This window comes from Streptomyces montanus (assembly GCF_005786655.1).
GTDB classification, from domain to species: Bacteria; Actinomycetota; Actinomycetes; order Streptomycetales; family Streptomycetaceae; genus Streptomyces; species Streptomyces sporangiiformans.
In genome coordinates, this window is sequence record NZ_VBZC01000005.1 from 133825 (window position 1) to 190432 (window position 56608).

The 56608-nt window shown below is 69.8% G+C and carries 54 protein-coding genes and 3 pseudogenes; 25 read left to right on the top strand and 32 right to left on the bottom strand.

Translation table 11 applies throughout. From position 1 onward, the window contains the following. From FE633_RS47705 to FE633_RS05865, 9 genes and pseudogenes are all read right to left on the bottom strand, one after another. A partial coding sequence (locus FE633_RS47705; RefSeq protein WP_484422045.1) for an HAD family hydrolase occupies positions 1–282 on the bottom strand: 282 nt, incomplete at its 3' end. A gap of 137 nt (positions 283–419) precedes the next feature. Continuing rightward, positions 420–1499, bottom strand: a complete 1080-nt coding sequence (locus tag FE633_RS05825; protein WP_138043990.1) for a phosphotransferase — start codon at positions 1497–1499, stop codon at positions 420–422. A gap of 27 nt (positions 1500–1526) precedes the next feature. Next, on the bottom strand, positions 1527–2930 hold the full coding sequence (locus FE633_RS05830; RefSeq protein ID WP_246113444.1) for an aspartate aminotransferase family protein: 1404 nt from the start codon (positions 2928–2930) through the stop codon (positions 1527–1529). 146 nt (positions 2931–3076) lie between these two features. Continuing rightward, positions 3077–3520 (bottom strand): annotated as a pseudogene (locus FE633_RS05835) (diacylglycerol kinase); the annotation flags it as partial. 218 nt (positions 3521–3738) lie between these two features. Then, positions 3739–3882, bottom strand: a complete 144-nt coding sequence (locus tag FE633_RS47710) for a hypothetical protein (RefSeq protein WP_212747164.1) — start codon at positions 3880–3882, stop codon at positions 3739–3741. Positions 3883–4825: 943 nt separating this feature from the next. Beyond that, positions 4826–6124, bottom strand: coding sequence for an NAD(P)/FAD-dependent oxidoreductase (locus FE633_RS05850; RefSeq protein ID WP_212747165.1), 1299 nt, complete (start codon positions 6122–6124; stop codon positions 4826–4828). Further along, positions 6121–6933 carry an amino acid ABC transporter ATP-binding protein gene (locus FE633_RS05855; protein WP_138043991.1) on the bottom strand — a complete coding sequence of 271 codons (813 nt, stop codon included), beginning with the start codon at positions 6931–6933 and terminating at the stop codon, positions 6121–6123. The genes FE633_RS05850 and FE633_RS05855 overlap by 4 nt, the downstream gene beginning before the upstream one ends. Next, entirely contained in the window at positions 6930–7688 is a 759-nt protein-coding gene (locus tag FE633_RS05860; protein ID WP_138043992.1) for an amino acid ABC transporter permease, read from the bottom strand. The genes FE633_RS05855 and FE633_RS05860 overlap by 4 nt, the downstream gene beginning before the upstream one ends. 9 nt (positions 7689–7697) lie before the next feature. Next, positions 7698–8621, bottom strand: coding sequence for a substrate-binding periplasmic protein (locus tag FE633_RS05865; RefSeq protein WP_246113445.1), 924 nt, complete (start codon positions 8619–8621; stop codon positions 7698–7700). A 214-nt stretch (positions 8622–8835) separates the two neighbouring features. Here FE633_RS05865 and FE633_RS05870 point away from each other — a divergent pair, with 214 nt between their 5' ends. Further along, positions 8836–10032: a CdaR family transcriptional regulator gene (locus FE633_RS05870; RefSeq protein ID WP_138043994.1), complete on the top strand. Its 1197-nt coding sequence runs from the start codon at positions 8836–8838 to the stop codon at positions 10030–10032. A gap of 261 nt (positions 10033–10293) precedes the next feature. Continuing rightward, positions 10294–12453 carry an RNA polymerase recycling motor ATPase HelR gene (gene helR, locus FE633_RS05875; protein ID WP_138043995.1) on the top strand — a complete coding sequence of 720 codons (2160 nt, stop codon included), beginning with the start codon at positions 10294–10296 and terminating at the stop codon, positions 12451–12453. On the opposite strand, the gene FE633_RS05880 is transcribed toward helR, so the two are convergent. Next, the gene (locus tag FE633_RS05880) at positions 12440–13027 is read right to left on the bottom strand and encodes a beta-galactosidase trimerization domain-containing protein (protein ID WP_246113446.1); all 588 of its coding nucleotides are present in this window, start codon (positions 13025–13027) and stop codon (positions 12440–12442) included. The genes helR and FE633_RS05880 overlap by 14 nt on opposite strands. A 33-nt stretch (positions 13028–13060) precedes the next feature. Between FE633_RS05880 and FE633_RS05885 the strand changes: the two genes are divergently transcribed. Continuing rightward, the gene (locus tag FE633_RS05885) at positions 13061–13543 is read left to right on the top strand and encodes a LacI family DNA-binding transcriptional regulator (RefSeq protein WP_246113456.1); all 483 of its coding nucleotides are present in this window, start codon (positions 13061–13063) and stop codon (positions 13541–13543) included. 146 nt (positions 13544–13689) lie between these two features. After that, entirely contained in the window at positions 13690–14433 is a 744-nt protein-coding gene (locus FE633_RS05890) for a class I SAM-dependent methyltransferase (protein ID WP_212747166.1), read from the top strand. 26 nt (positions 14434–14459) lie between these two features. On the opposite strand, the gene FE633_RS05895 is transcribed toward FE633_RS05890, so the two are convergent. Continuing rightward, positions 14460–14921 (bottom strand): DUF6069 family protein, encoded by a 462-nt coding sequence (locus FE633_RS05895; protein ID WP_138043998.1) that lies wholly within the window; start codon positions 14919–14921, stop codon positions 14460–14462. A 154-nt stretch (positions 14922–15075) separates the two neighbouring features. Between FE633_RS05895 and FE633_RS05900 the strand changes: the two genes are divergently transcribed. Continuing rightward, positions 15076–15840 (top strand): YqjF family protein, encoded by a 765-nt coding sequence (locus FE633_RS05900; protein WP_138043999.1) that lies wholly within the window; start codon positions 15076–15078, stop codon positions 15838–15840. Positions 15841–15900: 60 nt separating this feature from the next. Further along, positions 15901–18882, top strand: coding sequence for a helix-turn-helix transcriptional regulator (locus FE633_RS05905; protein WP_138044000.1), 2982 nt, complete (start codon positions 15901–15903; stop codon positions 18880–18882). A gap of 43 nt (positions 18883–18925) precedes the next feature. Here FE633_RS05905 and FE633_RS05910 read toward each other — a convergent pair whose 3' ends face one another. Continuing rightward, the gene (locus FE633_RS05910; RefSeq protein ID WP_342791026.1) at positions 18926–19537 is read right to left on the bottom strand and encodes a DUF6624 domain-containing protein; all 612 of its coding nucleotides are present in this window, start codon (positions 19535–19537) and stop codon (positions 18926–18928) included. 555 nt (positions 19538–20092) lie between these two features. On the opposite strand from FE633_RS05910, the gene FE633_RS05915 reads away from it, so the two are divergent. The 3 genes from FE633_RS05915 to FE633_RS05925 all read left to right on the top strand — a co-directional run bounded on the left by FE633_RS05915 (position 20093) and on the right by FE633_RS05925 (position 22171). Then, positions 20093–20914 (top strand): helix-turn-helix domain-containing protein, encoded by an 822-nt coding sequence (locus FE633_RS05915; protein ID WP_138044117.1) that lies wholly within the window; start codon positions 20093–20095, stop codon positions 20912–20914. A 3-nt stretch (positions 20915–20917) separates the two neighbouring features. Further along, on the top strand, positions 20918–21163 hold the full coding sequence (locus FE633_RS05920; RefSeq protein WP_138044001.1) for a DUF397 domain-containing protein: 246 nt from the start codon (positions 20918–20920) through the stop codon (positions 21161–21163). A gap of 198 nt (positions 21164–21361) precedes the next feature. Next, entirely contained in the window at positions 21362–22171 is an 810-nt protein-coding gene (locus FE633_RS05925; protein ID WP_138044002.1) for an SAM-dependent methyltransferase, read from the top strand. A gap of 184 nt (positions 22172–22355) precedes the next feature. Here the strand turns inward: FE633_RS05925 and FE633_RS47025 are convergent, their stop codons facing one another. Then, on the bottom strand, positions 22356–22520 hold the full coding sequence (locus tag FE633_RS47025) for a hypothetical protein (RefSeq protein WP_171059820.1): 165 nt from the start codon (positions 22518–22520) through the stop codon (positions 22356–22358). Between the two features lie 305 nt (positions 22521–22825). On the opposite strand from FE633_RS47025, the gene FE633_RS05930 reads away from it, so the two are divergent. Then, positions 22826–23179, top strand: coding sequence for a VOC family protein (locus FE633_RS05930; protein ID WP_138044003.1), 354 nt, complete (start codon positions 22826–22828; stop codon positions 23177–23179). 122 nt (positions 23180–23301) lie between these two features. On the opposite strand, the gene FE633_RS05935 is transcribed toward FE633_RS05930, so the two are convergent. The 3 genes from FE633_RS05935 to FE633_RS05945 all read right to left on the bottom strand — a co-directional run bounded on the left by FE633_RS05935 (position 23302) and on the right by FE633_RS05945 (position 26985). Next, complete coding sequence (locus tag FE633_RS05935) at positions 23302–24027, bottom strand: peptidoglycan-binding domain-containing protein (protein ID WP_138044004.1); 726 nt, start codon at positions 24025–24027, stop codon at positions 23302–23304. 74 nt (positions 24028–24101) lie between these two features. Then, positions 24102–24614, bottom strand: coding sequence for a hypothetical protein (locus FE633_RS05940; RefSeq protein ID WP_138044005.1), 513 nt, complete (start codon positions 24612–24614; stop codon positions 24102–24104). A gap of 136 nt (positions 24615–24750) precedes the next feature. Further along, a complete protein-coding gene (locus tag FE633_RS05945) occupies positions 24751–26985 on the bottom strand; it encodes a hypothetical protein (protein ID WP_138044006.1) in 2235 nt (744 codons plus the stop codon). A gap of 259 nt (positions 26986–27244) precedes the next feature. On the opposite strand from FE633_RS05945, the gene FE633_RS05950 reads away from it, so the two are divergent. Next, complete coding sequence (locus FE633_RS05950; RefSeq protein WP_212747168.1) at positions 27245–28261, top strand: zinc-binding alcohol dehydrogenase family protein; 1017 nt, start codon at positions 27245–27247, stop codon at positions 28259–28261. 44 nt (positions 28262–28305) lie between these two features. Continuing rightward, positions 28306–28776, top strand: coding sequence for a GNAT family N-acetyltransferase (locus FE633_RS05955; protein ID WP_138044008.1), 471 nt, complete (start codon positions 28306–28308; stop codon positions 28774–28776). Here the strand turns inward: FE633_RS05955 and FE633_RS05960 are convergent. Beyond that, positions 28762–29148 (bottom strand): PPOX class F420-dependent oxidoreductase, encoded by a 387-nt coding sequence (locus FE633_RS05960; RefSeq protein WP_138044009.1) that lies wholly within the window; start codon positions 29146–29148, stop codon positions 28762–28764. The two genes, FE633_RS05955 and FE633_RS05960, sit on opposite strands and share 15 nt — an antisense overlap. A gap of 226 nt (positions 29149–29374) precedes the next feature. Between FE633_RS05960 and FE633_RS05965 the strand changes: the two genes are divergently transcribed. The 7 genes from FE633_RS05965 to FE633_RS05995 all read left to right on the top strand — a co-directional run bounded on the left by FE633_RS05965 (position 29375) and on the right by FE633_RS05995 (position 38960). After that, a complete protein-coding gene (locus FE633_RS05965) occupies positions 29375–29905 on the top strand; it encodes a hypothetical protein (RefSeq protein WP_138044010.1) in 531 nt (176 codons plus the stop codon). Between the two features lie 179 nt (positions 29906–30084). Continuing rightward, positions 30085–31164 (top strand): LacI family DNA-binding transcriptional regulator, encoded by a 1080-nt coding sequence (locus FE633_RS05970; RefSeq protein ID WP_138044011.1) that lies wholly within the window; start codon positions 30085–30087, stop codon positions 31162–31164. A gap of 377 nt (positions 31165–31541) precedes the next feature. Then, positions 31542–32927 (top strand): extracellular solute-binding protein, encoded by a 1386-nt coding sequence (locus tag FE633_RS05975; protein ID WP_138044012.1) that lies wholly within the window; start codon positions 31542–31544, stop codon positions 32925–32927. 162 nt (positions 32928–33089) lie between these two features. Continuing rightward, complete coding sequence (locus FE633_RS05980; protein ID WP_138044118.1) at positions 33090–33959, top strand: carbohydrate ABC transporter permease; 870 nt, start codon at positions 33090–33092, stop codon at positions 33957–33959. Next, a complete protein-coding gene (locus tag FE633_RS05985; RefSeq protein WP_246113448.1) occupies positions 33956–34906 on the top strand; it encodes a carbohydrate ABC transporter permease in 951 nt (316 codons plus the stop codon). The genes FE633_RS05980 and FE633_RS05985 overlap by 4 nt, the downstream gene beginning before the upstream one ends. A gap of 46 nt (positions 34907–34952) precedes the next feature. Next, positions 34953–37082: a beta-galactosidase gene (locus tag FE633_RS05990; RefSeq protein ID WP_138044013.1), complete on the top strand. Its 2130-nt coding sequence runs from the start codon at positions 34953–34955 to the stop codon at positions 37080–37082. Positions 37083–37205: 123 nt separating this feature from the next. Continuing rightward, positions 37206–38960, top strand: coding sequence for an RICIN domain-containing protein (locus tag FE633_RS05995; RefSeq protein WP_138044120.1), 1755 nt, complete (start codon positions 37206–37208; stop codon positions 38958–38960). A gap of 109 nt (positions 38961–39069) precedes the next feature. Here FE633_RS05995 and FE633_RS06000 read toward each other — a convergent pair whose 3' ends face one another. The 6 genes from FE633_RS06000 to FE633_RS06025 form a co-directional block, all read right to left on the bottom strand. After that, on the bottom strand, positions 39070–39258 hold the full coding sequence (locus FE633_RS06000; RefSeq protein WP_138044014.1) for a hypothetical protein: 189 nt from the start codon (positions 39256–39258) through the stop codon (positions 39070–39072). Positions 39259–39345: 87 nt separating this feature from the next. After that, complete coding sequence (locus FE633_RS06005) at positions 39346–40296, bottom strand: catechol 2,3-dioxygenase (RefSeq protein WP_138044015.1); 951 nt, start codon at positions 40294–40296, stop codon at positions 39346–39348. Positions 40297–40306: 10 nt separating this feature from the next. Next, on the bottom strand, positions 40307–41449 hold the full coding sequence (locus FE633_RS06010; RefSeq protein WP_246113449.1) for a 4-oxalomesaconate tautomerase: 1143 nt from the start codon (positions 41447–41449) through the stop codon (positions 40307–40309). Continuing rightward, complete coding sequence (locus FE633_RS06015; protein ID WP_138044016.1) at positions 41446–42156, bottom strand: 4-carboxy-4-hydroxy-2-oxoadipate aldolase/oxaloacetate decarboxylase; 711 nt, start codon at positions 42154–42156, stop codon at positions 41446–41448. Before FE633_RS06015 ends, FE633_RS06010 begins: the two co-directional genes overlap by 4 nt. After that, positions 42153–42902: a PIG-L deacetylase family protein gene (locus FE633_RS06020; RefSeq protein WP_138044017.1), complete on the bottom strand. Its 750-nt coding sequence runs from the start codon at positions 42900–42902 to the stop codon at positions 42153–42155. Before FE633_RS06020 ends, FE633_RS06015 begins: the two co-directional genes overlap by 4 nt. 88 nt (positions 42903–42990) lie before the next feature. Beyond that, complete coding sequence (locus FE633_RS06025; RefSeq protein ID WP_138044018.1) at positions 42991–43641, bottom strand: GntR family transcriptional regulator; 651 nt, start codon at positions 43639–43641, stop codon at positions 42991–42993. Between the two features lie 92 nt (positions 43642–43733). Here FE633_RS06025 and FE633_RS06030 point away from each other — a divergent pair, with 92 nt between their 5' ends. Further along, the gene (locus FE633_RS06030) at positions 43734–44675 is read left to right on the top strand and encodes an ornithine cyclodeaminase family protein (protein WP_138044019.1); all 942 of its coding nucleotides are present in this window, start codon (positions 43734–43736) and stop codon (positions 44673–44675) included. Between the two features lie 74 nt (positions 44676–44749). On the opposite strand, the gene FE633_RS06035 is transcribed toward FE633_RS06030, so the two are convergent. Both FE633_RS06035 and FE633_RS06040 read right to left on the bottom strand, forming a co-directional pair. Beyond that, positions 44750–46195: a sensor histidine kinase gene (locus FE633_RS06035; protein ID WP_138044020.1), complete on the bottom strand. Its 1446-nt coding sequence runs from the start codon at positions 46193–46195 to the stop codon at positions 44750–44752. Next, positions 46192–46881, bottom strand: coding sequence for a response regulator transcription factor (locus FE633_RS06040; RefSeq protein WP_138044021.1), 690 nt, complete (start codon positions 46879–46881; stop codon positions 46192–46194). The genes FE633_RS06035 and FE633_RS06040 overlap by 4 nt, the downstream gene beginning before the upstream one ends. 151 nt (positions 46882–47032) lie before the next feature. On the opposite strand from FE633_RS06040, the gene FE633_RS06045 reads away from it, so the two are divergent. The 3 genes from FE633_RS06045 to FE633_RS06055 are packed head-to-tail and all read left to right on the top strand — an operon-like array spanning position 47033 to position 49554. Further along, positions 47033–48376: a ferredoxin reductase family protein gene (locus tag FE633_RS06045; protein WP_246113450.1), complete on the top strand. Its 1344-nt coding sequence runs from the start codon at positions 47033–47035 to the stop codon at positions 48374–48376. A gap of 10 nt (positions 48377–48386) precedes the next feature. Continuing rightward, positions 48387–48827, top strand: a complete 441-nt coding sequence (locus FE633_RS06050) for an FMN-binding protein (protein ID WP_138044022.1) — start codon at positions 48387–48389, stop codon at positions 48825–48827. 1 nt (position 48828) lies between these two features. Then, positions 48829–49554: an FAD:protein FMN transferase gene (locus tag FE633_RS06055; protein WP_138044023.1), complete on the top strand. Its 726-nt coding sequence runs from the start codon at positions 48829–48831 to the stop codon at positions 49552–49554. A 37-nt stretch (positions 49555–49591) separates the two neighbouring features. Here the strand turns inward: FE633_RS06055 and FE633_RS06060 are convergent, their stop codons facing one another. The 6 genes and pseudogenes from FE633_RS06060 to FE633_RS06080 form a co-directional block, all read right to left on the bottom strand. Further along, on the bottom strand, positions 49592–50230 hold the full coding sequence (locus FE633_RS06060) for a response regulator transcription factor (RefSeq protein WP_138044024.1): 639 nt from the start codon (positions 50228–50230) through the stop codon (positions 49592–49594). Beyond that, entirely contained in the window at positions 50218–51306 is a 1089-nt protein-coding gene (locus FE633_RS06065) for a sensor histidine kinase (RefSeq protein WP_246113458.1), read from the bottom strand. The genes FE633_RS06060 and FE633_RS06065 overlap by 13 nt, the downstream gene beginning before the upstream one ends. Before the next feature lie 107 nt (positions 51307–51413). After that, a pseudogene (locus tag FE633_RS06070) lies at positions 51414–52121 on the bottom strand (pectate lyase); the annotation flags it as partial. Positions 52122–52328: 207 nt separating this feature from the next. Beyond that, positions 52329–52934 (bottom strand): annotated as a pseudogene (locus FE633_RS49430) (RICIN domain-containing protein); the annotation flags it as partial. 98 nt (positions 52935–53032) lie between these two features. Then, complete coding sequence (locus FE633_RS06075; protein WP_138044123.1) at positions 53033–54007, bottom strand: phosphotransferase family protein; 975 nt, start codon at positions 54005–54007, stop codon at positions 53033–53035. A 112-nt stretch (positions 54008–54119) separates the two neighbouring features. Further along, on the bottom strand, positions 54120–54770 hold the full coding sequence (locus FE633_RS06080) for a TetR/AcrR family transcriptional regulator (RefSeq protein WP_138044027.1): 651 nt from the start codon (positions 54768–54770) through the stop codon (positions 54120–54122). A 115-nt stretch (positions 54771–54885) separates the two neighbouring features. Here FE633_RS06080 and FE633_RS06085 point away from each other — a divergent pair, with 115 nt between their 5' ends. Beyond that, positions 54886–55446, top strand: coding sequence for an NAD(P)H-dependent oxidoreductase (locus tag FE633_RS06085; RefSeq protein ID WP_138044028.1), 561 nt, complete (start codon positions 54886–54888; stop codon positions 55444–55446). Between the two features lie 269 nt (positions 55447–55715). Here the strand turns inward: FE633_RS06085 and FE633_RS06090 are convergent, their stop codons facing one another. Continuing rightward, positions 55716–56117, bottom strand: a complete 402-nt coding sequence (locus FE633_RS06090) for a RidA family protein (protein ID WP_138044029.1) — start codon at positions 56115–56117, stop codon at positions 55716–55718. A gap of 100 nt (positions 56118–56217) precedes the next feature. Between FE633_RS06090 and FE633_RS06095 the strand changes: the two genes are divergently transcribed. Continuing rightward, positions 56218–56601: a winged helix-turn-helix transcriptional regulator gene (locus tag FE633_RS06095; RefSeq protein WP_138044030.1), complete on the top strand. Its 384-nt coding sequence runs from the start codon at positions 56218–56220 to the stop codon at positions 56599–56601. Positions 56602–56608: the final 7 nt, after the last annotated feature.

Here is a 56608-nt window from a genome sequence, read left to right on the forward strand (position 1 = left end):
GCCGAAGGTGGGGACGGCCTCGACGAGGGCGTCACCGTCGGAGTCGCGGTACTCCAGGCCGTGCAGGCGCATGGCGTTGCGCAGGCTGGAGTGCAGGATCTCGTGGTACGGGCGGTAGGCCTCCAGGACGGCCTGGAAGCGCATGACGCGGAAGTCGTCGAGGAACTCGTCGACATCCAGGTTGTCCAGGTCGAGCCGGTCTTCGAGGGCCTTCAGGGTCGTGGGCCCGAGCTCAAAGTTGATCAGAGTGGCGTAGGCGTCGAAGGTGACGATCTCTCGCACGGGTTCAGCCTCGATTCTGTTTGATGGTGAGAAAGTTGGGGTTCACGCAATGCCGTCGCCGGGGGGGTGACGATCTCGTCGAGTGAGGCCAGGTCGGCCGTGTCGGGCGCCGAGGAGTGTCGCCTCAGTGGCGTCGCTCAAGGCGTGTCATGGCGGGTGCTCAGCAAGCGGGCCACGACCTTCTCCATGGCAACGGCCATGGCCCGCTCCACGTTGACCCAGTCGTCTCTGGCGTGCTCAAGCAGGTAGTCGCGACGCTCCGGCACTCGTTCCGCGCGCCAATGGGTGATCAGCGCGCGAAGTGTGAGGCGTGCCAGCGCGGCAACAGGCAGCAGCGGGAGTTCGGTGTCCTTGATCGGCCGGGCCCGCTCGTATCCCGCGACGAAGCTGCATGCCTCACGCCAGGGATCCAACGGCGTCCGGCCGAGAAGGTTCGCGAGAGACACAGCAGGATCGAAGACCAAAGCACTGCGCATACTGTCACCGAAGTCGATTACTCCTGTGACGAAGCCGTCCGTCCCCGGATCCACCAGGACGTTGTAGGGGCTGTAGTCACCATGGATCACCTGGGTCTCGAGATCACCCAGCCTCGGAACGATGGCCTCGTGGAAGAGACGGAACACTTCTTGTGCCAGCCGACGGTGCGCGGCGCTGGGCGTGTACTCGATGAGCTCCCGCAGCTGGTCGAAGTGTCGAAGGTCCCACACAAGGCGCCGCTCGTCCGCTGGATGCCTGAATGACCGCAGAGCCAGATCCACTCGCCCGAGCATCTGCCCGGCCTTGGCGAGCTGGTGGGGATCGGGGTTCGTCCGCGCCAGGACGGCACCTTCGACGAAGTCGAAGACGCGCAGGACTCGAACCCGGCCGTCCTTCGTCGCGATCGGTACGTTGTCGCTGCCTTCGGTGGTCTCCTTGACCCGCTGGATGGGGAGATGAGGAGCCTCGGTTTCGAGGTGGCGCATCACAGCCGTTTGCAGAGCTACAACAGCTACCGCCTCGTCGGGCGGGGAAACCTTGACGAGATGGTCAGCCGTGCCGGTCCGCAGCCGGAACGTGTCGTCCTTCTCGGTTGCCAGCCGCTCGAGATGTCCGCTCAGCCGGTAGTGCCGGGCGAGGAGGGCGTCCACCACGTTCGTCTCGATGGGCTCGTGGGACCATGCCAGGCCGCTCTCCTCGAACAACTGCTGGGCGATACGTGCGGGGGGCGAGGTGTTCACCGTTCGGTCCCTTCGGCTTTCGGCCTGCTACAGGCGCATCTCGGCGATCTCCGCGAAGGTCTCGAGGAATCGCGTCACGTCGGCCGAGTCGAAGGCCAGCGGCGGTCGGATCTTGAGCACATTGACTGCTTCCCCGGTGCCGCTGATGAGGACGCGACGCTCGCGCATGTCGTTGATGACGTGGTCGGCGCGGACACGATCGGGCTCCAGCGACTCCCGGTCCTTCACGAGTTCGACGCCCACGTACAGACCACTGCCGCGGACCTCCGCGACGTAGGGAGACTCGCGAGTGATCTCCTCAAGGCCGGCCCGAAGCGTCCTGCCGTTGTCGAGAACTCGCTGCTGCACGTTCTCCGCTTCGAAGACGTCCAGAACCGCGGCACCGGCGGCAACCGCGATCGAACTGCCCGCAAAGGTGTTGAAGTAACGGACATTCTGTCCGAACTCGTCGCACACCTCGGGCCTGAACACCACGCCGGAGATCGGCATGCCGTTGCCCATGGGCTTGCCCATCGTGACGATGTCCGGAAGCACCCCATGGCGACTGAACCCCCACATCGACTCTCCGAGCCGGGCGAATCCCGACTGGACCTCGTCGGCGATGTACACGCCGCCCGCGGCGTGCACCTCCTCGACCATGTCACGCAGGTAACCGACGGGATCGGTGAAGATGCCGTCACTTGAGTGCGCGCAGTCGGTGATCAGCGCCGCGAGCCTGTAGCCGTGGCGCTCGAGGTCGCTGATCGCGCCTCGCACCTGGCTTCGCATGTAGTTGGAAAGCGATGAACCCGGCGGGACGAGTCGTGGATCAGGAGCATCGATGAGCCGCACATTCGGCCCGAGCGGTGACCCCGCGCCGAGCGTCGGCGAGAAGCTCGCAACCTCGCGAGTGAGACCGTGGTAAGCCCAGCGAGTCACTACGATTCCCTCGCCGCCCGTATGGAAGCGAGCCACGCGCATGGCCAGGTCGTTCGCCTCCGACCCGCTGCACGCGAAGCTGACCCTCGAGAGCGCTTCGGGCATGGTCGCGAGAAGACGCTCGGCGTAGTCGACGAGGGATTCCTGCACATAGCGCGTGTTGGTGTTGACCGCCGCCATCTGGCGGGACACGGCCTCGACAACGTGCGGGTGTGCGTGACCGACGCACGGCACATTGTTGTAGGCGTCAAGGTAGTCGTTGCCATCCCGGTCGAACAGGTGAGCGCCTCGGCCGGAGACGAACTCGACCGGCTCCCGGTAGTTCAGCGCGTACCCAGGGCCCAGCACGTTGTTTCGTCGCTTGACCGTGGACTGGATTCGCTCAGGCAGTTCGCGGAGCGCTGCGGGGTCGAACCTGTTGGGGTAGTTGGCCAGCGCTCGACTCAGCGTGGAAGTCATCAGTAGGTTCCCTCCTTCGTGGCTTGCATCTCCTCGTGGCTGCTTCAGCGGCAATATAGCAGATTTAGTTTCAGTTCCAGCCTGAAACTTATCTCGCATGGTCAGGAGAGTAAGACTGGCTCCGTTGCGAGCACCGGCACAGCTCGGCCGCCGTGTGCAACTTCCCGCGAGCCTGGGCGTTGAGGGGTGGAGGGGTCGGGTCAGCGCATGCTCGAGTGACCGCGTCCGCGGCGAGGTGCCGCCGTACGGCCGACCGTGGCCGCCAGTTTGCGCAACCGGCGCCAGTCCAGGCGCGGTTGACGCTTGGGAACACCGAGCCGCTTGCGGGGAAGGCGGACGCGCAGCGCTCCGGGGGTCATACGGCAGTGCACCGGGGTGGGCAGGACAAGGGCTTCACCGTCGAGGCCGACCTCGATCTCCGCGCGGTCGGCGTCGATGACGACCTCGGGGGCGGTGAGGACGGTGAGGCCATCCGGTTCGGGGTCCAGGAGCAGCGCGGCGGCCTCGGCCGCGCTGTCCACCCGGACGCCGAGGGCGCCGAGCGCGGCGCTGTCGATGCGTTCGCGTCGGCCGAATCCGAAGGGATCGTCCGTGCGGTAGGGATTGTTGCTGACCAGCACGGCCTGCGGGTCGGTGACGGTGGACCCGGCCTTGGTGGCGTAGTAGCCGCCGCCGCAGGGCGGCGCGATCCCGAAGTCCTAGGTGAGTTCCATCCTGGAGGTCTCGGTGGTACTGCCATCCGGTCAGCGGCCTGGGAGCGCTCGATCTGCTGCTCACCGGCTTCTACCCCGCGATCACTTCATACCGTACGTGGTCGCCGGTATGGCGCTGGGCCGCCTCGATCTCACGTGGTGGACCACTTCTACCGGGACATGCTCGACTTCCCCGGACAGGCCGTCATCATCGAGAACGGCGACCAGCCGATCGACGTGCGGGCCTGGAGGTCGCGGTCGGCCGGGTCGTAGGCGGCATAGTCCTGCAGCTCGCCCCAGGAGGAGAACAGCACCAGCTCCGGGTGGTTGGTGCGGCGGCCGTCCTCACGCCCGCACCCGCGGCCGAACCACAGGAAGTCGAAGAACGTGCGCAGGTCCCGGGCGTGCGCGGCCTAAGTGTTCCGCGGGGAAGGAGGTGCTGGGCTTGGATTCCGTAGGTGATGAGGCGCCTGTTCCACTTGTCGCGACGGCGCTCTCGTTCCTCATGCTCACGGTCCGGATCAGAATGCCGACGCAGCTTGCTCCTGCCGCAGTCCCTGACTGCGTGCCTTGAGCAGCGCGTCCCGTAGGCGGTTGTGGGTCATGGCCAGGCACGCGTGCACCGCGCCGCGTGCTACCGAGAGTCCCAGAATCTGGGAGACAATCGTGATCCGGGGGATGACCGGCAAGCCCTGTTCGAGTCGCTTGCGTACCTCAGGGAGTACCTCGTCCACCAAGGGGTGCAACCGGCCGACGAAGTAGACGGGACTCGGGATCGAGTGTCACGGCGACGATGCTCACGGCGGTCGTGACCGCCGTCGTGAACGCCTTGAGAAGGCGGAGAGTGCCGGATGCGCGTGACCAGGAGAACAGGACTGGCTCCGTCGCGTAGGGCGGGCGTACTCGAAGGTGAGCTGTCGGATGGCCTCTTCGTACAGCTCCAGGGTCCGGCGCAGGTCGGTGGCCTTCTGCCGGAGTCGGCTGAGGTTCGTCTCCTTCCTGCCCGGGAGGGTCCGTGTGTGTCGGGGGGCGGCGGGGATGCCGGGCAGAAGGTGCGTGTCGATGAGGCTGGCGTAGTGGCGGGGAAAGGTGGCAGGCCGGATGCCGAAGCGGCGCCCGATCGCGGTGGCGGTTGGCCGCCGTCCGCTTGCGATCGCCTCCGGAAGGACGGTGCGTGGGCACCCTCCCACCGCTCTTGCTGACCGTCAGCAGGCCGAAGGCAACACGGCTGGACTTGACACAGAAACGACGGTGCACTCAGCGGCCGAGTCGGTCGAACCGGAAGGGCGCGAGGACTTCGGGCCGCCTGCCGGTGAGGACGTACTCGGCGAGCCGGTGCCCGGTGGCCGGGCCCAGCGTGACGCCGAGCATGCCGTGGCCGGTGGCCGCGAAGGCGTTCTGGTGCCCCGGCACACGGTCGATCAACGGGAGCCCGTCGGGGAGGAAGGGCCGTCCGCCGACCCAGGGGTCACGGATCAGCCCGACCAGATCGTCCGGGTCGTCGAACCAGCGGCCCAGGTAGTGCCGGCTGGCGAGGGCGACCGCGACGATACGGCGCCAGTCGAGGCGGTTGTTGTTGCCGCTCAGCTCCATCGTGCCGCCGATCCGCGTGGTGCCGCCGATCGGTGACGCGACGGCCCTGCGCTCGCCGAAGTACAGCGTGTGCCGGGGCGCCGGGTCCAGGTCCACAGAGAAGCTGTAGCCCTTGCCCGCCTGGAGGGGCAGTGGCCGTCCCAGCGAGCGCAGCAGTTGGGAGGAGTGCATTCCGGCCGCGATGACGACGGCTCCGCAGGGAATCTCGCCCTGGCTGGTTCGCAGCGCGGTGACACGTCCCGCCGCCGATCGGAATCCGGTGACCTCCGCGTTCTCGTGGACCTTCACCCCCGCTGCGGCGAGCGCCTCTCCCAGTCCGCGGGCGAATGCCTCCGGGTCGACCACGCCCTCCCCCTCGACGAGGTAGGCCGCGCGTACGTCCGGCGACAGCGCGTCGTCCAGCATCTGTGCGTCGGGACCCGTGGTGACGTCGTCGGGCATCGGGTAGTGGCCGTCCGCCATCTCCCGCTGAATGGCGAGGTGGTGGCGGGCCTCGGACGGCGACAGGAAGGCGTGCACCATGCCGGGCCGGGTCAGGGTCGTGGTCACCCCGGCCTCGCGCATCCCGTCGAAGAGGTCGAAGGTGTGGTGGTTCAGTTCGGCGATCGCCGCGTAGCCGCGTCGGAACGCGGCGGGTGTGCTGCTGCGCCAGAACCGCCACAGCCACCGTACGAACGCCGGGTCCGGGAGCGGGCGCAGATACAGGGGCGAGTCCGGCCGTCCCAGCGAGCGCAGGGCGTAGCGCACCACACCCGGGGCCGGAACGGGTGTCGAATGACTGAGGCAGACCCATCCCACATTGCCGCGGGACACCCCCGAGCCGAGGGCGCGTCGTTCGACGACCTCCACCGGCAGACCGGCCGCGGCCAGGTAGTACGCGGCGCACAACCCCACGACGCCGCCCCCGACCACCACGACGGGGTCGTCGCCGACCGGGCCCGCCCTGCCCGGGGCACTCGTCATGAGCCGGCCCCGTACGTGGCGAGGAACTCCCGGGTACGGGCCTGGGCGGGGGTGTCGAGGACGTCCTGGGGCCTGCCCTCCTCCACGATCCGGCCGCCGTCGACGAAGACGACGTGGTCGGACACCTCGCGGGCGAAGGGCAGTTCGTGGGTGACCAGCAGCATGGTCATTCCCTCCTCGGCGAGTTCCCGCATCACGCTCAGTACCTCCCGGGTGGCCTCGGGGTCCAGGGAGGACGTGGGTTCGTCGAAGAGCAGCACCTCGGGCCTGAGGGCGAGTGCCCGCGCGATGGCGACGCGTTGCTGCTCGCCGCCGGAGAGCTGGTCGGGCTGGGCGAGGGCGCGGTGGGCGACGCCGACCCGGCGCAGCAGTGTGACGGCCCGCTCCAGTGCCTCCGGCTCGGCGACGCCCGCCTTGCGCTGCGCCAGTACGACGTTCTCCACGGCGGTGATGTGCGGGAACAGGTTGAACCGCTGGAAGACCATACCGACGGTGCGGCGCAGTCCGGGCAGGTCGCGGCAGACCATGCGGCCGTTCTGGTGCACCACCTCCCCGGCGACCTCGACCGTGCCCCGGTCGGGCCGTTCCAGCAGGTTGACGCAGCGCATCAGGGTCGTCTTTCCGCCGCCGCTCTGCCCGATGACGCTGACGATGCGGCCGCGGTCGACCTCCAGGTTCACATGGTCGAGCACCAGGCGGCCGTCGAAGGACTTGCACAGCCCCTCGATCCGTACGACCGCATCGGTGGTGGGCGGTGTCGGCGCGGCGGTCTTCGCCGTGGCCTGGGCGGTGGTGACTGGCTCGGTCATACGGTCGTCGCCTCCTTGCGGTCGGCCCCGGCATCGAGGTCGGCCACGAGCAGTGAACGCGCGGCCCGGACCCGACGCCGTCGCCACGGGGACAGCGGGACGCCCGCCCGTACCTTCCGCTCCAGCAGCAGAAGCAGCTGGGAGAGCGGATAGCACAGGGCGAAGTAGATGGCCGAGATGACCAGGTAGACCTCCAGCGCCCGGAAGGTGGACGAGGTGATGAGCCTCCCCTCGGACATCAGCTCGGCGGCGGAGATGGTGACCAGCAATGACGTGGACTTCAGCAGGTCGACCAGGAAGGTGTTGGTTCCGGGCAGCGCCAGCCGGACGGCCTGCGGCAGGATCACATGACCGAAGATGCCCGTCTTGCCCAGTCCCAGTGCCTCCCCCGCCTCTGTCTGCCCGGCGTGCACCCCGCTGATCGCGGAGCGGAAGATCTCGGACAGGTAGGCGGCGTAGAAGACGACCAGGCTGAGGCATCCGGCCGTGAACACGTCCAGCTTGAGCCCGGCCGAGGCCAGGCCGAAGTACGCGAGGAAGATGATGGCCAGGAGCGGGATGTTCTTGAAGACCTCGGTGTAGAGGGCGGCGACGGCGCGCGCGGGCCATGCCTTGCTCAGCCTGAGCAGCGCCACCGCGAGGCCGAGCAGCACCGCGCCGACGAAACTCACCACCGTGTAGGAGACGGTGCGCCAGAGCGCGTCGATCAGGTCGGACTGGTAGTCGGACCAGGGGACTTGGAAGAGACCGGACACGTCATCCCCTCACTTCGCGATGGACGGGGGCGTCCAGTCCTGGGGGCGGTCCACGCCGCGGCGTGCGGTGGCGACATCGGCGGCGGGCTTGAGGAACTGCTCGGGGTCACCGCCGTACTTCTTGACGAGCTTCTCCAACTCGCCGTTCTGGTACATGGCGTCGATCTGCTCGGAGAGCGCCTTCTCCAACTTGGTCGCCTTCTTCGGGAGGTAGAAGCCGGTCTGATAGGGCTGGAAGTAGGCGTAGGCCGGCTTGGCCTTGACCTCGGCGGCGGTCGGCGGGGTCATGTACTGGGTTTCGATCTTCAGCTCGGGCCGTTCCTTCTGCGCCGCGATGATGATCAGCGGGTCGAGGAAGCCGACGTCGACACGGCCCGCGCCGAGGTCGTCGAAGACGCCGTTGGCGTCGGGGTAGGCGTGCAGCTTGGCCTTGGGCACGGCCTGGATGGACTTGACCCAGACGTATCCCTCGACCGTGCCCAGGTCCAGCCCCTTGAGGTCGTCGACCGTCTTGTAGGTTTTCCCGTCCCGGACGGCCATGGCGGGCGGCGAGTAGTACGGCGGATCGGTGAACAGCCCCTGCTTCTGCCGGTCGGCGGACCAGGCGACACCGCCGATGGTGATGTCCACCCGGCGGGACTGCACCCCGGCGAGCATGCCGGCGAAGTCCGTCACCTGGGGTTCGACCTTCAGCCCCAGCTTCCCGGCCGCGTAGTTGAGGATGTCGCCGTCCAGCCCGACGATCTTGTCGCCCTGGACGCTGGTGTACGGCGCGTAGGGCTGGACGGCCACCTTGATGACGCCGGGCTTCAGCGTGCCGAGCGCCGCGGCCTTCGCGGACACGTTCTTCGGTTCGTCATCGCTGTCCGAGCCGCAGGCGGCGACCGTCGACATCAGGAGCAGTGAGGAGACAAGAGCGGCAACAGAACGCATGCGGGCCATCGGCTTGGGCCTTCCGTATCAGCACTGAGGAGACCCGCCGTTCACCGCACTGTGGCCCCGGCGGGGATGTGATGGGGCCATACGCTATGGACAGGCTCGCTGTGCGTCATCGGTCACTCCGTACGAACTTGTGGCCGAAATCACTCGATCCGCTGTACGGTGCGTCCAGCCCTCCGGGTCCATCCCCCAGACGGGAGGAACGCTCGTGCTGAGCCCGTCACTCGCACAGGAGATCGCCGGGGACACCTCCGCGGTCATCGGCTTCAACGTGCTCATCACCGACGCGGAAGGCATGGTCATCGGCAGCGGCGACAGCAGTCGGGTCGGCACCTTCCACGAGGCGTCCATCGAGGTGCTCCGCACCCAGGAGCCCACCACGCACAGCGCGTCGCAGGCGCATCGGCTCCGCGGCGTACGCCCCGGTGTCACCCTGCCGCTGGTCAGCGACGGCCAGGCGGTGGGGACGGTCGGCATCACCGGAACTCCCGTCCAGGTACGCCGCTTCGGGCTGCTGGTGAAGCGTCAGACCGAGATCCTGCTCAGGGAATCCGTGATGCTGCGCTCCCGCCTGCTCGCCGAGCGGGCGGCCGAGAAGCTGCTCGCCGACATCGCCTCGTACGACCCTCATGTCGTGGAGGGCGACTTCCTCGTGTTCCGGGCCTCCGAGCTGGGCTTCGACCTGGGACTGCAACGGGTCGCGGTGGTCTTCCAGGTGACCGCGCCCGGCGTGAGCGCCCGACGTCAGGACGCTCCCGCCCGGAACATCTCGCTGGTCCGCTCGGAACTGCTGCGCACGGTCCGTGAGGTCTTCGCCGGCTCGCAGGACATCGTCGCCGGCACGGCCCCCGGATGGATCGGCGTACTGCACCGGCTCTCGGCCAGGCGCCCGATGGCGTCCCTGATCGGCGACTGCCGGCGCATCACCGACGTCATCGCCGCACAGGACGGCCTCAGTGCCCGCGCGGGGATCGGCGAACCGGTCGCCTCCGTCGGCGGCCTGCACGACTCCTACCAGGACGCATGCGACGCGCTCCGTCTCGGCGCCCGTGTGGCCGGTGATTCCCCCGTCCACCTGATCACCGATCTGCGGGTGCACCAAGTCCTGGCGGCGGTGGGTCAGCCCGCCCGCAACCGCCTGCTCGCACTCACCGCCGCGGACCTGCGCGCCCAGCCCGACTGGCCGGTGCTGCGCGACACGATCACCGCCTGGTGCGAGAACGGCTTCAATCTCGTACGGGCGTCCGCCGCCCTGCACATCCACCGCAACACCGTCGTCTACCGGATGAACAAGATCGAGCAGATCACCGGTCGTCCACTGCGCGAGCACCGGACGACGATGGCCCTGTATCTCGCCTGTCTGGCCGACCAGTTGGGCGGCGGCGTGGCCCCTGCCGAAGGGTGAGTTCCTGACAGCGGGCGACAAAAGACAAAGGCAAGGAGGTCACCGACTCCTTGCCACTCTCAACTTATAGCGCACCGGGGGGCTTGCGGCAAGACCCGGGTCATGCCGCAGAATCGCAGGCCAAAGCCAGAACCTGCGGAAATGAGGGATTCACGAAGTGCGTTTGTTGTTGTCGGTCAATGGGTCGTGTGGTGACGTCGAGCCGGTGGTGGGGCCCGCGCTGCGGTTGCGGGCACTCGGCGCCGAGGCGCGGGTGTGCAAATGAACCTGACCACCAGCGCGTTCGACCTTCCCGATCGCCTCTCCCCCAAGGCCGACCCGACGCTGATCGCCGGCGACGAGCAGCACTTCGCGGCCATCGCGGAGAGCCTCGATCAGACGATCGCCGAACTGTCCGACCGCCTCGATGCCGAGCTCAAGGCACCCGGCGGCGTGGGCCGGCAGGCGATGGACCGGGACATGGAGGTCCACCGGCTGGCCGGTCGCCTGCGCGCCTTGCGTCGCTTCGGTCTGGACCTGTGCCTCGGACACATCGTCGGCGCGGACAGCCCCGAGCCCGTGTACATCGGACGACTGGGCCTCACCGACAGCACCGGGCGCCGGCTGCTGCTGGACTGGCGCGCCCCCGCCGCCGAGCCGTTCTTCGCGGCGACCCACGCCAACCCGATGGGTCTGGCAAGCCGCCGCAGGTATCGCTGGACCCGCGGCCGGATCAGCGACTACTGGGACGAGGTGTTCACCGCTGACGGACTTGAAGGGCACGCCGCGCTCGACGACCAGTCCGCCTTCATCGCCAGCCTGGGCAGCAACCGGTCGGCCCGGATGCGAGACGTGCTCGCCACCATTCAGGCCGACCAGGACGCCATCATCCGCGCGGGATCCCGCGGCGCTCTCGTCGTCGACGGAGGTCCGGGTACGGGAAAGACCGTCGTCGCTCTGCACCGCTCCGCCTACCTCCTCCACTCCGACCCTCGCCTCGGTCACCGTCGGGGCGGCGTGCTGTTCGTCGGTCCGCACCGGCCCTACCTGGCCTACGTCGCCGACGTCCTCCCCAGCCTCGGAGAGGAGGGCGTGCAGACCTGCACCCTGCGGGACCTCGTCGCCGAGGGAGCCGCAGCAGCGATCGAGACGGACCCGGACGTGGCTCTCCTGAAGTCGTCCGCGAACCTGGTGGAGGCGATCGAGACGGCCGTCAGGTTCTATGAGGAACCGCCCGACAAGGGGATGACGGTCACGACCCACTGGTCCGACATCCGGCTGAGCGCCGACGACTGGGCCGTGGCGTTCGAAGCGGCGGAACCCGGTACTCCGCACAACGAGGCGCGCGACCAGGTCTGGGAGGAGCTGCTCACGATCCTGGTGGACAAGCACGACGGCGACGTCTCGCCCGACCTGCTCCGCAAGTCGCTGCGGCAGAACAGAGAGCTACTCACGGCCTTCAACCGCGCGTGGCCGCTGCTCGAAGCGGCCGACCTCGTCGGAGACCTGTGGTCGGTACCCGCCTACCTGCGGATGTGCGCTCCCTGGCTCAGCCCCGATGAGGTTCGGAAGCTGCGGCGCGAGGACGCCCAGGCCTGGACGGTGTCCGACCTGCCGCTCCTGGACGCGGCACGGCAGCGGCTCGGCGACCCGGCGGCGGCACGACGACAGCGTCGTCACAAGGCCGCTGTCGCTTCCGAACGCGAGCGCATGGCCGACGTCATCGACAACGTGATCGCGGCGGATCACGACGGTGAAGGTGCGGTGACGATGCTGCGCGGAAAGGACCTGCAGGACAGCCTGATCGACGAGGCCGGACTGCCCACCGCCGAACCGGACCTGCTCGCCGGCCCGTTCGCGCACATCGTCGTGGACGAGGCTCAGGAACTGACCGACGCGGAGTGGCAGATGCTGCTGCTCCGCTGCCCGTCCCGGAGCTTCACCATCGTCGGGGACCGCGCCCAGGCCAGGCACGGGTTCACGGAGTCGTGGCAGGAACGGCTCGAGCGGATCGGGTTCGACCGGATCGACCTGGCCTCCCTGAGCATCAACTACCGGACGCCGGAAGAGATCATGGCGGAAGCCGAGCCCGTCATCCGCACCGTGCTCCCGGACGCCAACGTGCCGACCTCCATCCGCAGCAGCGACGTCCCCGTCGTACACGGTTCCGTTGCGGATCTGGACTCGATCCTCGACACCTGGCTCGTCGCGCATGCCGACGGGATCGCCTGCGTCATCGGCACTGGTGACATCGGAGAGGGCACGTTCCGGGCGAGGTCCCGCGTCCGGTCGCTGACCCCGGAGCTGTCGAAGGGGCTCGAGTTCGACCTGGTCGTCCTCATCGACCCGGAGGAGTTCGGCAAGGGGATCGAAGGAGCGGTCGACCGCTATGTCGCGATGACCCGAGCGACCCAGCAACTCGTCATCCTCACGAGCTCCTGACGTCGGCCAAGGCAGTCCGTACGACGGCGAGGTCCAGGGGAGCCAGCGTGATGGAGCCGCCCGTTTCCTTCCCGGAGATGAGGTCGAAGCCCTCCTCGGGCAGCGGGATGTGTGCCGTGTCGGTCTCCGAGTGGTTGAGCAGGAACAGGAACGCCGCTTCACCGCTCGTACGGCGGGCGACTTCCACGAAGGCGGGTGCCTCGGTGACGAGCGGCCTGACCCCCGCGTCCGCCACCGCGGCCAGCACGGTGTCGCGCAGGGGGTCGGCGGGCAGACGGGTGCCGATGTAGAGCACCCGGCCGTCGCCCACGGCATGGTCGAGGATCGCGGCCCGTCCCGAGAGGTGACCTGATGTGTAGGAGGCGATCACGTCCGCGGTTTCGGGATGGATGCTGTCCTGCCACCAGTGCGCCCGGACGATCGTGCCGTCGGCGAACCTCACCTCGAAGGTCTCGCCGTCACGGGCGGGCCAGTACTCGTCGATGCAGCCGCCGATCAGGGTGCGGAAGGCCCCGGGGTAGGCGGGCTGACGCACCTGGTTGGCGGCGCCCAGCACCTCACGGAACTCGGTCATCGACGCATCGCCCTCATCACCGGGCCACTCGACCTGGTCTGCTGCCGGGCGCGGTTCGGCGGATACCTCGCGGCCCTGCGCGACGCCCGCATACGCCCGGACCGCGCCCTTTTCCAGTCCGTGCCGTTCCAGACCGAACCGGCCCGGCGCGCCGCCCACGCTCTCCTGGACGGCTACCACCCGCCGACGGCGTTCGTGACCGGCAACGACCTTCAGGCGCTCGGCGTCATCGAAGCGTGCGCCGAGCGTGGCCTACGGGTTCCGGAGGACGTGTCCGTCGTGGGCTTCGACGACCTCGACGCCGCGCGGTCGGCGGCCCCCGCGCTGACGACGGTCCGTCAGCCGTTCGAGGAGATGGCGGCGGAGAGCATCCGCGTCCTGGGCGTCGTCTCGGACGACCCGTCACCGGCTCCGATCCGGCTGGACATGTCGGTCGACCTCGTCGTCAGAAAGTCCACCGGCCCCGCCCCCGGCGACAGCCCTCGCCCGCTCTTCCCGCTCCCCCGGCCGAACTGAAACTCCGTGATGCGGCACCGGCCCCTGGTTGAGGCAGAGCCGAACGGTTCCGCCTCGGGCGGAATCCCGGGCAGAATCGGCCCGTATGGGCAGCCATTGCACAAGCGGCCCATCAGGACCACGGTCGGTGAAGCTCGAATGCCCGCATGGCCCCGCATGGCCCCGGACGGCCGACGACCGGGGCCGCGGAGGAGGAGACGATGGTGACGGCGGCGGCATACGACGAGATCGCTGACTGGTACGAGACCGAGTTCCTCAATCGCCCACGCCCCGCAGCAGGAGACGGGCACCCCCTGAGCCTGGGCTTCCTCCTGGATGAGTTCCTCGGTGCAGGCAGCGGCACCTGTCTCGAGATCGGCTGCGGCACCGGCGTCCACGCAGACCGGCTCCGCACACTGGGCTGGACCCCGGTCGGCATCGACCTGTCCGGCGGGATGCTGCGCCATGCGCGTGAGCGGCTGCCGGTCGTACAGGCTGACGCGGGGCAGTTGCCGGTCCGGGCCGGTTCTCTGTCAGCCGTCGTCGCGGTCATGGCTCACACCGACATGCCCCAGTATCCGCAGGTGCTGCGCGAGGTCTCACGGATCCTGCGTCCGGGCGGCGTGTTCGTGCACGTCGGGGTCCATCCCTGCTTCTGCGGCGGGTTCGCGGATCGAGGCGATCTGGAAGCGGTGGTCATCCGCCCCGGCTATCTCGACGGCCACTGGACCAAGGCGTCCTGGACGGACAAGGGGGTACGCGACAAGGTCGGCGCCAGCCATCTCCCACTGCCTGAACTGCTGCACGGGTTCCTCGATGCGGGCCTGACACTCGACCGGTTCGCCGAGGGCGGTGCCCCGACGCCGGCCGTGCTGGCGATCAAGGGCACCAAGTCCCGGTGCTCCGGTTGAACAACAAGCTGGGGGCGCGGCGTCGGTCACCGGTGCTGGTGGGAGAGCCGCCGGGCCAGCAGGGGGATGATCACTGCGGCGGCCACCACGTGGGAGGCGGCCAGGACGATCTGGGTGGAGGTGGCGGTGTGCGGGGCGATGGCGGGACCCGCGAGGGACAACGCGGTGAGCACGAGGGTGGTCACCACGAAGGTACGGGCGGGCCGCCGGGCCCAGCGGGCGAGGGCCACCGCGAGGACGATCCCCGCGACCGACCAGAACAGCACGCCCCCGGCGAAGCCGCCCACCGGAATCTCCGCGGCTTCTTTGGCCCCGGGACTGGCCACGTCCATTGGTACGCCGGCGCCCCGGGCGATGAGCGCGAACGCCTCGGTCACGGCGGCACCGGCGAGGGCGGCCAGGGCGCCGACCTGCCACACGGGGCGGGTGGCGAGGAAGCCGGCGGAGGACGGGGACGCGACGGTGGACTGGGATACGGTCACGCTCATGGCACTGTCTCCTGTGTGTGGTCCGGAGTTCCGGAGTTGATGGGCCTTTCGCAGAGGTAGACCAGGAGCCGGCGCAGAACTCAGCGGTCCGCGGGCAACCTTTTTCGCGACGGCTGTCCGCGCCGAACCGGACGCGTCTGCGAACCTTGCTCTCGTGCCGACCGATCCCGCTCCCGTCACCCCGGACGCCCCCACCCCCATACCTGCCCCACTCCTCACCCAGCAGTGGCTGGACCTCTCCTTCATCCACTGGGCCGTCGAACCGGGCGTCGTGGCACCGCTGTTGCCGGCCGGGACGGTTCCCGACACGCACGACGGAATGACGTACGTCGGGCTCGTCGCCTTTCGGATGGACCGGGTCGGATGGCTCCGGCTGCCCGGGGTGCCGTACCTCGGGACCTTTCCGGAGACCAACGTCCGCCTCTACTCGGTGGACGCGCACGGGCGGCGCGGTGTCGTCTTCCGGTCGATGGACGCCTCCCGGCTGATCCCGGTGGTGATGGGCCGCGTCGGCTTCCGGCTGCCGTACCTGTGGTCGCGTATGACCGTCCGGGCCGAGGGCGGCACCGTCACCTACACCAGCTCGCGCCGCTGGCCCGGCCCGCGCGGCGCGTACAGCCGCATCACCGTACGGACCGGTGAACGCATCGAGAAACCCACGGAGTTGGAGCATTTCCTCACCGCCCGCTGGGGCATGCACAACGCGTTCTTCGGCGGGACCGCGCCGTTGGCGTATCTGCCCAATGTGCACCCGCGCTGGCCGCTGTACCGTGCCGAGCTGCTCACCTGTGAAGAGAACCTGGTCGCGGCGGCCGGGCTCCCGACCCCGGACGAGCCCCCGGTCAGCGTGCTGTACTCCCCCGGCGTCCCGGTCCGCCTCGGCCGCCCCGCCCGCCCGGCGGGCATCCCCACCCCGTGAACGGTCGCGCCCGTCACGCGACCGCGAACCCGTGTCAGAGGCGCGTGCCAGGATGGTCAGGTGCCGACCACCACATTCACCACGCCGTTCATCGGCCGCGAAGACGAACTCGCCCGGCTGACCCGGGTACTGGACCGTGCCCGGACCGGTGAGGCGCGGGCCGTGCTCGTGGCGGGGGACGCCGGTGTCGGCAAGACGCGCGTGCTGGCCGAGGCCGCCGGGCACGCGTCGGAGACGGGGATGACCGTCGTCACGGGGCACTGCGTCGACCTCGGTGACGTCGGCCTGCCGTATCTGCCGTTCACCGAGATCCTCGGTGTGCTCGCCGCCGACGAGCGGCTTTCCGCCACCCTGGCGGCGCATCCCGCGGTCGGCCGTCTGCTCGGCGACGGCGGCAGCGCCCTGCCGGACGCCGGCAGCCGACTGCAGCTGTTCGAGGGCGTGGCCGCTCTGCTGGCCGACCTGGCGGAGTCCACTCCCCTGCTGCTGGTACTGGAGGACCTGCACTGGGCAGATCAGTCCTCCCGCGACCTGCTGCGCTTCCTGCTCAGCCGGGGGACCCTCCAGCGCCCCGCGGGCGGCACCTCCGCACTCCGCCTGGCGATCTTCGCGTCGTACCGGGCGGACGATCTGCATCGCCGCCACCCGTTGCGCCCCCTGCTGGCCGAGTTGGTGCGGCTGCCCGCCGTCGACCGCCTCGAACTGCGGCCGCTGCCCGACGCCGAGGTGGCCCGCCTGGTCCGGGCCCAGCGGGCGGCTCCCCTGCCCGAGGCCACCGTCAGCGACATCGTCGAGCGCGCCGAGGGCAACGCCTTCTACGCGGAGGAGCTGTTCGCCGCGACGGCCGACGCGCCGCCCGGCGGCCGCGGTGGAGCGTCGGCCGTGCCCAGCGGTCTGGCGGAGGTCCTCCTCATCCGTTGCGAGCAGCTCCCGGCCACGGCCCAGCAGGTACTGCGCACGGCAGCCGTCGCCGGGCGCCGTGTTGAGCACGAGCTCCTGCGCGACGCCGTCGACCTGCCCGAGCAGGAGCTGGAGTCGGCACTGCGCGAGGCCGTCGGCCGCCAGCTCCTCGTCCCCGGCGGGGGCAACACCTACTCCTTCCGGCACGCCCTCATCCGTGAAGCCGTCTACGCCGACCTGCTGCCCGGCGAGCGGGTGCGGCTGCACCGCGCGTTCGCCCGGCTGCTGGCCGGGCGGGGCCATTCGGCCGAGAGCGCGGCGGAGCGCGCCCACCACTCCCGGGAGAGCCACGACCTGGCCGACGCCCTCGCGGCCTCACTCGAGGCAGCCGACCACGCCGGGCGGATCGGCGCGCCCGCCGAGGAACTGCGCCACCTCGAAGCCGCCCTGGACCTGTGGTCGGCGGTGCCGACTTCCGCGCGGCCGGACGGCGTTCCCGACACCGTGACGCTCACCCTGCGTGCGTCGGCGGCCGCCGCCCGCGCCGGCGAAACCCACCGGGCGGTCTCACTCACCCGGGCCGCGCTCGCCGGCGTCGGCTCGGACACGGATGCGGAACTGGCCGCCCGCATCCGCTACACGCTCGCGGGCAACCTGATGCGGATCGACAGTCTGAAGGCCGCGTTCGCCTACAGCAGCGAAGCGCTCTCCCTGATCTCCGCGGAGCCTGCGTCGCATACGTGGGTGTGGGCCGCGGCCACCCATGCCATGGCGGCCCGCTACGTGGGCGAGGACGAGGTCGCCCGCCGGGTCGCGCTCCAGGCGCTGCACGTCGCCGAGGAACTCGACGTGGCCGACGCCCGGGCCGATCTGCTGATCTCCCTGATCGGTCTCGAAGTGCACAACCGCCGTACCGCGCAAGGGCGATCCCGGCTGCGGGAGGCGCGCGAGCTGGCCCGCCGGGCCGGCAACGTCGCGGTCGAGATACGCGCGCTCTTCAATCTCGCCATCGGCGCGTACGAATCCAGCGACCTGGACGAGTGCCTCACCTGGATCTCCGAAGGACTGGCGCGCGCGGACCGCGCCGGGCTGCTCTCCTCGCCGTATCCACTGGAGATTCGCTACCTGCACTCCATGGTGCTCTACACCCTGGGCCGTTGGGACGAGTGCGCCCGCTCGGCGGTCACCGCGACCGGCCGGCTGCCCGCCGCGGGCGGGTTCGCGATCGCTCCCGCGCTGTACGTGGCCTTGGCCCGCGGCGATCAGACGGCCGCCGAGCGGGCCCGTGCCCTCCTCGACGGGCCGTTCGACTGGATGGCCACGCTCGTCGCGGGCATTGTGCTCACCGACGCCGCGGCCCTGCGGGGCGATCCCGAGGCAGCCGTCGAGCAGCTGCGTACGACGATGGCGGCGCTCGACGACGACTCCGGTGCCGAACGCCCCGATGTCGCCGTCCGGCTCGCGGCCCTGGTCCTGGCCGCCATCGCGGATACGGCCGTGGAGCTGCGGCTGACCGGCGACGAAGCGGGGGCTCGCGGCTGGGCGGACACGGCGACGGAACTGGTGGAGCTGGCCCGGGTGACGGCCGCCAAGGGCCAGGACGGTGTGCAGCAGGGTCCCGAGGGCCTGGCCTGGCTGGCCCGCGCGGAAGCGGAATGGGTGCGTGCCACGACCGGGCCGGATGTCGAAGCGTGGGAGAAGGCCGTCGCCGCGTTCGGCTACGGGGATGTCTATGAGCAGGCCCGCGGCCAACTCCGCCTCGCGGAGGCGTTGCTGGCGGTGGGGCGCCGTGAGGAGGCTGCCGAGCAGGCGCGCGCGGCGCGCGACACGGCCGACCGGCTCGGCGCCGTGCCGCTGCGCGAGCGCGTGGACGCTCTCGTGCGACGAGGCCGCCTCGCGGAGAGTTCATCCACGGCCGGCGGGTTCCCCGCGCTGACCGCTCGCGAGAACGACGTCCTACTGCTGCTCGCCCGCGGGCGCACCAACCGCCAGATCGGCGAGGAGCTGTTCATCAGCGGCAAGACCGCCAGCGTCCATGTCTCCAACATCCTCGCCAAGTTGGGCGCCGCCAGTCGTACCGAGGCCGTGGCCCTCGCCTACCGCGCGGGGCTGATCGAGCCGGAGCCCGACCCAGCCGGATGACGACCGTGCGACGACGGGCCGCTCGTGTGCGATCCGCCGTCCCTCACACCCCCTGGCGCAGCATCCGCATCTGCTCGTCGAGCGGGGCCAGCCCGACATCGTGGCGGCGCTCGTCGAGAGTCTCCGGGCGGCGGATCGGGTACGGGCGGAAGGTCGCCGGGTCGATGCGGGTGCCGTAGAACTGCGGCTGGCCCAGCTCGACGGCGCAGTGGTCGGCGATGTAGGCGTGGTGCAGGGCCGGGCAGCGCCCGTCCGCCGTGGCCTGGGCGATCAGGTCGCGGCAGCGGATCTGGAAGTCGAGGTCCGGGGCGTGCAGCAGGATCATCAGCGCCGATGTCGAGGCAGGCGCGCCGACCAGGTCGGCGGTCGGCCAGGCGTGCCGTCGGACGATCGTCTTGAGTGCTTCGGCGTTGTCCTTGCGGCACTCGTTGATGCGGCGGCGGGAGGCGGAGGTGGGAGTCCGCTGCGCGTCCAGGGTGAGCCGGCGGTCCTCGTCGGCCCTGCGGACTAGTTCGTGGGCGAGGGCGGAGGCGAGCGCGGGGAGCACAGCCGTGCACCCCTCCTGGGACGCGTCCTGCGCGGGGCTCGTGTGTTCCTCGTGGACTTCGCCCACTTCGCCGCGGGTCAGGTGCCCCGGAGCACCGGAGCCGTTCATGAGAGCCCCCGCAGGACCCGCTTGCCTGTGAGGTGTGCCGCGACGGCCCGCACACTGGATGCCGTCATGGTGCCTCCTTCATGTGCAGCACGGAGAGGATGCCGGCCGTTGAGCCGGCGGGTGACCGACGCCTTGTCGCAGGAGTTGTCGCAGGAGCTGTCGTAGGAGGCCTCCGCGCTCTGAAGGCGGCCCGGTTCGTTGACCCGTGGCGCGAGTGTGGGGCCCTTGCCCCGGTTACTCGTTCGTCCGTCGGTCACGGTGGCCATCCAGGTCTCGCATCACGGTGCGCGGCATCTGCGTACCTGCCGAGGCGTCAAGTCCGCAGCGATGAGGCGCGGTTGAACGCCGTCGCCGCTGACTGTGCGACAGGTCACTCGATCACTATGATGGCGGACAGGCTCAACCCGCAACATGCGTTCTGATAATTTCAGAACGATCTTTATAGCTCTGTCTGTGTCAGCGTTGGCGTGGCACACTGCACGCTGTGAAGGCCGTTTCGGGAGGTAGGACGTGAGCGACAACCGCTCTGGCGGCAGCGCGCCGACCGTCCTGCGGATGGTCCTCGGCAAGCGCCTCCGCCACTTGCGGGAAAAGGCCGGGGTGTCGTTCGAGGACGCGGCACGGGCCATCGAGGTGACTCCTCTGACGGTCCGGCGGATCGAGAAGGCCGAGGTCGGCCTCCGTATCCCCTACGTACGGGAGTTGCTGCACACGTACGGGGTTCCGGCGGCGGAGGTGGACGACTTCCTCTCCCTGGCCAGGGAGGCCAACCAGCCCGGCTGGTGGTACAAGTACCGCGACGTACTGCCGGACTGGTTCAGCGCCTACGTCAGTTTGGAGAGCGAAGCCAGCGTCATCCGTCTCTACGAACCCCACTATGTGCCAGGTCTGTTGCAGACACACGACTACGCCGCCGCGCTGATGCGAGTCGGGTTCCCGAACGAGACGAAGGAGGACATCGACCGCCGGGTCGCGCTGCGCCTCAAGCGCCAGGATCTGCTCGCCAAACCGGAGTCACCGGCCATCTGGGCCGTCCTCGAGGAGACGGTGCTGCGCCGGCCGGTGGGCGGACCCGAGGTGATGCGGGCCCAGATCGACCGGCTGAACGAGGCTCTGGACCTGCCGAAGGTCCGGATCCAGATCATCCGTCTCGGAACGGGGGCGCATCCCGGCGCTTTCGGCCCGTTCCACTACTTCCGCTTCGGCTTCTCCGAACTTCCCGACGTCGTCTACACGGAAAGCCTCGCCGGCGCGGTCTATGTCGATCAGCCCGTCGACGTCGTCACGTATCTCGAAGTACTGGACCGGATGTCCGTACAGGCGGAGCCGGTCGCTCGCACCAGGGCCATCCTGGGTGAACTGCGTAAGGAGTTGTGAGTCATGGCTTCCATGGGCCCCATCTACAGCGGCATGCCGGCCATCGATCTGGGAACCGAGGGCTGGCAGAAGCCCTGGAGCGGTACGAACGGCGGGAGTTGTGTGGAGGCCAAGCGGCTGCCCGACGGCAGCGTCGCCTTCCGCCAGTCCACGGACCCGGACGGGCCCGCGCTGATCTACACCCGGGACGAGATGGTGTCGTTCCTGGACGGCGCGAAGTCCGGCAAGGCCGACTTCCTGGTCGCCTGAGACCCTCCCCCGCGTCCGCACCACGACGTCCGCACCACGACGCCCGCGCAACCGGGTGCCTCCCGCACGCGTACTCACGTCCTGCGGGGCGCCCGGTCACAATTCTGAACTGGGTTACCGCACAGGGAAGTTGACGGTAGGTTACGGAAGTTGACGGTAGGTTAGCGGCAGAGCGCGTGACAGAGCAGGAGAATCCTCATGACAGACGGCCGGCCCACCCCCGACCAGGAAGCCTTGTCCAAGATCGACACCACGGTGCCGCACTCGGCCCGCATCTGGAACTACTGGATGGGCGGGAAGGACAACTACGAGGTCGACCGGGTGGCCGGTGACGCCTACCGCGAGGTCGCGCCGAACATCGAGACGATGGCCCGCGCCTCACGCGACTATCTGATCCGCACCGTGTCCTTCGTGGCCGGAGACCTCGGCATCCGCCAGTTCCTCGACATCGGCACGGGCCTGCCCACGTACGACAACACCCACCAGGTCGCCCAGCGCGTGGCGCCCGAGTCCCGCATCGTCTACGTGGACAACGACCCCTTGGTGCTCCGTCACGCACAGGCGCTGCTGACCAGCACACCCGAGGGCGTCACCGACTACATCGACGCGGATCTGCACGAGCCCGAGAAGATCATCGACGCGGCGCGGCAGATCCTGGACTTCGACCGGCCCGTGGCGCTGATGCTCATGGGCATCCTCGGCCACATCCAGGACTACGAAGAGGCCAAGTCGATCGTCAGCCGTCTTCAGGCGGCCCTGCCGTCGGGCAGCTACTTCGTGCACTACGACAGCACGGACACCGACACCGCCCTCAAGGAGGCCCAGCAGGGCTACGACGACACGGGCGCCATCCCGTACGTGCTGCGCAGCCCCGAACAGCTCTCCGCCTACTACGAGGGCCTCGAACTGCTGGAGCCCGGCATCGTGTCCTGCCCGCTGTGGCGTCCGGAGTCCGGTACCTCGCCCAAGCCCACGGACGTCTACGGGGGCGTGGCCCGCAAGCCCTGATCTCGTGGGGATTCTGCCCACCTCGACACCTCGACACCTCGCCGCCATCGGTGCGGGCATGTACGACCACGGCACGCTCACGGAACTGGTGCGCGAGGCCGACATCGACGTGATCATGCTGCCCCTGGCGGGCGGTGAGCCAGCCTTCCAGCGCGTTCGCCGCGGGGCGCCGAGGAAGGGCCGGTCACAACGCGTCGGGCCCGGGGCCGCAGTCGGTGCACCGGTAGTCCGTCCAGCCGCCGGCGCCCTCGCTCCACATGCCGCCGGTGATCTCGTTCCCGCACTCGTGGCAGTGGGCGGGGGCCTTGCCGGTGAACCATGCCCAGAGGAGGCGGAAGTAGGCCTTCATGCGGTTCTGCTCCTTGGGGTCCGGTGCTCGCAGCCATCGTCGTGGGCCGTGCCGAGGCTGGTCCAGTGCTCGCAGCACACGCGGCGTCAAGCGCGGCAGCGCGGCCGCGGGATCGGAGTCGGGCAGCCGGTTGACGCCGGCGGCCCCGGCGCAGGACGTCGGGGGCAAGGCTGGCGCGGCGGGAGGCTTCGGCTACCGCCGCGCGGTGGACTCCACCATCGTGCGGGCCCATCAGCACGCCGCCGGCGCCCGCAGCGATCGTGTGGTGCCGGCCCGCCCGATCGCCGTCCTGGCAAGATGGCGGCATGGAACGTGTGCTTGGAATCGGTGGATACTTCATGCGGGCCGCCGACCCGGCGGCCCTGAGCGCGTGGTATCGCGATTGCCTAGGCCTGGACGCCGATGAGAACGGCCTGTGGCACCAGGGAGCCGGGCTGACGGTGTTCGCGACGTTCGAGTCCGAGACCGACTACTTCGGGTCCCGCGCCCAGCAAACCATGCTCAACTTCCGGGTCCGCGACCTGGATGCGATGCTCGCGCAATTGCGCGCCAAGGGAGCGGACGTGGCCGAAGAAACGCAGGACATGGAGGGTGTCGGTCGATTCGGCTGGGTCACCGATCCTGAGGGCAATCGGGTCGAGCTGTGGCAGCCCGCCTGACCGCGTCTTCACGCAGGCGCTGACGTGCTGGTGGACCACTGGGTTGTCGAGGTGTGAACCTTGGTCAGGCGCGCGCGGCCATGTCCCCTTACGCCGTCCGCGGGCTGTATGAAAGCGCGAGGCTAGGAGGCGGTGCGGGATTCCAGGTCGCGGCGGGTGTCGTTGCCGTACACGCCCGTCTCGTCGCCGCGGATGCCGTACCAGAGCTGGAAACGTGCCACCGCGGCGGTCAGTGTGGCGTCGTACTCGCCGCTGGTCGAACCGTCCTGGTACACGTTGGGGATGCGCAGCAGCCGTTCCTGGAGCTCGCTCACGTCCGGGCCGCTGTCGCCCTCGCGCAGGGTGCCGGGGCCGTCCGGGTCGGCCGCGCCGCCCGGGTCGGCCGCCGAGCGGGACGGAGTGGCGGGCTCCGGCGGGGGGACGGAGGCGGCAGGGGGACGCGCCTGCGACTCTCCGGCGTCCCTGTCCCAGGTGAGCAGCAACGCGGCACCGAATCCCGCCAGGGCGGTCGCCACGGCGGCGACGGCGATCGCCGTACGACGGAGCCAGGCCGTACGCGGCGACGCCCTCCGTGGTCCGCCCCGGGTCGGTGGGTCTGCCCGCTGCTCGCCCACGACGGGCGGCAGTTCCTGTGTGTCGTCCTCCGCCTGCCAGGACGCCGCCGACGGCGCGGTGGTGTCGGCCGCCGGTACCGCGAGGATTTCGTACTCCTCGTCCCGTGCGCGTTCCGCCGCGTTGACCTGTCGCACGAGTTCCGACAGAGCGCCCGGCCGGCGGCGGGCCAGGATGTGAGTGGGCTCGAGCGCCGGACGTTTCGGCGCGGTCTCGGGATCGGATGGTGTTGACACGCTGCTCTCCCCTCCCGGTGGTACTGGCCATTGATACGCGCGACGCTGCCCGGGAGTTCAACGGCGAGGACCGTTCAGAGAAACTCCACCTCGACGGGTGCCGCCGTGACCGTCGTACGCGGCACCCGTGCGACGAGAGCGAGCAGTTGCTCCCGTTCGGTGCCGACCGGGAGAGCGAAGCCGCCCAGCCACTGCTCGGGGGCGGTGGACTCGGTGGAGAGCGTGAGGGTGTAGACGTACCGGCCGGGGCGATCGGGAGTGAAGTGGGCGAAGGTCATGAGCGGGAGGCACCCGGGTCCGGTGGTGGGGTCGCAGGACTCGCCCGGCGCCAGCCGGCGCAGATCGTTCGCCCGGAGAGGTCCGACGAGGGGGTCCTCGGCCGGAGCGGGGCGCGCGACCAGCCCGCCGTTGTCGGCCCTGGTGATGGCGGGCAGGTAGTGGGGGTAGCGCAGGCCGTTCTCGGAACCGTCGAGCACGCCCGCGATCCAGAGGTCACGTTCCCCTGTGTTGCGGATCTCCGCCCGGACCGTGGCCGGGCGGCCGACGGGCTGCGAGCCGCTTGGTCCGTGCAGGACGAGGTCGAGCACGCCCGGCTCCTTCCGGTCCCTGCTTCCGTCACACCAGACTCTCACGGCGATCACGACACGACGATCACGGCGATCACGGGGTCGCGAGGACGCTCACGGGCAGAGGGGTCACCCGTGAGCGCCCTCGCGGGCCAGGTCAGCCGTCGCCGAACTCCGCGGTGAGCCGGGCCTTGGTGGTGTCGACCTGGTCCCGTACGGCATCCACGACGTACGGCTTGAACTTCTTCGCGCCGAAGTGCCGCACCAGGCGGTCGAGCGTCGTGTTGGCCTCTTCGAGGTCACCCTGGCGGGCGTAGGCACGGGCCAGGCGGCGCGTGGCCAGGTTCAGGGTGAGGTTGTCGACCCCCTTGCCCTGCTCGGAGACCTTGACGACCTGGCTGAGCTGCTCGATCCCGGACTTGGGGTCGGGCGGGCGTACGGTCAGCTCGGCCTTGTCGGGGCTCAGGCTCTTGAACTCGTGCTCGAAGTTGAGTCCCTTGGCCAGTCGCGCGTACACGGCGAAGGGGTGCGTGCCGTGGCGCTCGATGATCTCCTGCAGCGCGTCGTTGCCGGACTGCAGTGACGGGGAGTCGGAACCCCGCAGCGCGAGGATCTTGCCCTGCTCCTCGCCCATCATCAGCTCGGCGAGTTGCACGTCGGTCTGGCTGACGGGGTGCCTGACGGTGAGCCGCAGCACCGGCGAGACGATCCGGGACCCGTCCGAGGCCACATAGGAGGCGCGTAGCTGATAGGTGCCGGGCTGCTGGAAGTAGTGCCCGTCGTGGCCGTAGCCGATGTAGGCGCTGCTGTAGAGGGCGGGCCTGCTCGTGTCCAGGCGTACGGTCTGGTCCTGGTCGACGCAGCGGCGCAGCAGCGGCCGGTAGAGCACGGTGCGGCCGGAGGGCTGCCGGATGGCGATGTTGACGAGTTCGTCGTCCGGGTGGAGGTGGTTGTGGGTGGAACGGCCGCGCAGGTCGGTCGTCTCCAGCTTGAGTTCGACGACGACGGGTTCACCGAACGCGAAGCCGTTCTTGTCGGCGCGCAGGTCGAGGCGGAGACCGGACTCGTCGGCGAGCGGCTCGTCGAAGAGTTCGGGCTCGATTTCGGCCGCGCCCACACCGAAGGCGTTGGCCCCCATGACGACGTTCTTGTAGAAGCCGTGCCGCAGATGGATCTGCTCGTTGTCGGTGAACTGGAAGGGGAAAGCTCCCCAATAGGCGGCCGCCCCGCCGTTTCCGTTCAACGGCTGGTAGTTCTGCGGGTAGTTCATCCACGAGAGGTCGGCGAGGCCGTTGTTGCCGCCGAGCGGGGCCGGGGGCTGCGCCAGGTTCTTCTGCCAGGAGTGCAGCAGGTTGAAGGCGTGCCCCAGTTCATGGACGTACGTGCGCAGTTGGGCGCGCTGCGATTCGGCGTCGGTGCCCTTGATCAGGTCGTAGAAGACGGCGCAGCCCTGCCGCTGGAAGGCGTCGGCGGCGTCGAACATGATGCCGCGTACGCCCGCCATGCCCTCGTAGGCGCTGGCCACCAGCAGCCATACCTTCCACTGCGGGGCGTTGCGCCACAGGCTGAAGTTGGTCTGCATCGCGGCGTGCAGTTCGGTGTTCGTCCAGCCGTTCTGGTTGTTGCCGATGACGTTGGCGGTGCCGGACACGAGCAGTTCGATGCCGGCCTCGGCGAAGGCGCGGGGCACGGTGAGGATGCGGGCCGGGCTGTTGGGCGGCTGCGGGAGCGAACCGGTGTTGTACGAGAGGAAGGGCACGGACCCGGTCACGGAGTCCTGCTCCCACTCGACGGTGCGGAAGTACGGCGAGACGTACGGGCACACGTAGGTGGCACCCGGTTGGTTGGGCGGCCGGAAGAACTGCACGGTCGCCGCGCCGGGCGGCTGGTTCGTCCTGCGGCGCGGGATGGTGACCTGCACGATCGGGTAGCCGGCCTGCCAGGTGTAGCTGCCGACTCCCTTGATGACGACCTTGGTCGCGCTCCAGGAGACCGAGGGGGCGTGTACGACGAAGGAGCCGAAGTACGCCGTCGTGCCTCCGCTGGTGCTGAAGAAGTCGCCGCTGACCTTCCGCAGGACCTTGGGGCCGCCCGGCACGCTGTCGACGTCCACGCGCAGGTCCAGTTGGTAGCCGCCGCCGGTGCCGCGGTACCGGCCGCGAGTGGGGCGGAGGGCGGGGGCGGGGGCGGCGGCACTGCCCGCGGCGCCGGGCTGTGGGGTCGCGGCGGCTTCCATCACCGGCTCCTGGGAAGCCGGTTGCGCCTCGGTGAGGGGCTCCTCCGTGACCGGGTTCTGGCTGCTCTCCCACTCGTCGGGAGAGGATGCGTCGGCCAAGGGCGCCGCTGAGAAGTCGGCCGAACCCGTGGTCGGGTCTCCACTGGCTGTTGACATGGCGACAAGTCCTCCGTTCGCCTGAATGCTCCAATCAGCAGGTGGTGTCCGGACGACACCACCCGGAGTCCCGGCCGGCCGGGAGGACTGGTGCTGCACGTTGGCACCGCACCACGTTCGCGTCAACGATCCTTTCCGTTGTCCCTCAGAAATACGACGCAATTCGATTCGCCGGTTCACTGGCGATTCAGAAATACACCGAAGATGAAATTCCGTACCGAGAGAATGACGATGACCGAGGGACGACGACATGACGACCATGCACGCCTGGGAAGTGGCCGAGCCGGGACCGATCGAGCAGGGACCCCTGAGGTTCGTCGAGAAACCGGTCCCGACGCCGGGCCCCGACGAACTCCTCGTCCACGTGAGCGCCTGCGGTGTCTGCCGCACCGACCTGCATGTCGCCGAGGGTGATCTGCCGGTGCGCCGACCGCGGGTGACACCCGGTCACGAGGTCGTCGGGCGGGTCGCGGGGATGGGCGAGGCGGTGACCGGATACGACCTCGGCGACCGGGTCGGCGTGGCATGGCTGAGACGTACCGACGGAACCTGTACGTACTGCGCGCGCGGGAACGAGAACCTCTGCCCGCATTCTGTCTACACCGGATGGGACGCCGACGGCGGCTACGCGGAATACACCACCGTGCCCGCCGCCTTCGCCTATCCGCTGCCCGGCGGCCTCGACGACGTCGCCCTCGCCCCATTGATGTGCGCGGGCATCATCGGCTATCGCGCGCTGCGACGCGCGTCGCTGCCTCCGGGCGGGCGCCTCGGCCTGTACGGCTTCGGCGGCTCGGCGCACCTGTGCGCACAGGTGGCGCTCGCACAGGGCGCGACCGTCCATGTGCTGACCCGCGACCCGGCCGCCCGGCGCCTCGCCCTCGACCTGGGCGCCGCCTCGGCCGGCGGCGCCTACGACGCACCGCCGGAACCGCTCGACAGCGCGATCCTGTTCGCCCCGGTCGGCGACCTGGTCCCGGTCGCGCTGCGGGCCCTCGACCGCGGCGGGGTCCTGTCGATCGCGGGCATCCACCTCACCGAGGTACCGCCGCTCGACTACCAGCGTGAGCTCTTCTACGAGAGGGAGGTGCGCAGCGTCGCCTCCAACACCCGTGAGGACGGCCGGGAGTTCCTGACCCTCGCGGCCCGTTACGACGTACACGCCACCACGCACACGTATCCTCTGGCCGAGGCACAACAGGCGCTCCAGGATCTGAAGGCGGGCCGCTTCGACGGGGCGGCCGTGCTGGTCAACGAGAAGGGACCGCGGGCCTGACACCGTCGCCGCATACCCCCTGCCTCCAGGGCGAACGGACCTTGATGAACCTTCTTCCCTTCACCGCCGCTCACGCGATCACCGTGGCGAGCTGGCCCGCCTCCGCCACGGAGGTCGCGATGTGGTGCGGACAGCGAGAGTTTCCCGTGACCGAGGGGACCGTACTCGGGTGGCAGCGGGACGACGATGTGGCGGCGCGTGTGCTCGTCGAGGGTGAACGGGTCGTCGCGTACGGGGAGTTGTGGTTCGACGCCGAGGAGGACGAGGTCGAGCTGGCACGGATCATCGTGGCGCCCGAGGCCCGCGGGAGGGGCCTCGGGCGCGTCCTCGTCCGGGGTTTGCTCTCCGAGGCCGAAAGCGCCGGGCACTCCGATGTCTTCATGCGGGTGCACCCGGACAACGACAGGGCTCTGCGCTGCTATCGCGGAGCGGGGTTCGTCACCGTCGACCCGGATCTGGCCAAAGCCTGGAACACCCTGCAGCCCGTCGCCTACGTGTGGCTACGGCACGAGTGAGATCCGTATCCCGACCGTCCCCTGCTTCCCGCGCCGCAGTCGGCTGCCGAACAGGGTGAGTCGGCCGAGGACGCCGTACTTGCGGGCGATGAGGTCGCGGTAGCGAGCGGTGCCCTCCTGGTCGCAGACCTCGGCGGTGGCGGGGATCTGCTCGCCGGTCGGTTTGCCCCGCACGTCGCACGGTCCGACCAGGATGTCGGCGCGGTTGCGGATCCGCTTCACCTTCCAGGAGTCGGCCGCCGTCCAGGCACCGAGCGTCTCGCCGTCCCGCACCACCCACACGGGGGTCGCGACCTCGGTGCCGTTCTTCCGATAACTCGTGATCAGCAGGTACTTGGCGGTGCCGAGCCGCTCCAGCGCAGTGGTATCCACGTTCGGAGTCTAGGCGCCACGGATTCCCGGCCCCGCGCCGCCCCTGGTCCAGGCAGGGGTCGAGGAGGCACTTTCGGCCTACGCTCCCCCGTCCGCGTCGCCCGTGTCAGACTCCGACGATGACCTCGGAGACGATCAACGCGGCGGCCGCGGGGACCTGGCGACTCGGTGACCTCTCGGACCACGAAGTCGCCCTGCTCGACTGACGGTTGGGGGCCTTCACATCATGGGCGACAGCACTCTGTGGGTGGCGGCGCTGACGGCCGCGACCGCGGTGCTCGCGAGCTGGGTGACCAGCCGCGGCACCGCCCGGGCGGCGCGCATCCAGGCGGACGCGGCCGCCGCGACCGTGCGGACGGATCGGCTCCGGGCGGCCCGGCGGGCCGCGTACGTCGACGTCATCGAGCAGGCCCAGCGCATGGGCGACCTCTACTGGAAGGTGACCGACACGCACGAGATCAGCGACGCCGACGACCGCCTCCTCACACTCAAGGATCTGCGGCTACGGCTCCGCGGCGAGTACGCCGTGCTGCGTCAGCGCGTCTGGGTGGCGGATCTGGAGGGCCCGCCCGAAGTGGCCTCGGCCGCGGACCGGCTCCGGCGGTCCACCAGCGACAACTACCGGGCACTCGGGGCCATGATCGCCGGTGAGCCGGACGCGGCCGAGCGGTTCGACGCCTGCTACAGGCCCTACTGGGAGTCGGTCGTGCACTTCGTGGACACCGCTCGCAGCGCCCTCCACGAGACGCGTACGTAAGGACAGCCGCACCTCTGTCGACGGGCAGGCATGCCGAAACTCTTGACGCGCGGCGCCGGGACTGCGTACATATGACTGCGCAGACATGACAGCGCAGTCATACGCCCGACGCACGCCAGACACATGGCAGCCGTACGGCAGACTGTGCTGGATTCCGCGAGCGGCCATCAGGAGACGTCATGACGGGACCGGTAAGACGGGGCGGGAGTTCCCCTGTGCCGCGCAGTGCCGACGTCGCCCGTCGGGCGGGGGTCTCGCAGAAAACGGTGTCCAGGGTCTTCAACGACGAGCAGTACGTCTCCGCCGAGGTGCGCCGACGTGTACTCGAAGCCGCTGAAGAGCTCGGCTACCGGATGAACCACGCGGCCCGGGCGCTGGCCTCCGGACGGTCTCGTTCGATCGGTGTGGTGTCGCTCGGAACGGCCTTGTACGGGCCCGCCTCGCTGCTCATCGGCGTCGAGCGGGCCGCTCGGGACGCGGGTTACGCCCTCCGTGTCGTCAACACGATGGAAGGCGACCCGGCGGGTGTCGCGGGCGCTGTGGACTCACTGCTCGAGCAGGGTGTGGACGGCATCGTCATCTCCGAGCCGATCGATGAGGGACCGGTGTCCCTCAGCACCGACGTGCCGGTCCTTGTCCTCGGTGCGCCACCGGCGTTCGCCGGCCCTCGCGCCGTGACCGTGGGGGTCGGCTCCGATCTGCTGGCGCGCGCGGCCACCGAGCATCTGCTGGACCTGGGACACACGACCGTCCATCACCTCGCCGGTCCGCGGCGGTGGTACGCCGCCAGGGACCGCCTCGAAGGGTGGCGAGCGGCGCTCACGGCACGCGGCAGGGACGAACCGCCCGTCATCGAGGGCGACTGGTCGGCCTCTTCCGGGTACGCGGCAGGCCGCGAGCTCGCTTCCGACCGTGATGTGACCGCGGTGTTCGCCGCGAACGACGACATGGCCATCGGTCTGATCCGCGCGCTGGCGGAAGCCGGCCGGCGTGTGCCGGACGACGTCAGTGTCGTCGGTTTCGACGACATCCCGGTCTCCGCCTATGTGACTCCTCCCCTGACCACGGTGCGTCAGCCGTTCGACGCCGTGGCGCAGGAAGGACTCCGGCTTCTCGTGCACGCCATCGAGAAGCCGGACACCGACCCTCTGGCGGCGAGCGACCCACCGGTCGACCTCGTCGTCCGCGCCTCGACCGCGCCTCGGCCGCCCCGGACGACCCCGGGGCGCGAGCGGCGCACCACCTCTCCGCCCGGGTAGTGGCCGGCCCGCACGGTCCCGCGATCTCCGACGAGGGGCCACCTGTCCCCCACCGGTCAGCGTCCACCAGCCCGAACGGCACCCGTTTACGGCGGTGCGCGCCCTGAGGCAGTAGCCGGACCGGCCGCTGCTCCGTCCCGCGCTTCTCTCCCCTCTCCCACGGACTCCCCTGCGTACCGCATGCGTGGCGTGCGTCGGCCGGTCACCGCCCGTGCCGGGGGCGCGTACCCGAACAGGCCGACCTCGTGGGCCTGTTCGGCACCCCAGGCCTCTCCTCCGCTGTTCTTGCCCGTCCCGTCTTCTCCTCCTACTCATCCCTGTTCGGCGCGCCCTCGCCAGGCCGTGCCGTCCCCTTCGCCCATCGGCGGGAGTTCACCATGCCCAGATTCAACGCCGGCCCTTCCCGGATGAGCCGTCGGCTGTTCCTCACCGCGGCGGGAGCGGCGTCGCTCAGCGCCGCGCTGTCCGCGTGTGGCGGCAGCGGCGACTCCGGCGGCTCGTCCTCCGCCAAGCCGGTCGGCCAGGCCGACATCGACAAGGCGATGAAGACGCCGACCGAGCTGACGTTCTGGACCTGGGTCCCGGACATCAAGCAGGAGGTCGCGCTCTTCGAGAAGAAGTACCCGGCCATCAAGGTCAAGGTCGTCAACGCCGGCCAGGGCGTGGCGCACTACACGAAGCTGCGCACGGCGCTCAAGGCCGGCAAGGGCGCTCCGGACGCGGTCCAGATCGAGTACCAGGCGATCCCGACGTTCACGATCACGGACAGTCTGCTGGACCTGCGGCCGTACGGCGCCTCGGAGCTCAAGGACGAGTTCGTCGACTGGACGTGGGGGCAGGTCAGTGGCAGCGACGGCGAGGTCTGGGCGATCCCGCAGGACACCGGCCCGATGGGCATGCTGTACCGGCAGGACATCTTCGACGACCACGGGATCGAGCCGCCGAAGACCTGGGACGAGTTCGCCGCCGCTTCGCGGGAGCTCCACAAGGCCAACCCGAAGATCTACATGACCAACCTGGCGGCGAACGAGGCCGCCGCGTGGCACGGCCTGCTGTGGCAGGCGGGCGCCAAGCCGTATGCGACCTCCGGCAAGAGCGACCTCTCCATCAGCGTCGACGACGCGGTCTCCAAGAAGCTCGCGGCGTATTGGGGCGGTCTCGCGAAGGAGGGAGTCATCGGCGTGGAGCCGGACTTCACCGACGCGTGGTTCTCCGCGCTCAACAAGGGCAAGTACGCCACCTGGATCACCGCTGCCTGGGGACCGGTCTTCCTCGCGGGTTCGGCCAAGTCCACCGCCGGCAAGTGGCGTGCGGCCCCGCTGCCGCAATGGGACGCGTCGGCGCCGAGTTCGGGCAACTGGGGCGGCTCGACGACCGCCGTCACCAGGGCGACCAAGAACCCCATCGCGGCCGCTCAGTTCGCCCAGTTCCTCAACAGCGACCCCGCGAGCGCGAAGCTGTTCACCACCAAGCAGTCCTTCTTCCCGGCGACGAAGGCGCTGCTCGCGGACTCCGCCTTCGCCGGTGACGCGCCCGCGTTCTACGGCGGGCAGAAGGTCAACCAGGTGTTCGCAGACGTCAGCGACACGGTCACCCCCTCGTTCCAGTGGCCGCCCTTCCTCGACCAGGCCGTGACGGACTGGACCGAGACCGTCGGCAAGTCCCTCGCCAGGAAGACCGACACCGTGGCCGCGCTCGACCAGTGGCAGAAGCGACTCACCACCTACGCCAAGAGCCAGGGCTTCACCGTCAAGGCTCCGTGACGCCCGGCGGGTCCTCGCCCCCCCCTCGCGAGGGCAGGGACCCGCGACCGGGACAGCCCCATCCCCAAGAAAGGCCCGCTGATGACTGCCACTACCGCGGCCTCCCCCGAGGACCCGCACCGAGCAGGGTCGAAGCGTCACCGGCGTAACCGGCTCGGTGGCATGCTCCGGCACGGTGCGGCAGGCCCTCTGTTCATCGCACCGTTCATGGTGCTGTTCCTCCTGCTCTTCCTCACTCCGCTCGCGTATGCCGCCTACCTCAGTCTGTTCCGGCAAAAGCTCATCGGCGGGACGACGTTCGTCGGGCTGGAGAACTACGTCACCGCCGTCAAGGACCCGCTCCTCGCCCAAGGTGTCGTGCGGGTCGCGAAGTTCTTCGTGATCCAGGTCCCTGTGATGCTGGTGCTGGCCCTGCTCTTCGCGCTCGCGCTCGACAGCGGCCTGCTGCGGCTCGCGCGCGTGATCCGGCTGGGCATCTTCGTGCCGTACGCCGTCCCGAGCGTGGTGGCCACACTCATGTGGGGCTACCTCTACGGACCGGACTTCGGCCCCTTCGCCCAGCTGAGCAGGAAGCTGGACCTGCCGATCCCGCACTTCCTCAGCGACGGATGGATGCTCGGGAGTCTGGCGAACGTCGTGACGTGGGAGTTCGTCGGCTACAACATGATCATTCTGTTTGCCGCCCTGCGGACCATTCCCCACGAGTTGTACGAGGCCGCCGCGATGGACGGGGCCGGTGCCTGGCGGACCGCCTGGTCCATCAAGCTGCCCGCGCTCAGGCCGGCGCTCCTGCTCACGCTGCTGTTCTCCGTGATCGGCAGCTTCCAGCTGTTCAACGAGCCGGTCCTGCTGCAGCGCATCGCCCCGGACGTCATCGACAGTTCCTACACCGCGAACTTCTACGCCTACTCCCTCGCCTTCACCGGCCAGCAGGTCAACTACGCGGCCACGGTGTCCTTCCTGCTGGGCCTGGTCATCGTGATCGTCTCCTACTCCATCCTGCTCACCGCGAACCGCCGGAGGACCTCGTGACCACGGCCACGACCCGCACGGCCACGACCCCGGCGGCCACGAGCACCGCGGCGTCAGGCCGGACACGTACCGTCCGCGAGCGGGGCCGGTCGTCGGCCCGTCGCCGCAGCACCCCGCTGACCATCGCCATGCTGGCGGCCCTGGCCTACTTCCTGCTTCCGCTGTTCTGGCTGGTCATCGCCTCGACCAAGAGCACCCAGGACCTGTTCAGCACGTTCGGTCTGTGGTTCTCGCGTGCCCCGAGGTTGCTGACGAACATCCAGGAGACCTTCGCCCACGACGACGGGGTCTTCGCGCACTGGCTGCTCAACACCGTCATGTACGCCGTCGTCAGCGCGCTCGGGGCCGCACTCCTGGCGGCAGCCGCCGGTTACGGCTTCGCCAAGTTCCGGTTCCGTGGGAACAGCGCCGCCTTCAACCTGGTGCTCGGTGCCGTCATGGTCCCGACCACCGCCCTGGCGATCCCGACCTACCTGCTCTTCGCGAAGGTGGGCCTGGTCAACAGTCCCTGGGCCGTCATCCTGCCTTCGCTGGTCAGCCCCTTCGGCCTCTATCTCATGCGTGTCTACGCGCAGGACGCCGTCCCGGACAGCATCCTCGAGGCCGCCCGCATGGACGGGGCCGGGGAGGTCCGGATCTTCTTCCGGATCGTGCTGAGGCTGCTGGCACCGGGCCTGGTGACCGTCGTGCTCTTCACGCTCGTCGCGACCTGGAACAACTACTTCCTCCCGCTGATCATGCTCAACGACCCGCGCCTGTACCCCATCACGGTCGGGCTCTCCTCCTGGGCGGCCCAGGCCTTCGGAGGCGGGGCCGGTGCGGACAGCGACATGCTCGCGCTCGTCGTGACGGGGTCCCTCCTCTCGATCATCCCGCTCATCGTGGCCTTCCTTCTGCTCCAGCGGTACTGGCAGAGCGGCCTGGCCACCGGCGGCGTCAAGCAGTGACGCGCGCGCCGTACTCACATCACTTTCTCCTCCGGAGGTTTCCTTCATGGCGGATCTGCCCGCCCGCGTCCTCTTCGGCGCCGCGTACTACCACGAGTACCAGCCCCATGAACGGCCTGCCGAACGGCTGAAGATGGACCTCGACCTGATGGCCGACGCGCATTTCAGTGTCATCCGGGTCGGCGAGTCGGTCTGGTCGACCTGGGAGCCGGAGAACGGCCGGTTCGAACTGGACTGGCTCCAGCCGGTGCTCGACGGCGCCCACGAACGCGGCATCTCCGTCATCCTCGGGACCCCGACGTACGCCGTGCCGCCGTGGCTGGCCCGGCAGTATCCCGAGATCACCGGCGAGTGCGCCACCGGACAGCGCCTCGGCTGGGGCGCCCGCCAGGAGGTCGACTTCACCCATCCCGCGTTCCGCTTCCACGCCGAGCGGGTGATCCGCAGGATCGTCGCCCGGTACGCCGATCACCCCGCGGTCATCGGCTTCCAGGTGGACAACGAGCCGGGCCTGCACCTCTTCCACAACCACGGTGTCTTCCAGCGGTTCGTGGACCACCTGCGCGCCCGGTACGGCGACGTCGAGACTCTCAACCGCGAATGGGGCCTGGTCTATTGGTCGCACCGCCTGTCGACCTGGGCCGACCTGTGGACGCCGGACGGCAACGCCCAGCCGCAGTACGACGTCGCCTGGCGGGAGTTCCAGGCCCGGCAGGTGACCGAGTTCATCGGCTGGCAGGCCGACATCGTCCGCGAGTACGCCCGGCCCGAGCAGTTCGTCACCACATGCATCTCGTACACCCGCCGCGGGGTGGAGGACGACGAGATGACCGACTGCCTCGACATCGCCTCGGGCAACCCGTACTACGACATGCAGGACGCCCTCGCGCTGCCCGACCCGACGCCCGACGACCACGAGCAGATCTGGAAGACCACCGGTGTCTGGGCGCTGTACCAGACGGCCGACTGGATGTTCTCCTCACGCCAGGAACCGTTCCTGGTCACCGAGACCAACGCCGGCTCCATCGGCTTCCCCTGGGACAACCGGCCTCCCTACGACGGCCAGTGGCGGCAGGCCGCGTGGGCGCTCGTCGCGCGCGGGGCACGGATGATCGAGTACTGGCACTGGCACACGCTGCACTTCGGCGCCGAGACCTACTGGGGCGGCATCCTCCCGCACACCGGTCAGCCGGGCCGTACGTACGCCGAACTGTCGTGTCTGGGAGCCGAGTTCGAAGCAGCAGGCCCGTTGGTCGCCGGGCTGGAGCCGGACGCCGACATCACGATGGTCTACTCGATGCCGAGCAAGTGGCTCATGCAGAAGTATCCGCCGCTGGCGACCACCGACGGCGAACCGGACGCCGCCGCCTACCACCGGTTCTTCGACCCCTTCTACCGTGGCGCTTTCGACTCCGGCCGCCAGGTGCGGATCGTCCACGCCCGGCAGCTGTGCGACCCGCGCGGTGAGCGGGAGGGGATGACGCCCGAAGAGGCCGCCCGGCGCCACCCCGTCCTCATCGCCCCGGCGCTGTACGTCGTCGACGACGCGACGGTCGACTGGCTGGAGACCTACGCCCGTGCGGGCGGCCACCTGGTCCTCGGCCCGCGGACCGCCTACGCCGACCACGAGGCGCGGGCGCGCCACGAGCCGGCCCCCGGACGTCTGGTCGAGGCCGCGGGCGTCCGGTACGACGAGTTCAGCAACCTGGTGCTCGACGTCCCGGTCCGCGCCGTGCCCGGCAGCCCGCTGGAGTTGCCGGAGAACGCGGCGGCGACGCGGTGGATCGAGGGGCTCACCGTCGTCGACGCGGAGGTGCTCGTCGAGTACGAGCACCCGCACTTCGGCCGCTGGCCGGCCGTCACCACCCGCCGCCACGGCGAGGGCCGTGTCACCTGTGTCGGCACCGTGCCGGGACACGATCTCGCCCAGGCACTGGCCGCCTGGCTGGCACCCACCAAAGGCAGTGGCTGGCGGGACCTCCCGGCGTCCGTCACCGCGACGACCGGGACCTCCGCCGACGGACGCCGCGTCCACGTGGTGCACAACTGGAGCTGGGAGCCGGCCCGCGTCGAGGCCCCGGTGGAGCTGTCCGACGTCCTGGACGGCGGCTCGGTCCCCGCGGGCACGGCAGTGCGACTCGGCGCGTGGGACGTGCGGGTCTTCGTCACCACCTGACGCCGACGGACCGTCACCGCAACGCCAACGAATCCGAACATCACCGTGGTCATCCCCAAAGGAGGGGCTGTGCAGGGAAGAAGGCTGGGAAAGAGGCTGGGAGGCTTCGTCGCGGCATCCGCGATGCTGGCGGTACCCATGGGCAGTGCGCAGGCGTACAACCCGACGGGCGGGATCCTGTACCAGCTCGGCGATGAACCATGCCTGAAAGGGCGGGGCAACTGCGCGATCTACCCCAAATCGGCGCAGCTGCGGAGCGGACGTCTGGTCGCATCGTTCGAGAAGTCCACTGTCGTGCCGGAGACGGGAAGTGCCGACAGACAGACCCTCCCGGTCTACAAGAGCGACGACCACGGAACGACGTGGCAGCCTCTGTCCGAGGTCAAGGCTCCGGCGTACCTCTCCAGTGATCCCCAGTACGCGAAGTACAAGAGCAACTGGACGAACCCGTATCTCTACGTGCTCCCGCAGGACGTCGGGAACCTGAAGCAGGGCACGCTGCTCCTCGCGAGTGTCGTGTCGGGCGACGACGCCTACTACAAGGAGCACAAGGCGGCCGACCCGAACTGGACGCCGTCCAACGACGGAGACCGCAGTGACATGGCGATCGCCCTCTACTCCAGCACCGACGAAGGTGCGACCTGGAAGGTCGTCAACGTCGTCGCGACAGGCGGCTGGCAGGGTGGCAGCGCGGGCGCGGTCGGCCAGAACATCGCCGACGCGAACACGCACAAGCAGGTGGATCCCCTCTGGGAGCCGTACTTGATGGTCCACAAGGGAAAGCTCGTCTGCTACTACTCCGACGAGAACGACTACCTCGGCTTCGACCCGGCCACCGGCGTCCCGACACCGGACCCCGCGAACGACACCGCCCCGGATTCGCACGGCCAGATCCTCGTCCACAAGACCTGGGACGGCCGCGGTGCGAAGTGGAGCGGCCCCGTCGTCGACCTCGCGGGACTGACCCAGGACATGGGAGTCGGCAAGACGGAGATCGGCGGCGGGCGGCCGGGCATGACGAACGTCGTCCGGACGACGGACGGCAAGTGGCTCCTCACCTACGAGTACTGGGGCGGCGGAGCCAACACCAGGTACCGGATCGCCGACAACCCGCTGGAGTTCTATCGCGGCTCCCCCACGGGCGAGTCCGTCACCTCGCTGCGGGTCGATGCCGGCTCCCGTCCTCTCACGACAGGCGGCAGCCCGGTCGTCATCCGGCTCCCCGGGGGGCGAATGGTGTACAACGCCAACGGCGGTAGCGGCAACGTCTGGGTCAACGAGAGCGGACGCAGCGACGGCGTGTGGAAGGAGTACCAGACGACCCTGGGAGCCGGATACAGCCGCAACCTGCAGTACGTCGAGGGCACCGGACGCGTCGCGATACTTCGGAACCAAGGCACATCGACGCTCGCCCACGCCGAGGTTGATCTCGGCCACTCGCACGGCGCCTACTACCAGCTCGTGAACCGGAAGACCGACCAGGTGATCGGCACCGGGAACAAGACCAACGACGCGAACATCGGTAACGGAGACGTTCCTGACGTCGTCCTGGAGAACCCCGGCTCAGCGGCGAACGCGGACACCCAGTTCTGGCACGTGGTGACCGAGCCGAAAGGCGGCGTGACGCTGCTCAACAAGTCGGGCGGCCGAGCGGCTGCCATCTGGACAGGGAACGCGACGGTCGGTCAGAGGATCGGCCAGTGGGTCGACAACAGCGCTACGGGCAGCTGGAACCTCATCAAGACCGACGACGGGTTCTACAAACTGCAGGCGGTCAAGAACACGAACCTGTACTTGACCGGTGCGTCCGACGGGGCGCCGCTCACCTTGCAGAACGCGGCCGGTGACGGCTCGCAGGAGTGGGAGCTCGTCCAGTGAATGCCGCCTGCTCGCCGCCGACGTCCCTGTCGGCGGGCGGGCATGGGCGGCCGCGGGGAGTGTCAGCTGCTGGCGGTCAGCTGTCGTGCGGTGCTCTTCTGCTGCGTTCTCAGTGAGGTGCGCAGGCCGGTGAGGTTGATCCGCGGCCCATCCCGGTCCAGCCGACGGCGCTGAGCGCGAACCAGACGGTGGCGACGCGCACCGCGCCGAACCGGTCGAAGGTGGCGTGGCTGCCGATGTCGCCGGCCTGGGAGGCGTCGAGGCCGAGAGCCTTCTGCTCCAGCATGTGGGTCAGCACGGAGCCGTAGATGAAGATGTCGAGGAGGCAGAGGAGGACATCATTGTTCCTCCTACCGGGGCGGGGTGTTCCGCCGGTCTGACGAGGTCAGTCGACCGGCGGTGTGCCGTGGGTGTGGAAGGACTCGATGGTCTTCAGTCCCCATGCCTGGCCCCTGGCCCGTTCGGCCTGGGTCCAGGTGATCAGCGGCCAGTCGGGGGCGAGGACCAGACGGGTGAGCGGGTTGCACAGTTCGATGCGGTTGCCGCCCGGCTCGTAGACGTAGAGGAAGAACGTCTGCTGGATGGCGTGCTTGTGCGGGCCCGTTTCGATGAACACGTCGTTGTCGAGGCACAGATCGGCGGCGCGCAGGATGTCCTCACGGGTATCGGTGGCGAACGCGATGTGGTGCAGACGTCCGCTCGAGCCCGTCCAGTCCTCGGTGTAGACGACGTCGTACGACTTGTTGGTGAAGGTCAGCCACTGGGCGGCCACCTTCCCGCTGTCGAGCACGATCTGCTCGGTGGGGCGGGCGCCGAGCAGATCGCGGGTGAAGGCGGCGTTGGAACCGACGTCGGCGGCAAGGAAGTTGACGTGGTCCAGGCGGCGAACGCCCACTCCCTGGCCGGGTTTGGCCTGGGGCTGGTTCTTCAGGCCGGGCCTCAGCCCGGGCGGCGCCTCGTACCACTCGCTCTCCCAGTACAGGGCGAGTTCGTGGCCGTCGGGGTCGCTGGTGACGTACAGCGGACCAATGCCCGGCTCGTCCTCCACCCAGCGGCCCGCCCGGCCGGCGCTCTCCAACTCCTTGACCCGGCGCAGGAGGGCCTCCTCGCTGGAGGTGCGCAGGGCGGTGCGGCGCAGGCCGGAGGTGGAGTGGGCGGTCAGGGTCAGGCTGTGGTGCTCGTAGTCGTCCCAGGTCCGCAGGTGGACGGAGTCACCGGAGCGGCCGTTCTCGGTCAGGCCGAGGAGGGTGGTGAAGAACCAGACGCTGCGGTCCAGGTCCGGGGTCAGCAGTTCGACATGCCCGAGGTGGGCGATGTCTCCGAGCGGCGGAGCCATCATCGTCTCCTTAGGAGTGGCGTGCGGGGATCCGTCCAGGTGTGGCGTGCGGGTAAGGCGCGGTGCCGGTGGAGCGGGGGAAGACGGTGCCGTCGAAGATCTTCCGTGCGGTGCGTACGACCGCGGTACGCCGGACCACGGGGGTGGCGCCCTCGGCGCCGTACTCGATGCTGGTCTCGATGTCGAGGAACCCGGTGGGGTGTTCGATGCGCAGCCGCTCCGCTCCCCCGTGGCCTACGTGCCCCTCGGGCAGATGGGCCACGTCCTGGCCGACCCCGCCCTCGATACGCAGTCCGGCGGCGACGCTCGCGGCTCCCAGGACGCCGATGGAGGTGTGGCAGCGGACCGGGATGAAGGTGCGGGTCATGACCGCGCCGCCGTGCAGGGGCGCCGCCAGCAGGCTGAGCTTGGGCACGGTGCTGCCTTCGACATCACCGAGGCCCATCGAGTGGCCTGCTTCCAGGCGGATTTCACGGAGCCGGCCGGCGAGGGCCGGATCTCCCTCCAGATCCCTGGGGTCCTCGTATCCGGTGACCTTCAGGGCGGAGGCGGCGATCAGTACGGTCGGCATGCCGTTGTCCACGCAGGTCACCGGCGCCCCGGCGAGGGTGTCGCGGACCTTGCCGGTGGGCAGCAGCGGGCTGCCGCTCACCGGGAACTCGATCACCACGGGCGCGGCGGTCCCCGGCACGCCGGATATCCCGGCGGAGCCGGTGTAGTCGACACGTCCGCCCGGGGTGGGGAAGGTCGCGACGGCGTGGTCCCCGGTGTTGAGCATGCGGATGCGCACGGAGGTCCGTCCGTCCCCGGCGGCGAGCAGCCCGCGTTCGACGGCGAAGGGGCCGACCCCGGCGAGGAGGTTGCCGCAGTTCTGCCGGTCGGACACCTCTGCGGCGTCGACGCCGATCTGCAGGAACAGGTAGTCGACATCCGCCTCGGGATCGGCCGAGGCGCCGACCACGGCGACCTTGCTCGTCAGGGGGTGCGCCCCGCCCAGGCCGTCGATCTGGCGCGGGTCGGGGCTGCCCATGACGCGCAGCAGCAGGTCGTCGCGCAAGGCGGGGTCGGCGGGCAGGTCCTCGGCCAGGAAGTAGGCGCCCTTGGAGGTGCCACCGCGCAGGAGCATGCAGCGCACCTCCTCGGGCGCGGTCACGGCCTCGGTCCGTTCCGCTGGTACTCCTCGTACGACTGGTACCGCACGCCGAGGCGTACGAGCGTCTCGCGCAGCCCGTAGCGGTCGAGGCCCAACTGGCCCTCGGCGAAGGCGGCCCGGGACGCCTCTTCCTTCGCGGTGCGCGCCTCGGCCGCTTCCACGGCCTCGCCGGACCGCTCGCGGGGCACGTACATCACGCCGTCGTCGTCGGCGAGGACGACGTCGCCGGGCCGGACGCACTGCCCGCCGATCACGACGGGCACGTTGACCGAGCCGGCCGTCGCCTTCACGGTGCCCTGTGCACACACGGCTGCCGACCAGACCGGGAATCCCATGGCGCGCAGCTCGGCGGTGTCGCGCACCCCGGCGTCGATGACCAGACCGCGCACGCCCCGGCGCTGCAGCGCGGTGGCGAACAGCTCGCCGAACATGCCGTCCGTGGAGGGCGAGGTGGTGGCGACGACGAGAATGTCGCCCTCGCCGCACTGCTCCACCGCCGCATGGATCATGAGGTTGTCGCCCGGCCGGCTCAGCACCGTGACGGCGGTGCCGGCGATCCGCGCGCCCTGCTGGATGGGCCGCAGGCCGGGGCCGAGGCAGCCGGTGCGGCCGAGCGCCTCGTGCACGGTGGCGACGCCGTATCCGGACAGGGCGGCCACGTCCTTCTCGGCGGCCTTGGGCGGGTTGGTGATGATCACGCCGTTCATGCCAGTTCCTCCGTGACCTGCGGGTAGGGGCGCATGTACGCCTCGCTGCAAGTGGTGTGCGGGAGACCAAGGTTGGGACCGGCGTTGCGCTTGAGCTGCACCCCGCGCCGCTTGGCCAGGTCGGTGTAGTAGTCCCACAGGTGCTGCTGCGCCGACAGGCACTCCATGGCTCTGCGCTTCGTCTCGAACACCTCGGTGATGTCCAGCAGCACCTCGGGGGTGAAGTCGCACATCTCGGGCTGATGGGGCTCGAAGAAGAACACCGGCGGCGCCCCCAGCACGTCTCCCGGGGCGGGGTAGCCGATCGCCTGGGCCAGCACGCGCGCGTCCAGCGCCATGCGGGCCGCCGCCGGGTGGTCGCCGTTGTACGGGTCGGTGAGCGGGTGGGTGAGCACGATGTCGGGCTGGATCTCGCGGTAGATGCCCACCAGTTGGTCGGTCAGCTCGGGGGTGGCCAGGAGAGGGTAGTCGCCCGCGTCGAGGAAGCGCACCTCGGCTCCGAGGGTCGCGGCTGCCCGCTCGGCCTCGTCCCGTCGTATCCCCTTGATCTCCTCCAGCGACTTGCCCTCGCGCCATGCCTTGGCGGACTCGCCGCGCTCCCCGTAGGTCAGGCACGCGATGGTCACCCGCTCACCCCGTGAGGCGGCCAGGGCGATGGCTCCTCCCGCCCGCCACACGAAGTCCCCGGCGTGCGCGGTGATGACGAGCGTCGATCGTGGGGGTGCGGGCGCCTGTTCGTAGGTCATGGCTGGAATCTCCTTGCTGGACAGGTCGGTTGCCCCGCCCCCGGACGGCGTGACGCCCGCTATGCGTCGTCACTCGCGCACTGCGTCGTCATGCGCGCAATGCGTCGATCACGCTCGTGAGGTGGGCGCGGGCGGCCGCTTCGGCCGCCCGCGGATCCCGGACCCTGATCGCTTCGATCATGGCCAGGTGTTCACCCAGGGACTGCTGTGGACGCCCAGGCCTCAGCGCGAGCTGAAAACGATGGCGCACCAGCTGCGCATTGAGCCGCTCCAGCAGTTCCACGGCCACCTGCTGGCCGGAGAACTCCCTGATCCGGGCGTGCAGTTCCTGGTTGAGCTCGGAGTAGGTCACCGGCTCACCGTCGGCGACCGCTTTCGTCATCGCCGTACCCACATCGGCCAGCTCGGCCAGCTGTTCGTCACTGGCCTCGACGGCCGCCTTGGCCGCGCACAGCCCTTCGAGGACCATGCGGCACTCGGTGATGGCCACCGCTTCCTCGACCGTCACCACCCGCACCCGTGATCCGCGGTTGCGGATCCGCTCGACCAGTCCCTCGGAGGCCAGATCGATCAGCGCGGCCCGGATGCTGGCACGGGTCACGCCGAACTGCTCGGCGAGCTCGTTCTCCACGAGCCGCTGGGCGGGTGCCATCTCCCCACGCGTGATCGCCTGCCGCAGCCGCGTCAGTGCGTGCTGCTTGGCCTGCTCCCCGGTGCCCGGCCGGGCTTCCTCCGCCATCGTGCCCTCCCTGTGTGAGTGCCTGTGGAACGTAAATCCAGGCCCCCAAGATTGTCAACAATTTCGTTTCACATATTGCCGACAGGTGCGGGATGGCACGATTCTTCCTCGAACCCGCGATCCGTTCCGGAGGGCTGTCAGCCGTGATCACTTTTCTGGAGGGCGCGCCGCCCATGGAGGCGGCCATCGACGCTCTGCGTACGAGCCTGCTCGACGGCCTGGACCCGGAAGCGGGCCCGCCCCGCTCGATCATCCCGGTGCCCCACGGCCAGTTGTTGCTCATGCCGGCGAGCTGGGGCTCCTACGCCGGCGTCAAGGTGGCGACCGCGGCGCCGGACAACGCGGCACGGGGGCTGCCCCGAATCCAGGGCAACTACCTGCTGCTGGACGGCGAGACGCTCACCCCGCTGGCGTTGCTGGACGGGATCGCGCTCACGTCCGTACGCACCGCCGCGGTATCGGCGGTGGCTGCCGACGCGCTGGCCGAGCCGGATGCGAGCAGGCTCGTGCTGTTCGGTACGGGACCGCAGGCGCGCTCCCATCTTGAGGCCCTGCGGTGCGTCCGGCCGATCCAGGAGGTCGTGGTCGTCGGCCGGGACGCCGAACGCACCCGTGTGTTCGCCGAGGAAGCCGGCGCGCGGGTGGGAGGCCCGGGCGACGTCGCGCACGCCGACCTCGTCGCGTGCTGCACCACGGCGCGCACCCCGCTGTTCGACGGTTCCCTGGTGCCCGAGTCGGCGACCGTGCTGGCTGTCGGATCACATGAGCCGGAGGCCCGGGAGGTCGACGAGACGGCCGTCGCCCGTTCCACGGTGGTGGTCGAGGCCGTCTCGGCCGCGCTGCGCGAGGCCGGCGACGTGATCCAGGCCGTGGAGGCGAGGGCCCTGGATCCCGGTGCGCTGGTGGGCCTCGCCGACTTGGTACGGGGCGGGCGCGAACTCCCTCCAGGCCGACCGCGCTTCTTCAAGGGAGTCGGGATGGCCTGGCAGGACCTGGTGGTCGCCGCGGCCCACTTCGAGGCGACACGGGGGTGAAGCCCGCCCCTCGGTCTCGGGGGGCGTGGTACGCGGCCGAGAGAGCCGGAGGCCTGTTCCCGGACCGACGGGGCTCAGGCCGTCCGGCTCAGGGGGATCTTGAGGGTGAAGGCCGTCGCGCCCGGTCGGCTGGTCAGTTCGACGGTGCCGCCGTGCGCCCGCAGCAGGGACCGTGCGACCGCGAGGCCGAGTCCGCTGCCGCCGCGGTCGCGGCTGCGGGCTTTGTCGATCCGGTAGAAGCGGTCGAAGACCCGGGCCTGGTCGGCGGCCGGTATACCCGGCCCGCTGTCACCGACCCGGACCGTCGCCGTACCGGACGAGACGGACACGTCCAGCGACACCTTCGTGCCGGCCGGGGTGTGCACGCCGGCGTTGGTGAGCAGGTTGTCCAGCACCTGCCGGATGCGCAGGGGGTCGAGCCGCAGCCGTACCGGATCGGGGCCGGCCGTCACGGTCAGCGGGTGGTCCGGCCGGCTCGCGCGGAAGGCGTCCGCCGCCTGCCGCACCAGTTCCACGAGGTCCGCGTCCTCCAGTCGCAGCGGCTGCTCCACCTCGGCGGCGTCCAGGCGGGCGAGCAGCAGCAGGTCGTCCAGGAGCATTCCCATCCTGGCGGCCTCGGCACGAAGCCGCGCCAGATGCTTGTCCCGTTCCTCGGGCGAGTGGGCGGCCGCGTACTGGAACAGGTCCGCGTACCCGCGCACCGACATCAGGGGCGTGCGCAGCTCGTGCGAGGCGTCCGCGACGAACCGGCGGAGCCGCTGCTCCGCCTCCGCGCGCACGGCGAGGGAGTCGTCGATGTGCTCCAGCATCGTATTGAACGCCGTACGGAGTTCCTCGACCTCCTGGCCGCCGTCCCTGCCGTCGGCACGCAGCGGCAGCCGCGCCGCCGATTCGGTCAGGTCGTGCGAGCTGATGCCTTGCGCGGTGTGCGCCATGTCGCTCAGCGGCTTCAGACCGCGCCGCAGCATCCTGCGGCCGAAGATCACCAGTGCGAGCAGCGCGAGTACGAACGTGACGACCTGGATCGTGATCAGCTGGCTGACGGTGTCCTCGATGTCGTCCATGGGCGCGGCGCTCACCAGGACCACCCCGGGTTCGACCTCGCAGGCGCGCAGCCGGTAGGTGCCCTTGCCCTTGAGGTTCTCGGTGCGCAGGAGCTCCGAGTCCGAGGCGGCCTGGGCCCCGGCCAGGGCGGTGAATTCGTGGACGTCCTTCGGCAGGTCGGCGGGGTCCTCGGGCCTGCGGAGCACAGGTGTGCCGCCCGACATGTCGTACACGGCGTAGTACCAGCGGTAGTACTTCTTTCCCTGGAGCGTGCCGTGATCCGCGATGCTCTTGGACTGGGCGATCTGGGCGAGCTTGAGCTGCTCGTTGAGCTGGGCCGACAGATAGTCCCGCATGTACGTCGTCAAGGCCGTGCCGACGACGGCGAACACGACCAGTGCCAGGGCGCCCAGACCAAGTGCCAGCCGTGTGCCCAGCCGCATCCTGCGATAGGTCCGCCTCAGCCTGCCGATCACTCGGCGGCCAGCCGGATCACATACCCGAATCCCCGCACGGTGTGGATCAGCGGCTCGCCCGTGTCGTCGAGCTTGCGGCGCAGCCGGCTGATGACGAGTTCCACCACGTTGGAGCGGCCTCCGAAGCCGTACTCCCAGACATGATCGAGGATCTGCGCCTTGGTCAGTACGGTCGGCGACTTGCGCATCAGATAGCGGAGCACCTCGTACTCGGTCGGCGTGAGCGTCAGCAACTTCTCGCCCCGGCGCACCTCGCGGGTGTCCTCGTCCATCGTCAGGTCCGCCACCTTGAGCACGGACCGCTGGAACCCGGGGCCGGCGCTGCGCCGCAACACGGTCCGCAGCCTGGCCATGAGTTCCTCCACCGCGAACGGCTTGACCAGATAGTCGTCGCCGCCCCGAGTGAGGCCCGCGACCCGGTCGGCGACGCCGTCGCGTGCGGTGAGGAACACGACGGGCACCATCGTCCCGGACAGCCGCAGCCGGTCGAGCACGCCGAACCCGTCCAGGTCGGGGAGCATCAGATCGAGCACCACGATGTCCGGCTGGAACTCGGCGGCCTGCCGCAGCGCCTCCTCGCCGGTGTACGCGGTGACCGCCTCCCAGCCCTCGTAGCGGGCGACCGTCGCGACGAGGTCGGCGATGGGCGGATCGTCGTCCACGACGAGGACTCGTACTTTTTCCACGTCCTCATACTGCTTCACGTGGTTGCCGGAGCCACACCCGCCTGCCCGCCGGGACCGGATCGATAAAAACTTGAAAGTTGTGCGACAGGAAAACGACAGCTCCCACCGGCGAAGCTCGAGTCCCCAGGATCCGATCAAGGAGTTGCCGTCCGTGACGACTGTCCAACGTGTCCAGCCGCCACCCCCCACGGCGGTCCGCCCCAAAGTGGTGGCCCGCACCGGTCTGTACACCTTGCTGGCCGCGAACGTGGGCGTGGTGACCTTCTTCTTCGTCCAGGCCGGGTTCGGTGCGTCGAACGCCCTCATCGTGCTGGGCCGGCTCGCCGGGCTGTACGGCGCGCTGCTGATGGCCTTCCAGCTGCTTCTCGTCGCCCGGCTGCCGTGGTTCGACCGGCGCATCGGCATGGACCGCCTGACGTCCTGGCACCGCTGGGTCGGCTTCAGCCTGCTGTGGATGCTGGTCACCCATGCCGTCTTCATCGTCTTCGGCTACGCACAGGCGTCGTCGATGGGTCCGGTGGACCAGCTGGTGGATCTCGCCGAGACCATCGAGGGCGTGCTGCGTGCCATCGTCGCACTCGCGCTGATCATCGTGGTCGGCGTCGTCTCGGCACGGTTCGCCCGGCGTCGGCTGGCGTATGAGACCTGGCACTTCATCCACCTCTACACCTACCTCGCGGTGGTGCTGGCGTTCACCCACCAGGTCGCGGTGGGTACGACCTTCACCGCCTCGTCCACCGCCAAGACGTACTGGTACATCCTCTGGGGCGTGGCGCTCACCTCGGTGTTCGTGGGCCGTCTGGCGCTGCCGCTGTGGCGGAACCTGCGGCACCGGCTGCGGGTGACGGCCGTGGTGCCCGAGTCCGACCACGTCGTCTCGATCTACATCACCGGCCGCGACCTGGACCGCCTGCCCGCGCGCGCCGGTCAGTTTTTCCTCTGGCGGTTCCTGACCAAGGGCCGCTGGTGGCAGGCGAACCCGTTCTCGCTGTCGGCCGCGCCCGACGGGACACAGCTCCGGCTCACCGCGAAGATCGCCGGCGACGGTACCGCGGCCCTGCGGCACCTCAAGGTGGGCACGCGGGTGTTCGCCGAGGGCCCCTACGGCGCCTTCACGACGCTGCACCGCACCCAGCCGGACACCTTGCTCGTCGCGGGCGGCGTCGGCATCACCCCCGTCCGGGCCCTGCTGGAGGAACTGCACGGCCACGTCGTGCTCATCTACCGGGTCGCCACGGACCAGGACGCGGTGCTCTACGACGAGCTGGCGCGGCTGGCCCACGCCAAGGGCGCCCAGCTGCATCTGGTCACCGGACCGGCCGCCCCGGACAAGCTGGCCCCGCAGGAGCTCTCGCGGCTCGTGCCGGACGTCGCCGACCGGGACGTCTATGTCTGCGGACCGCCCGGCATGACGACCGCCGTGCTGCGCACCCTGCGCGAGCTCGGCGTGCCCAAGCCGCAGATTCACGCCGAGCGCTTCAGCCTGGCCGGATAAGGGGGACACCATGAAGCGAGCACTGCCTGTCCTGGCCCTGACCGTCGCCGCCCTGATCCCGCTGTGGCGCTACGCACCGTCCAGCGGTACGACGGAGACCACCGAGGCGGCTCCGTCGACGCCGACCCCGTCGGCTTCCTCTTCTTCCTCTTCCTCGTCCTCGTCGTCCTCGTCGTCGGGCTCCACCGCCACGAAGACCGTCAAGGGCTCCACCGTCAACACCTCGAAGGGCGCCGTGCAGGTGGAGGTGACCTTCGAAGGGGACAAGATCAGCGCCGTACGGATGCTGCAGCAGCCCAACCACCCGCAGACGACGGCCGCCGTGCCGAAGCTGATATCGGCGACGCTGGACGCGCAGAGCGCCGACATCGACACGGTGTCCGGCGCCACGATCACCAGCGACGGGTACAAGGAGTCGCTCCAGGCCGCGATCGACGCGAAGGGCGCCTGACGTGCTGCGCGTCGAACACATCATGGGCTTCCCCGTCTCGGTGCGCGTCGACGACGGGGCGGCCGACCCGGAGGCCGCCGCGGACGAGGTGTTCGCGTGGCTGCGTGAGGTCGACGCGCGGTTCAGCCCCTTCAAGCCCGACAGCGAGGTCTGCCGGCTGGACCGGGGCGAGGTGCTCGCCGAGGACGTCAGCCCGGACCTGTCCGAGGTCCTCGAACTGTGCGAGTACTACCGCGTCGCGACCCGCGGCGCGTTCGACGTACGGCTGCCCGGCCGCGGCCTCGACCCCTGCGCGGTGGTGAAGGGCTGGTCGGTGCAGCGGGCGGCGGAGCTGCTCTCGAGCGCCGGCGCCACGAGGTTCTGTGTGAACGCCGGCGGCGACGTCGTCACCGCCGGCGGCCCGTGGCGGGTGGGCGTACGGCACCCGGAGCAGTCAGACCGGCTGTGCACAGTGCTGAACGTCACCGACGGCGCCGTGGCGACCTCCGCGCGGTACGAACGGGGCGACCACATCGTGGACGGGCGCACCGGCCGTCCCGCCACCGGTCTGCTCAGCATGACCGTCGTCGCACGGTCGCTGACCGACGCGGACGCGACGGCGACCGCGGCGTTCGCGATGGGCGTGGAGGGCATCGAATGGGCCGCCTCCCAGGACGGCTGCGAAGTGTTCGCCGTGGACGCCGAGCGCCGGGTCCTGCGCACGCCGGGGCTTCCCGTCGCTGCTTGAGACGCCGGGGCTCACCGTCGCCGCCTCAGCCCCCGTCCTACGGCTTGTTCAGGTACGCGAGCACCGCAAGCACCCTTCGGTGGCCGCTGTCGCTCGGCGGCAGGCCCAGCTTGAGGAACACGTTGCCGATGTGTTTGCTGACCGCGCGTTCCGTGACGACCAGGGTCTTGGCGATGGTGGTGTTGTCGAGCCCCTCGGCCATCAGCTCCAGGACCTCGCGCTCGCGTGGGGTCAGCGAGTCCACGGGTGAGTCATGGCGGCGGGTCAGCAGTTCGCTCACCACCTCGGGGTCGAGGGCCGTGCCGCCGGACGCGACCCGCTCCAGCGCGTCGAGGAACTCGTCCACCCGGCCCACCCGGTCCTTGAGGAGATATCCGACCCCGCTCGCGCCGCCGCCCAGCAGCTCGGCGGCGTACGACTCCTCCACGTACCGCGACAGCACGAGCACCGGCAGCCCGGGGATTTCCTCGCGTGCCGCGAGCGCGGCGCGCAGGCCCTCGTCACGGAAGCCGGGCGGCATCCGCACGTCGAGCACGGCGGCGTCCGGGCGGTGCGCGAGCAGTGCGGGCAGCACTTCGGGCCCGCTGCCGGCCACGACCTCGTGCCCGGCCGACGTCACCAGCAGGACCAGGCCCTCGCGGAGCAGGGCGTTGTCCTCGGCGATCACCACACGCACGGCAGCTCCACTTCGATCACGGTCGGCCCCCCGGCGGGGCTGGTCACGAGAAGGGTTCCGTCGAGCGCGGCGATGCGGCGCCGCATCCCCAGCAGTCCGGAGCCGCCGGCTTCGTCGGCCCCGCCCCGGCCCTCGTCGCGCACCAGCACCCTCAACCCCGTGGTCGTACGGGCGAGTTGGACCTCGGCCCGGTCGGATCCGCTGTCCTTGGCGGCGTTCGTCAGCGACTCGGCCACCACGAAGTACGCGGCGGCCTCTACCGCCGCCGGGGCCCGCGGCGCGTTCTCCGCACGGTCGCCGTCCTCCAGGCCGTCCACCCGCACGGTGACGTCGAGCCCGCTGCTCGCGGCGAGCGCCCGGACAGCGCCCGCCAGGCCCCGGTCGGTGAGGATCGGCGGATGGATGCCGCGGACGACGTGCCGCAGCTCGGTCAGTGCCTCCTCCGCCTGGTCCTGCGCGTCGTCGAGGAGTGCGCGCGCGGCCCGCGGGTCGCGGTCGTAGGCCCGTTTCGCGAGCCCGATCCGCATGGACAGCGACACCAGCCGTGCCTGCGTGCCGTCGTGCAGGTCCCGCTCGATACGGCGCAGCTCGGCGCCGTGCGCGGCGACCGCGCCCGCCCGGGTCTCGGTCAGCTCCTCGACCCGCTCGGCGAGCCGCGCCGTCGGCGAGGGCTTGAGCAGGGCGGTCGACCAACGGGCGTCCAGGTCCGCGAGACGGCTGATCAGCGGCAGTACGACCGCGTCGCGCCCCAGCAGCCCGCACCACACGCCGTCGACGACCAGGCCGACCGGCCACAGCGGGAGCGCGAGACACGGCAGGCAGCCGTAGCCGTAGCCGTAGTAGGCGACCATCCAGCGCAGATCGGCGAGGGTGCCGGGGTCCCGGACCGCTGTGCGCAGTCGCTCGCGCAGCGGGCCCGTGATCGGCTGGTACGCCTCCGGGATCTCCTGCCCCGTCCACGCCGCCGCCTGGTGCCGTTTGGCTCCGGCGATCCGGCGTACCAGCAGTACCGTCTCGGGCAGCAGCCCGGCGTTCAGATTAGGCCACTTGGATGCCGGCGCGCGGGCGAGACCCAGCTCGGGCGGGCCCCCGGTTCCGGGCGGGCGCCCCAGCCATGCGCCGCCCACTCCACCGCCTCCCGGTCGGCGTGCCCTCCCCTGTGGGGCACGCCGACCGTGGCGGATCACCCGTAGGTGATGTCCGAGGGGGTGTAGCGGCAGTGGGTGCCGTCCGGGCCGCTGCCCACCGTGGTCGGTTCGTCGCCGGTGTCGTTGCCCTGGAAGCGCTGGCACACCGAGATCTCCTTGCCGCTGCCTCCGACGAAGGTGATGCCGGACAGCGTGGCGGTGTCCCCGTAGTTGACGTTGACGCCGACCAACGCCTTGCCGGGGCCGGTCACCCGTACGTTGCTGACCACGACGTGGCGCTCGTACTGGGTCTCGCAGTTGCCGCACGAGCGGTAGAGCTTGCCGAAGTTCTCGACCTGGAAGTTCTTGATCGTCAGCGTGCCCGCGCCGTTGTGCTGCAGGACCTTGTCGTCCGCGTTCCGCGCACCGCCGCCCACGACGAGGTACCTGGCCGAGGCCGACGTGCCCTCGAAGGTCGCCGCGTCCTCGCCGACGTCCTCCCACCACACGTTCCGCAGCGTGCAGCTGCCCAGGCAGTGCACACCGTCGGCGGCCGGGGAGCCCAGGATGACGTTCTGCAGCACGGCGCCGTCGGCCAGCTCGAACAGCGGGCCCTGATCCTCGTCCTGACCGTCGCTGCCCAGCGCGCCGGAGCCGGAGTAGCGTCTGAGGCCGCCGTCGTAACTTCCGGAGACCTCGATGGTCGCCGACACCGTTTTGCGGGCGGTGGCCGTGGGCCATGCGCCGAGAGCGGTGCTGGTGGAAGGGGTGCGCGACGAAGCGTCCGAGGCCTTGGGGTTCTTGCGCTTGCTCGTGGCCTTCGACTTCGACGGCGAGGGCGAGGCGGACGTGGATGTAGAGGAAGGCGTCGCCGGGGACAGGGAGGACGGGGCCTTCGTGGACGACGGTGACGAACCGGTCACCGCCATCAGCTTCCAGGTCTTTCGGCTCGCCTGATCACAGGGGTTCTGCTGGGCAAGCCCGCCCCTGACGTTCAGGCACCGTCCGCTGGCCGCGTTGACCAGTTGGTACGCCTTGCCCGAGGGGCGCGGCTTCCAGACCTGCGAAAGGCCCTTGCCACAGGTCTGCTGCCGCACGGCCTTGCCGGCCGAGGTCGACGTACTCACCACTCCGGCGCAACGGCCGCCGGCCACGGCCTTCACGGTGAAGCCGCCGCCGGATTCCGCCAGTTGCCAGCTCTGCGTGGCGGCACCGTCGCAAGCCGCCGCGGCGGGCTGCGTACCGCTCGACGGCGCGGTCAGGCACATACCGTCGGAGGCGTTCACCAGCCGGTACGTGCCGGCCTCGGGTTCGGACGCGGAGGACGACACGAGTGCCCAACCGGTGACGGCACCCCCGCCCAGGGCCACGGCCACCACACCGATCAGCACGCCTCTTCGGCGCTTCCTCCCACCGCTCCGCGCCCCGCGCGGAGCTGCTCTCTTACCCACGTCGTCGCTCTCGTTCCGAGGATCGGTTACCCCTTGCCCCGTCTGTCGCCCTTGATCGCACGAAAGGTTGCCGTCAGCACCCGCACGGGGCTGAAGGGTTCTCGCACAGGGGACGGGCAGCGACACCGCCGATAACAGTTTTTCAGGGCGCGTTTTCAAGTCCCGTTCTTGATCTTCGGGCGGGCCGGCCTGGGAGTGTGTCAGAGGACGGCGGGCGACTACATTCAGGCGTGGAGCAGTTCCAGCGCCTTCTTCAGGTTGTGCTCGGCGATGCCCGCCATGAACGCCCGGTCGGGGAAGTCCCCGTCGAGCAGCCGCAGCGGACCAGCTGTCAGCGACAGACGCTGCGCGAGCATGTAGAACGCGAGCCGGTCCTCATCCAGTCCGTCCACCCTCAGCGGCCGGTAGGCGTCGTGCAGGCGGATCCGCAGAAAAACGTGCTCCCACTCGACGTCGAAGTACATCAAGCCCTCGATGTCGATCGGCACAGGGTTCCCGCCCGCGTCCACCAGCACGTGGTCAGGCCCCAGTTCGCCGTGCACGACCGCGTACTCCGCGCGCGGCCACACCGCCGCCGCCAGTCCCAGCAGCCGCTCCTCCAGCCGGTCGCGGGCTCCCGCGATCCGCGGATCACGCGACGCCGCCTCGGCCAGGTCCCGCAGCGCACGGTCCAGGACGACCCCCTCGCAGGACGTCCCGCGCGACGTACCTCCCCCGTCGACCACGGCCACCTTGCCGTACGTGGACGCCCGATGGTGCCGCATCACCTCAAGTGCCTCTCCGAGCCGGGCCATGACCGGGGCAGCCGCACTCGGGTCGCGCGCGAGCAGCTCCTCCAGGTCCTCGCCCGGAAGGTCCTCGACGATCGCGAGGTCGGCCGGACAGTGGGCGCCGTCGCGGTCGACGAGACGGATGGCCGGGACGCGGACGCCAAGCGTGTCCAGCCGCGCGTGCGCTGCCTCGAACAGGTCGAGTCCGAGGCCGGGCGAGAACGGGTCGGTGAGGTCGTCGTCGCCCTCGGCGGCCGGCCAGTAGTTCTCGGCGTCGTCCCACACGTAGGCGATCGCAGTCGTTGCGTCGTCCATCACCAGGCGGTACACGCCCTTCTTGCTACCGCCCGCGACCCGCTCAACCGCCTCCAGCCGCCGCCCGCCGCCCAGCGCGGCCCTCACCGCACCCGCCAGCTGATCCTGCGTCACTGCCCTGGGTGCCACGCTCTGAACCGCCTCTCCCTCGCGACAACCTGCGCACCCTACGGGAGCATCGACGTGCGGACGACTGGGCAGCCACCGTACAAGCTCAGGGGCAGCCCTACGCGCCCACGCCCAGGCGCTCGACGAGTTCGTACCAGCCGGCCTCCAGTCGTTCCATGGTCATCCCCCGCTGCGCCAGCAGGTGTTCGACGAGTGTGATCTCAAGACTCCCGAGCAGGGTGTGCGCCACGAGCGCCGTGTCGGCGTCGGCTCTCAACTGCCGTAGCAACAGGGCGACATGACCGACCCGGAGGTGATAGGCCGCGGAGCCGTAATGACGGCCCAAGTCCGCGTTGGCGGCCAGATAGAGATCGCGGTTGGCCTGTTCGTGACGCATGACGGCCGGGCCGAAGGCGCGCAGCCGCTCGGCGGCCGGGGCGTCCGGCCCCAGCGGGGGCGGACCGGTCAGGAAGGCGGCTTGGAGCCGCTGCTCATGGTGGTCCAGGAGCGCCAGCATGAGTCCGGCGCGGTCACCGAACCGCCGGAAGACGGTGCCCTTGCCGACCTGGGCGGCGCAGGCCACGGCCTCCATGGTCACGTTCGCGGCACCGCGCTCGGTGGCGAGCTTGGCGGCCACCTCCAGCAGGCGCGTACGGTTGCGCGCGGCGTCGGCTCGCAGACGGGGCTGCTCCTCCGGTGTGCAGAGCGTGAGATCCACCCGACGGGAGACGTCGTGCACGGCGGGAGAAGGCGGGAGCGGCTCGGTCATGCCTTCAGCGTAGCCTCCCGGGAATAGACCTGGACCGCGGTCCGCTTAGCTGGTACAAATTAAACCGGACCACGGTCCGGTTCCTCATCGCACGTTCCACCTGGGAGTACCGCTCATGTCTGTACGTATCCTCGCGCTCGTCGGCAGCCTTCGCGCCGGTTCCCACAACCGTCAGCTCGCCGAGGCGGCCGTCAAGCACGCCCCCGCCGACGTCGAGGTCGAGCTCTTCGAAGGACTGGCCGATGTGCCGTTCTACAACGAGGACATCGACGTCGAGGGCAGCGTGCCCGAGGCGGCTGTCCGGCTGCGCGCGGTGGCCGGACAGGCCGACGCGTTCCTTCTGTTCTCGCCGGAGTACAACGGCACCATGCCGGCCGTGCTGAAGAACGCGATCGACTGGCTGTCCCGCCCGTTCGGCGGCGGCGCCGTCTCCGGCAAGCCGGTGGCCGTGGTCGGCACCGCGTTCGGTCAGTACGGCGGCGTCTGGGCGCAGGACGACGCCCGCAAGTCCATCGGCATCGCCGGCGCCGCCGTGCTGGAGGACGTCAAGCTGTCCATCCCCGGCTCGGTCACCCGCTTCGCCGAGACCCACCCCGGCGACGACCACGAGGTGGTCGCCGGTCTGACCGAGGTCATCAAGCAGCTCACCTCCCAGACCGCGACCGCCGCGGCCTGACGAGCACACCGCCGCGGACTGAGGCTCCATCCGCCGCGGCCTGACGACGGCACCCGTCGGCGGCGCGCCAAGGACGCCACGCCACCGACGGGTACGACGCGGTCCCGGAAGCCATGCGCCGACCGACATGAGCCGCCGGGCAAAATGACCGTGACCGTTCCACGAACGGAAACCCCAGAGGGCTGTGGGACCTGCGAGGCGGAAGCGGCGGCCACCCGGTGACCTTCTCCCGGAGGTCGGCCAAGCCGTGCCGCGCGCTGCGAGCGACCTCAGGCGGGAAGCTTCGTGTCGACGACGAAGCTGATCTCGATGACCTGGCCGGGGAAGGTCAGTTCAGTGATGCCGAAAACCGTGCTGGCCGGGCGGTGGTCGCCGAAGTACGCCAGGTTGCCCTCCGCCGTCGCCGCGGCGTTCTGCCGCAGGTTCACCACGTAGAGGACCTGCGAGACGACCTGGTTCCGCGTGACTCCGTAGTGGTCCAGGACCTTGTCCATGTTGGCGTAGGTCTGCTTGAGCTGGGCGGCGAAGTCGTCCGCGTAGAGGAACTCGCCCGCGTCGTCGAGCGAGAGCTGTCCGGAGACGTGGATCAGCTCGCCGGACTTGATCGCCTGCGAGTAGCCGAAGTCGCTCTCGGCCGGCACGTTGTGGTTGAAGACCTCGATGGTGGCCATGGCTCGCCCTTCCTGGCTTGCTCTCTTGCGGTTACTCAGAAACTGTAGGAGAGTGACAGCTGACCTGGAAGAACGCACTTTTCGGTGACTGGGGAACCTGATGGTGACCAAGCAGCTGCTCAAGGGCCTGCCCGAGGACGCTGACCTGAGGCGCGCGGACTCTCTGGCGCGGGAAATCTTCTCGGACGTCGCCAACAAGTGGGCGCTCCTGATCATCGAGGCGCTCGGCGAGCGCACCCTGCGCTTCAGTGAGCTGCGGAACGAGGTCGCGGGTGTCAGCCACAAGATGCTCACCCAGAACCTGCGCATGCTGGAGCGCAACGGCTTGGTCGACCGGAAGGTGCACCCCACCGTGCCGCCGCGGGTCGAGTACACCCTCACCGAGCCGGGCCGGGCCCTGCGCACCACGGTCGACGCCATGTGTGGCTGGACCCACCAGTACCTCGGTCACATCGAGGACGCGCGCCGTCACTTCGACGCCTGACGGGCGC

Bases quoted from the DNA above. Each gene is read 5' to 3' on its own strand.
- FE633_RS05930 (WP_138044003.1), top strand. From the start codon at position 22,826: ATGGAACGTGTGCTTGGAATCGGTGGATACTTCATGCGGGCCGCCGAC.
- FE633_RS05925 (WP_138044002.1), top strand. From the start codon at position 21,362: ATGACAGACGGCCGGCCCACCCCCGACCAGGAAGCCTTGTCCAAGATC.
- FE633_RS05855 (WP_138043991.1), bottom strand. From the start codon at position 6,933: ATGACCGAGCCAGTCACCACCGCCCAGGCCACGGCGAAGACCGCCGCG.
- FE633_RS06095 (WP_138044030.1), top strand. From the start codon at position 56,218: ATGGTGACCAAGCAGCTGCTCAAGGGCCTGCCCGAGGACGCTGACCTG.
- FE633_RS06020 (WP_138044017.1), bottom strand. From the start codon at position 42,902: ATGACCTACGAACAGGCGCCCGCACCCCCACGATCGACGCTCGTCATC.
- FE633_RS05990 (WP_138044013.1), top strand. From the start codon at position 34,953: ATGGCGGATCTGCCCGCCCGCGTCCTCTTCGGCGCCGCGTACTACCAC.
- FE633_RS05895 (WP_138043998.1), bottom strand. From the start codon at position 14,921: ATGAGCGTGACCGTATCCCAGTCCACCGTCGCGTCCCCGTCCTCCGCC.
- FE633_RS05950 (WP_212747168.1), top strand. From the start codon at position 27,245: ATGCACGCCTGGGAAGTGGCCGAGCCGGGACCGATCGAGCAGGGACCC.
- FE633_RS06005 (WP_138044015.1), bottom strand. From the start codon at position 40,296: ATGGCTCCGCCGCTCGGAGACATCGCCCACCTCGGGCATGTCGAACTG.
- FE633_RS05890 (WP_212747166.1), top strand. From the start codon at position 13,690: ATGGCCCCGCATGGCCCCGGACGGCCGACGACCGGGGCCGCGGAGGAG.
- FE633_RS05965 (WP_138044010.1), top strand. From the start codon at position 29,375: ATGGGCGACAGCACTCTGTGGGTGGCGGCGCTGACGGCCGCGACCGCG.
- FE633_RS47025 (WP_171059820.1), bottom strand. From the start codon at position 22,520: ATGAAGGCCTACTTCCGCCTCCTCTGGGCATGGTTCACCGGCAAGGCC.
- FE633_RS05910 (WP_342791026.1), bottom strand. From the start codon at position 19,537: ATGAACGGCTCCGGTGCTCCGGGGCACCTGACCCGCGGCGAAGTGGGC.
- FE633_RS06090 (WP_138044029.1), bottom strand. From the start codon at position 56,117: ATGGCCACCATCGAGGTCTTCAACCACAACGTGCCGGCCGAGAGCGAC.
- FE633_RS06080 (WP_138044027.1), bottom strand. From the start codon at position 54,770: ATGACCGAGCCGCTCCCGCCTTCTCCCGCCGTGCACGACGTCTCCCGT.
- FE633_RS06015 (WP_138044016.1), bottom strand. From the start codon at position 42,156: ATGAACGGCGTGATCATCACCAACCCGCCCAAGGCCGCCGAGAAGGAC.
- FE633_RS05945 (WP_138044006.1), bottom strand. From the start codon at position 26,985: ATGTCAACAGCCAGTGGAGACCCGACCACGGGTTCGGCCGACTTCTCA.
- FE633_RS06025 (WP_138044018.1), bottom strand. From the start codon at position 43,641: ATGGCGGAGGAAGCCCGGCCGGGCACCGGGGAGCAGGCCAAGCAGCAC.
- FE633_RS05970 (WP_138044011.1), top strand. From the start codon at position 30,085: ATGACGGGACCGGTAAGACGGGGCGGGAGTTCCCCTGTGCCGCGCAGT.
- FE633_RS05880 (WP_246113446.1), bottom strand. From the start codon at position 13,027: ATGACCGAGTTCCGTGAGGTGCTGGGCGCCGCCAACCAGGTGCGTCAG.
- FE633_RS05980 (WP_138044118.1), top strand. From the start codon at position 33,090: ATGCTCCGGCACGGTGCGGCAGGCCCTCTGTTCATCGCACCGTTCATG.
- FE633_RS06085 (WP_138044028.1), top strand. From the start codon at position 54,886: ATGTCTGTACGTATCCTCGCGCTCGTCGGCAGCCTTCGCGCCGGTTCC.
- FE633_RS05995 (WP_138044120.1), top strand. From the start codon at position 37,206: ATGCTGGCGGTACCCATGGGCAGTGCGCAGGCGTACAACCCGACGGGC.
- FE633_RS06030 (WP_138044019.1), top strand. From the start codon at position 43,734: ATGGCACGATTCTTCCTCGAACCCGCGATCCGTTCCGGAGGGCTGTCA.
- FE633_RS05915 (WP_138044117.1), top strand. From the start codon at position 20,093: ATGGTCCTCGGCAAGCGCCTCCGCCACTTGCGGGAAAAGGCCGGGGTG.
- helR (WP_138043995.1), top strand. From the start codon at position 10,294: ATGAACCTGACCACCAGCGCGTTCGACCTTCCCGATCGCCTCTCCCCC.
- FE633_RS05955 (WP_138044008.1), top strand. From the start codon at position 28,306: ATGAACCTTCTTCCCTTCACCGCCGCTCACGCGATCACCGTGGCGAGC.
- FE633_RS05850 (WP_212747165.1), bottom strand. From the start codon at position 6,124: ATGACGAGTGCCCCGGGCAGGGCGGGCCCGGTCGGCGACGACCCCGTC.
- FE633_RS05865 (WP_246113445.1), bottom strand. From the start codon at position 8,621: ATGCGTTCTGTTGCCGCTCTTGTCTCCTCACTGCTCCTGATGTCGACG.
- FE633_RS05975 (WP_138044012.1), top strand. From the start codon at position 31,542: ATGCCCAGATTCAACGCCGGCCCTTCCCGGATGAGCCGTCGGCTGTTC.
- FE633_RS05920 (WP_138044001.1), top strand. From the start codon at position 20,918: ATGGCTTCCATGGGCCCCATCTACAGCGGCATGCCGGCCATCGATCTG.
- FE633_RS06050 (WP_138044022.1), top strand. From the start codon at position 48,387: ATGAAGCGAGCACTGCCTGTCCTGGCCCTGACCGTCGCCGCCCTGATC.